This is a genomic window from Kitasatospora sp. NPDC056076 (genome assembly GCF_042266305.1).
Classification (GTDB): domain Bacteria; phylum Actinomycetota; class Actinomycetes; order Streptomycetales; family Streptomycetaceae; genus Kitasatospora.
The window spans coordinates 1-57,671 of sequence record NZ_JBHJWG010000005.1; the positions used below are offsets into that span (position 1 = coordinate 1).

General features: G+C 74.7%; 34 protein-coding genes and 1 rRNA gene (1 of these 35 running past the window's edge). 25 read left to right on the forward strand and 10 right to left on the reverse strand.

The features are described 5' to 3' along the window. From rrf to ACFC1T_RS05800, 4 genes are all read left to right on the forward strand, one after another. Positions 1-84: ribosomal RNA gene (gene rrf / locus ACFC1T_RS05785) — 5S ribosomal RNA — on the forward strand; the annotation flags it as partial. A 234-nt stretch (positions 85-318) separates the two neighbouring features. Next, positions 319-2,427 carry a phosphocholine-specific phospholipase C gene (locus tag ACFC1T_RS05790; protein ID WP_375884033.1) on the forward strand — a complete coding sequence of 703 codons (2,109 nt, stop codon included), beginning with the start codon at positions 319-321 and terminating at the stop codon, positions 2,425-2,427. 155 nt (positions 2,428-2,582) lie between these two features. Continuing rightward, entirely contained in the window at positions 2,583-2,837 is a 255-nt protein-coding gene (locus ACFC1T_RS05795; RefSeq protein WP_375884035.1) for a hypothetical protein, read from the forward strand. Then, positions 2,838-3,299, forward strand: coding sequence for a hypothetical protein (locus ACFC1T_RS05800; RefSeq protein WP_375884037.1), 462 nt, complete (start codon positions 2,838-2,840; stop codon positions 3,297-3,299). Between the two features lie 171 nt (positions 3,300-3,470). Here the strand turns inward: ACFC1T_RS05800 and ACFC1T_RS05805 are convergent, their stop codons facing one another. Together ACFC1T_RS05805 and ACFC1T_RS05810 are read right to left on the reverse strand one after the other, a co-directional pair. Continuing rightward, positions 3,471-4,115: a hypothetical protein gene (locus ACFC1T_RS05805; protein ID WP_375884040.1), complete on the reverse strand. Its 645-nt coding sequence runs from the start codon at positions 4,113-4,115 to the stop codon at positions 3,471-3,473. 76 nt (positions 4,116-4,191) lie between these two features. After that, the gene (locus ACFC1T_RS05810) at positions 4,192-5,076 is read right to left on the reverse strand and encodes a helix-turn-helix transcriptional regulator (RefSeq protein ID WP_375884043.1); all 885 of its coding nucleotides are present in this window, start codon (positions 5,074-5,076) and stop codon (positions 4,192-4,194) included. Positions 5,077-5,177: 101 nt separating this feature from the next. Here ACFC1T_RS05810 and ACFC1T_RS05815 point away from each other — a divergent pair, with 101 nt between their 5' ends. Then, positions 5,178-5,885 (forward strand): SDR family NAD(P)-dependent oxidoreductase, encoded by a 708-nt coding sequence (locus ACFC1T_RS05815; RefSeq protein WP_375884045.1) that lies wholly within the window; start codon positions 5,178-5,180, stop codon positions 5,883-5,885. 62 nt (positions 5,886-5,947) lie between these two features. On the opposite strand, the gene ACFC1T_RS05820 is transcribed toward ACFC1T_RS05815, so the two are convergent. Next, entirely contained in the window at positions 5,948-6,526 is a 579-nt protein-coding gene (locus ACFC1T_RS05820) for a YbhB/YbcL family Raf kinase inhibitor-like protein (RefSeq protein ID WP_375884048.1), read from the reverse strand. A 250-nt stretch (positions 6,527-6,776) separates the two neighbouring features. Between ACFC1T_RS05820 and ACFC1T_RS05825 the strand changes: the two genes are divergently transcribed. From ACFC1T_RS05825 to ACFC1T_RS05835, 3 genes are all read left to right on the forward strand, one after another. Then, positions 6,777-7,289: a DUF6584 family protein gene (locus ACFC1T_RS05825; RefSeq protein WP_375884050.1), complete on the forward strand. Its 513-nt coding sequence runs from the start codon at positions 6,777-6,779 to the stop codon at positions 7,287-7,289. A gap of 185 nt (positions 7,290-7,474) precedes the next feature. Beyond that, positions 7,475-8,137, forward strand: coding sequence for an LPXTG cell wall anchor domain-containing protein (locus tag ACFC1T_RS05830; RefSeq protein WP_375884052.1), 663 nt, complete (start codon positions 7,475-7,477; stop codon positions 8,135-8,137). A gap of 11 nt (positions 8,138-8,148) precedes the next feature. Further along, positions 8,149-8,619 carry a hypothetical protein gene (locus ACFC1T_RS05835; protein WP_375884053.1) on the forward strand — a complete coding sequence of 157 codons (471 nt, stop codon included), beginning with the start codon at positions 8,149-8,151 and terminating at the stop codon, positions 8,617-8,619. A gap of 66 nt (positions 8,620-8,685) precedes the next feature. Here ACFC1T_RS05835 and ACFC1T_RS05840 read toward each other — a convergent pair whose 3' ends face one another. The 3 genes from ACFC1T_RS05840 to eccCa form a co-directional block, all read right to left on the reverse strand. Continuing rightward, on the reverse strand, positions 8,686-9,570 hold the full coding sequence (locus ACFC1T_RS05840; protein ID WP_375884055.1) for a chitosanase: 885 nt from the start codon (positions 9,568-9,570) through the stop codon (positions 8,686-8,688). Between the two features lie 43 nt (positions 9,571-9,613). After that, entirely contained in the window at positions 9,614-12,478 is a 2,865-nt protein-coding gene (locus ACFC1T_RS05845; protein WP_375884057.1) for a hypothetical protein, read from the reverse strand. A 130-nt stretch (positions 12,479-12,608) separates the two neighbouring features. After that, positions 12,609-16,655, reverse strand: a complete 4,047-nt coding sequence (eccCa, locus tag ACFC1T_RS05850) for a type VII secretion protein EccCa (protein ID WP_375884454.1) — start codon at positions 16,653-16,655, stop codon at positions 12,609-12,611. A 221-nt stretch (positions 16,656-16,876) separates the two neighbouring features. On the opposite strand from eccCa, the gene eccD reads away from it, so the two are divergent. The 10 genes from eccD to ACFC1T_RS05900 all read left to right on the forward strand — a co-directional run bounded on the left by eccD (position 16,877) and on the right by ACFC1T_RS05900 (position 40,646). Then, positions 16,877-18,244 carry a type VII secretion integral membrane protein EccD gene (gene eccD / locus ACFC1T_RS05855; protein WP_375884059.1) on the forward strand — a complete coding sequence of 456 codons (1,368 nt, stop codon included), beginning with the start codon at positions 16,877-16,879 and terminating at the stop codon, positions 18,242-18,244. 111 nt (positions 18,245-18,355) lie between these two features. After that, on the forward strand, positions 18,356-19,828 hold the full coding sequence (eccB, locus tag ACFC1T_RS05860; RefSeq protein ID WP_375884062.1) for a type VII secretion protein EccB: 1,473 nt from the start codon (positions 18,356-18,358) through the stop codon (positions 19,826-19,828). Positions 19,829-19,930: 102 nt separating this feature from the next. Next, the gene (locus ACFC1T_RS05865; protein ID WP_375884064.1) at positions 19,931-20,263 is read left to right on the forward strand and encodes a WXG100 family type VII secretion target; all 333 of its coding nucleotides are present in this window, start codon (positions 19,931-19,933) and stop codon (positions 20,261-20,263) included. Positions 20,264-20,342: 79 nt separating this feature from the next. Next, positions 20,343-20,642 carry a hypothetical protein gene (locus tag ACFC1T_RS05870; RefSeq protein WP_375884065.1) on the forward strand — a complete coding sequence of 100 codons (300 nt, stop codon included), beginning with the start codon at positions 20,343-20,345 and terminating at the stop codon, positions 20,640-20,642. Between the two features lie 16 nt (positions 20,643-20,658). After that, positions 20,659-21,141 (forward strand): hypothetical protein, encoded by a 483-nt coding sequence (locus ACFC1T_RS05875; protein ID WP_375884067.1) that lies wholly within the window; start codon positions 20,659-20,661, stop codon positions 21,139-21,141. A gap of 195 nt (positions 21,142-21,336) precedes the next feature. Then, entirely contained in the window at positions 21,337-23,520 is a 2,184-nt protein-coding gene (locus ACFC1T_RS05880; RefSeq protein ID WP_375884069.1) for a hypothetical protein, read from the forward strand. Between the two features lie 36 nt (positions 23,521-23,556). Continuing rightward, the gene (locus tag ACFC1T_RS05885) at positions 23,557-24,039 is read left to right on the forward strand and encodes a YbaB/EbfC family nucleoid-associated protein (RefSeq protein WP_375884071.1); all 483 of its coding nucleotides are present in this window, start codon (positions 23,557-23,559) and stop codon (positions 24,037-24,039) included. Next, positions 24,032-24,352 carry a hypothetical protein gene (locus ACFC1T_RS05890; RefSeq protein ID WP_375884073.1) on the forward strand — a complete coding sequence of 107 codons (321 nt, stop codon included), beginning with the start codon at positions 24,032-24,034 and terminating at the stop codon, positions 24,350-24,352. The genes ACFC1T_RS05885 and ACFC1T_RS05890 overlap by 8 nt, the downstream gene beginning before the upstream one ends. An 11-nt stretch (positions 24,353-24,363) precedes the next feature. Beyond that, complete coding sequence (locus ACFC1T_RS05895; protein WP_375884075.1) at positions 24,364-40,176, forward strand: toxin glutamine deamidase domain-containing protein; 15,813 nt, start codon at positions 24,364-24,366, stop codon at positions 40,174-40,176. Then, the gene (locus ACFC1T_RS05900) at positions 40,173-40,646 is read left to right on the forward strand and encodes a hypothetical protein (protein WP_375884078.1); all 474 of its coding nucleotides are present in this window, start codon (positions 40,173-40,175) and stop codon (positions 40,644-40,646) included. The genes ACFC1T_RS05895 and ACFC1T_RS05900 overlap by 4 nt, the downstream gene beginning before the upstream one ends. Before the next feature lie 51 nt (positions 40,647-40,697). Here ACFC1T_RS05900 and ACFC1T_RS05905 read toward each other — a convergent pair whose 3' ends face one another. Together ACFC1T_RS05905 and ACFC1T_RS05910 are read right to left on the reverse strand one after the other, a co-directional pair. Further along, positions 40,698-42,437, reverse strand: a complete 1,740-nt coding sequence (locus tag ACFC1T_RS05905; RefSeq protein ID WP_375884081.1) for a tetratricopeptide repeat protein — start codon at positions 42,435-42,437, stop codon at positions 40,698-40,700. 85 nt (positions 42,438-42,522) lie between these two features. Next, positions 42,523-43,488, reverse strand: coding sequence for an NADP-dependent oxidoreductase (locus ACFC1T_RS05910; protein ID WP_375884457.1), 966 nt, complete (start codon positions 43,486-43,488; stop codon positions 42,523-42,525). A gap of 148 nt (positions 43,489-43,636) precedes the next feature. Between ACFC1T_RS05910 and ACFC1T_RS05915 the strand changes: the two genes are divergently transcribed. Then, positions 43,637-44,599 (forward strand): GlxA family transcriptional regulator, encoded by a 963-nt coding sequence (locus tag ACFC1T_RS05915; RefSeq protein WP_375884083.1) that lies wholly within the window; start codon positions 43,637-43,639, stop codon positions 44,597-44,599. A 41-nt stretch (positions 44,600-44,640) separates the two neighbouring features. Here ACFC1T_RS05915 and ACFC1T_RS05920 read toward each other — a convergent pair whose 3' ends face one another. After that, the gene (locus tag ACFC1T_RS05920) at positions 44,641-46,626 is read right to left on the reverse strand and encodes a hypothetical protein (RefSeq protein ID WP_375884085.1); all 1,986 of its coding nucleotides are present in this window, start codon (positions 46,624-46,626) and stop codon (positions 44,641-44,643) included. A 236-nt stretch (positions 46,627-46,862) separates the two neighbouring features. On the opposite strand from ACFC1T_RS05920, the gene ACFC1T_RS05925 reads away from it, so the two are divergent. The 5 genes from ACFC1T_RS05925 (at position 46,863) to ACFC1T_RS05945 (ending at position 54,433) form a co-directional block, all read left to right on the forward strand. Then, positions 46,863-48,278, forward strand: coding sequence for a hypothetical protein (locus tag ACFC1T_RS05925; RefSeq protein ID WP_375884087.1), 1,416 nt, complete (start codon positions 46,863-46,865; stop codon positions 48,276-48,278). A 118-nt stretch (positions 48,279-48,396) separates the two neighbouring features. Further along, positions 48,397-51,759 carry a right-handed parallel beta-helix repeat-containing protein gene (locus tag ACFC1T_RS05930; RefSeq protein WP_375884089.1) on the forward strand — a complete coding sequence of 1,121 codons (3,363 nt, stop codon included), beginning with the start codon at positions 48,397-48,399 and terminating at the stop codon, positions 51,757-51,759. Beyond that, a complete protein-coding gene (locus ACFC1T_RS05935) occupies positions 51,756-53,021 on the forward strand; it encodes a S8 family serine peptidase (RefSeq protein ID WP_375884092.1) in 1,266 nt (421 codons plus the stop codon). Before ACFC1T_RS05930 ends, ACFC1T_RS05935 begins: the two co-directional genes overlap by 4 nt. Positions 53,022-53,165: 144 nt before the next feature. Continuing rightward, positions 53,166-53,597 carry a hypothetical protein gene (locus ACFC1T_RS05940; RefSeq protein WP_375884095.1) on the forward strand — a complete coding sequence of 144 codons (432 nt, stop codon included), beginning with the start codon at positions 53,166-53,168 and terminating at the stop codon, positions 53,595-53,597. A gap of 248 nt (positions 53,598-53,845) precedes the next feature. Continuing rightward, positions 53,846-54,433: a sigma-70 family RNA polymerase sigma factor gene (locus tag ACFC1T_RS05945; RefSeq protein WP_375884097.1), complete on the forward strand. Its 588-nt coding sequence runs from the start codon at positions 53,846-53,848 to the stop codon at positions 54,431-54,433. Here ACFC1T_RS05945 and ACFC1T_RS05950 read toward each other — a convergent pair. Next, a complete protein-coding gene (locus ACFC1T_RS05950; protein WP_375884098.1) occupies positions 54,373-57,336 on the reverse strand; it encodes a BTAD domain-containing putative transcriptional regulator in 2,964 nt (987 codons plus the stop codon). The two genes, ACFC1T_RS05945 and ACFC1T_RS05950, sit on opposite strands and share 61 nt — an antisense overlap. A gap of 320 nt (positions 57,337-57,656) precedes the next feature. On the opposite strand from ACFC1T_RS05950, the gene ACFC1T_RS05955 reads away from it, so the two are divergent. Further along, on the forward strand, positions 57,657-57,671 hold the 5' end (the start) of the coding sequence (locus tag ACFC1T_RS05955; protein ID WP_375884100.1) for a BTAD domain-containing putative transcriptional regulator. The gene runs 2,178 nt beyond the window's last position; the window shows 15 of its 2,193 coding nt (coding positions 1-15); the start codon lies at positions 57,657-57,659; its stop codon lies beyond the right edge, outside the window.

Here is a 57,671-nt window from a genome sequence, read left to right on the forward strand (position 1 = left end):
TACATTCCGAACCCGGAAGCTAAGCCTCACAGCGCCGATGGTACTGCAGGGGGGACCCTGTGGGAGAGTAGGACGCCGCCGAACAATCATTCAGAAAAGGCCCCGCCGGGTGAACCCGGCGGGGCCTTTTCGCGTTTCCGGCCGTTCGGTGTGCGGCGGGAAGCGGAGTAGGCCGCCGGGGCGGGAAGTTGACTGGACAACAGTTGGCCGAAAGCTCACGTGGCGTTCGCCGTCGCACTGTGTACGGCCCGTGTGCGCTGCCTTATGTTCGAGCCTTCTCGGAACACCCATGCATGGCACGACTGGGAAGGACATCACGTGGCCTCCATCGACAGGCGCCGCTTCCTCCAGCTGGGCGGCGCGTCCGCCGCTGCCGCGGGCTTCGGCGTCTTGCCGCCCGCGGTCGGCAAGGCGCTGGCCCTGCCCGCGATCAGCCGGACCCGCTCGATCAAGGACGTCGAACACGTCGTCATCCTGATGCAGGAGAACCGTTCCTTCGACCACTACTTCGGCACCCTCCGCGGCGTGCGCGGGTTCGACGACCCGCGTCCCACGGCTCTGCCCGACGGTCGGCCGAACTGGCACCAGCCCGCCGCCGCGGTGAAGACCGGGCGCTACCACGACCGCGGCCTGCCGGCCTCCGAGAAGGAGGTGCTGCCCTGGTACATCGACCCGAGGAACACCACCGAGCACCAGGCCGGGACGGACCACGGGTGGAGCAGCGGTCACCTCGCCTGGAACGAAGGGCGCCACGACCAGTGGGTGAACCAGAAGCAGGACGTCATGACGATGGGGCACCTCAAGCGTCAGGACCTCCAGTACCACTTCGCCCTCGCCGACGCGTTCACCGTCTGCGACTCGTACTTCTGCTCCGTCCACGCCGACACCGCGCCCAACCGCATCTACCTGTGGACCGGCACCAGCGACCCGCGCAACGCCTACGGCCGCAAGCCCAACGGGCCCGGCCTGGAGGAGCGCAACGGCAAGAACGGCTACACCTGGACGACGTACCCCGAGCGGCTTGAGCAGGCCGGGGTCAGCTGGAAGCTGTACCAGGGCGGTTCCGGTGAGCCGGGCACCCCGACGGACAACTACACCGACAACTCGCTGATGTTCTTCGAGCGTTACCAGGTCGCCGAGGGCGCCTCCGGTCCGCTGGTGGAGAAGGGTGCGACCGACCACACGCTCAAGGAGTTCCGGGCCGACGTCCAGAACGGCCGGCTGCCGCAGGTCTCCTGGATCGTCCCGCCGTACCTGTACAGCGAGCACCCCTCCGCCACCCCCACCGACGGCGCGTACTACATCAACCTGGTGCTGGACGCGCTCACCTCCAACCCCGAGGTCTGGGGCCGGACCGTCTTCCTCATCAACTACGACGAGAACGACGGCCTGTTCGACCACGTCGTGCCGCCGATGCCGCCGGTCGTCAGCCGGCCGGGCGGTCAGGGCATGGTCTCCACCGACCTGGAGGCGAGCCTCGGCGACGAGCTGCTCGACCTCGCCAAGTACCCGGGCGAGATGAGCCCGCTGGTGCCCGGCGCCGACCGCGGCGGGCTGCAGCCGATCGGGCTGGGCCCGCGTGTGCCGCTGCTGGTCATCTCTCCCTGGTCGCGCGGTGGTTGGGTCTGTTCGGAGACCTTCGACCACACCTCGGTGCTGCGGTTCCTGGAGGCCCGCTTCGGTATCGAGGAGCCCAACATCAGTGCCTGGCGCCGGTCCGTCTGCGGTGACCTCACCTCGGCGCTGGACTTCTCCGGTGCCGACCGGGGGAAGGTCTCGATACCCGTGCCCGCGCCGATCGCCTCCCAGGGCAAGCCGTACCAGGTGCCGCTGCCCCAGCGGATGCCCACCCAGGAGCCGGGCACCCGCCCGGCCCGCGCCCTCCCGTACGACCTGCGGGTCAACGAGGACGAGACCGACGACGCGACGGTGTTCCAGCTCAACCTGAACAACCGGGGCGCGGCCGGGGCCTGGCTCTACGTCTACGACCGGACGGCGCCGACGGCCGCCCCCCGCCGCTACACCGTCTCGGCCGGTGACAGCTTCGAGGACCACTGGCCGCTGGTCGACGGCGGCTACCACCTCGTCGCCCACGGGCCGAACGGCTCGGTGCAGGAGTTCGAGGGCAAGACGGTGGGCGGCCTGGTCGCCCGCTTCGAACCCGGTAAGGACAAGGTGCGGGTGACGGTGTCCAACCACGGGGACACCACCCGCACCGTCACCGCCGAGAACGCGTACGCCAAGGGCGCCAAGCAGGGCCGCACCCTGCGGCCCGGCGACGACGTCCGGTTCACCTTCGAACTGCGCGACGAGAACCGCTGGTACGACGTCGCCGTCGCCGCCACGGACGGGCCGGCCTACCGGCGCCGCTGGGCCGGGCACCTGGAGAACGGCCGCCCCGGCATCAGCGACCCCGGGCCGCGCTGACCGCTGCCCCGACGGGTTCCGCCGGCGGAGCCCGACCCCGTTCCCGCGATGCTCCCCGCACAACCGGGCCGGTCCCCGTCCACTCCGGACGGGGACCGGCCCGGCGCGCACCGTCGAGTGGAGCGAGCGGACGGTGCTGGGGGATGATCCCCTGCGTGACGGAAGAGGCAGGTAGTCCAGGTGCGGACGACGCTTGTGCCTGGGGCGAGCGGCTGGGCTGGGCGTTCGGACTGATAGCGGATGATCCGGCGGTGAGGAGTGCAGCGCTTGACCAACTGGCTGAGGCACAGAGGCAGGTCGAGGACGCGCTCGATCGGTGCAATGAGCTGTGGCGGCTGACGATGCCCCTGGGGGCGGAGGAGCAGTACCAGGAGCCGGCCTTCCGCGAGGCGCGCCGGAGGTATGGCTGAGTGCAGGGACGTTCGCTGCCTGACGGGCTGTGGGGTCGCCCCGCGAGCGGGGATCTGGCGCATTGGCCCGGGCTGCCCTACGCGTTGCTCTTCCTGGAGTGGGAAGCGCGATACCCGCAGGAGTGGACCCACCATGCGAAGGCGTGGGGCACGAAGCAGAGTCTTCTCCGGGACCTGGCCCTGGCCCACCAGCCGGAGGCGATCAGGGCGAAGCTCACCGACTTGGTCGAGATCGTCGTCCACCGCGCGTACCGCTGCAAGGACCGCGAGTACGTGCGGGTCGCCCGGGCCGTCGACAGCGCCGACCTGCGTGGCAGGCTCGACCGCGCGGTCGAATCCGACAGCCCGTGGGCCCGCTGCCAGGCAGGGTATGTGCGCTGGCTCCTGGACCGCCCCGACCTGCCGAACACACGTCGTGTCTGGCGGGCCTGGCCGGCAGGCCAGGCCCCGGCGTCGAGGTGACCCGGGACTGAGTCGGGAGGACCGTTCCTGCCGGCGCATCACCTCGTGGTCGCGGTCTCCTTCGACAGCCGGTTCCAGTACGGGCTGTCACGGCTCCTGCTGCCGAGTGCCTGAACCCTGTCGAGCAGGGGCCGAGGCGGCGCCCCGGCCCGCCGGGACCAGGGCCGGCCGTCAGGGGCGGCCCGGCACCCACAGCGGGACGGGGGCCACGAGGGGCATCGCGCGCGCCGCGTCCTGCTCCAGCCAGCCGTCGACCCGGGCCGGGTCGCCCTCGCTGAGCTCCACCAGCGCGGCCGCGGCGATCCGGGCGCAGCACAGCACCAGCGCCAGGGTGTCCTGGCGGCGGTGGCGCTCCCGGACGTAGGCCTCGGCCCGCTCCTGGGCGCGGAGGCGGTGGGCCGGTCCGTTCTCGGCGGTGAGTGCCTGGACGCCGTGCCACACCAGGGTCAGCGCGCAGGGCTCGGCGGGGTGGGTCTGGTCCTCCCGCTCGGCCTCCTCGCGGGCCTCGGCGGAGCGCTGGCCCAGCCAGCCGAGCGCCGTCGCCGCGTCGTCCCCGCAGGAGCGCAGCAGCAGCTCGGCGGCCTGCTCGACGACGGCAGGTACCACCGCCGAGGCCGGCACCCGCAGTCCGGGGGCGGCGGTGTCGCCGAAGGACAGCCAGGCGTCCGCGAACGAGGCCGCGCGCAGCCCGCCCACCCAGGCGGGCGCCCCGCCCGTCGCCCCCAGCCATTCCTCGGTCCCCAGCCGGACCAGCCCCACGGCAACCAGATTCGCCGCGTCCCCGTCCAGCCCCAGCAGTCGTCCGCTCCGCACCACGCACCCCCACCTGCGTTCGTCACCCTTCGAGCACATCCCACCACACCGGGGCGCGAACGAACTAGGCAGGGGCACGTCACGAATCGGTGCCGGTACCGACGCCGGTGCCGGTACCGACGCCGGTGCTGGGGCGGCCTGCCAGTGCCTGGGTGCCGATCACCGCCAGCAGCGCCAGCCGCTCGGCGTCCTCGGTGCCGGGTTCGGCCGTGTAGACCATGATCCGCAGATCGCTGCCCGCGACGCTGAGCACGTCGCAGTCCAGCGTCAGCGGTCCCACCTCCGGGTGGTCGACGGTCTTGCGCGAGGCCTCCTGGTGCCCCACCGCGCCGGAGTCCCACAGCTCGGCGAACCGCTCGCTGTTGCCGCGCAGATCGGCGATCAGGCGCCGCAGCCCCTGGTCCGCCGGGTAGCGGCCCGCCGTCGCCCGCAGGTCGGAGACGACGGCGGTCTCCAACGCCCGCCGGGACTCCGGAGTGTGGCGGACCCGGCTGCCCTCGCCGAGGAAGTTCCGCCACGCCCCGTTGCGCTCCTTGCCGTGCCGTTCACCCATCAGCGCGGTGTAGAGCGGATTGGCGAGCAGCAGCGTCCACGCCGCGTCGTGGACGGCGACGGGTGTGCCGGTCAGCCGGTCCAGCATCCGTTGCACGCTGGGCGTGATGTAGGCGGGCACCGTGCCGCGTCCCGGCGCCACCAGCCCGGCGACCCGGAACAGGTGCTCACGCTCCTCCGCGTTCAGTCGCAGCGCCCGCCCCAGCGCCTCGACGACCTGCTCCGACGGGTTGGCCGCCCGGCCCTGTTCGAGGCGGGTGACGTAGTCGACCGAGATCCCGGCCAGCAGCGCCAGCTCCTCCCGGCGCAGTCCGGCCGCGCGCCGATGGCCGCCCGCCGGCAGACCGGCCGCCTCCGGCGGGACCCGGTCGCGCCAGCGCCGCACCGTCCGCCCGAACTCCGTGGTCGCCATGCCACCACTGTGCACCGCCCCACCCGCAGGTGCCTGGTACCGGCAGTCCCAGGAAGACCGGACGCCTGGCTGACGGCGTCGCCGCGCAGCATCGTGGAGGCATGACCACCACACTGATCACCGGAGCGAACAAGGGCCTCGGCTTCGAGGCCGCCCGTCAACTCATCGCCGCAGGCCACACCGTGTACATCGGCAGCCGGGACCCCGAGCGCGGGCGTCGCGCCGCCGAGCGGCTTGGCGCGCGGCCGGTCGTCATCGACATCACCGACGACGCCTCGGTCACCGCGGCGGCGAGGACCGTCGAGGCCGACGGCGGCCTGGACGTGCTGGTCAACAACGCCGGCGTGGAGGAGCGGGACGCGGACAACCGCGTCATCGGCGCCGCCGACGTCACCGCCGACCTGATGCGGAGCACGTTCGAGACCAACGTCTTCGGCACGGTACGCGTCCTCCACGCGTTCCTCCCGCTGCTCCAGCGCTCCGCCGCCCCCGTCGTCGTCAACCTCAGCAGCGGCCTGGCCTCGCTCACCCGCGTCACCACCGCGGGCACCCCCACCTACGCCTACCCCGGCGTCGCCTACCCGGCCTCCAAGGCCGCCGTCAACATGATCACCGTGCAGTACGCCAAGGCGTTCCCGCACATGCGCATCAACGCCGTCGAGCCCGGCTTCACGAAGACGGACCTCAACGGCAACACCGGCATCCAGACCGTCGAGCAGGGCGCCGGGATCATCGTCCGGATGGCCTGCCTGACCCCGGACGGCCCCACCGGCACCTACCGCGACGCCGAGGGCCCGCTGCCCTGGTGACCGATCCACCGGGTGACCTACCCACTGGGTGGGCGCGCGGCCGGGCGGGGCCGGGCCGGGGGTCAGCGTTCGCTGGTGCCGGTGATGCGGCCGCGGGCGAGGACCGGGATGGTGAGGGAGGTGAGGAGGCGGCGGGGGCGGGTGTTCGGGAGGGCGGCGCGGTTCGGCAGGGGCTCGGCGAGGGCGTAGAGCTCGAAGACGTAGCGGTGCGGGCCGTGGCCCTTGAGCGGCTCGGGGCCGTGGTAGCCGCGGCCGATGAAGGAGCGCAGCAGGGTCACGCCCGGGGCGGGGGCGGACTTGGCGAGGGCGCCGGGGGCGAGCTCCTGCGGGCTCGGCAGGTGGGGCCCGTCGAGCAGGGCGAGGCAGTGGACGGCGGGGTTCGAGCCCAGCGGGACGTCGATGTCCTCGACCACGAGCAGGAGTTCGGCCGTTCCCGCCGGGGGCGTGCTCCAGGCGAGGTGGGGGGAGAGGTTCTCGCCGCCGACCCGGGTGCCGCTGTGCCGGGTGGGCAGGAGGCCGGCGTCGGTGAAGTCCCGGCTGGTGAGGGTGAGGGTCTCCGGGCCGTCCAGGCAGGGCTGGTTCCAGGCGTAAGTGCGTTCTTCCGGGCGGCGGTTGCGCAGCAGGGTGCCGAGTACGGACATGGGGGTCGCTTTCCTTGGGCCGCTGGCGCCGTCAGGGGGCTTCGGCGGGCGGGGTCGGTGACGTGCACGACCTTACGCCGCTTGTCGTCGGGATAGGCCTCCCTGGTCACCAGGCCCCGGAGGCCTCGGCGGGCCTTGGCAAATCATTGTTGCCTATCAACTACTTTCTCGCCCGGGTGGCCGGTGGTGGTTGGGGTGCGGGCACGGAAACCCGTTTGACCAGCGCTTCTTCGTCGATCACGATGCTCCGGTGACAGTTGAGACCACCCTCGCGAAGGTCGACGCGGACCTCCGCGCCGGCCGGATACCCGTCGCCCGCCAACGCCTGCGCAGCCTGGTGGGCCGCTACCCGGCGGACCTCACGGTCCGGCGCCGGTTGGCCGAGGTCTACCGGCTGTACGGGGAGCCGGTCGAGGCGGGCCGCTGGGCCTACCTGGAGGAGGAGCGGGACGAGGCCGAGACCGCGGCCTTCGAGGGCCGTTACGCCGATCCGCGGCGCCGGATGCGGGCGCTCGCCTGGCGCACCTCCGAGCGCACCGCATCGACCGAGACCGCCCGCGCCCGGCTGGCCGAACTGCGTGCCGCGGCCTCCGCGGAGGAAGGCCGCCCGGTCCAGTGGGGCCAGGTGTCCGACCCTTACCGGCCGAACGCGTCCGACGACGACAGCGGGCCGTGGTTCTGCCTCGGCATCGGCCTCGTCGGCCTGCTGCTGGGGGCCTTCGCGGTGCTCGGCATGGTCACCTTCGCCGGCTGGTGGTTCTGAGCGGTTCGGTGCGGTGGTGCGTGCGGGGATGAACCCCCGGGCGGGGGTGGGCCGTACTTGACGGTGGCGGCCCGTCGGGGCCGTCCGGTGCTGCCCCGGGTGCCCGCCGATTCCCACGGACGGCGCGGCCGGGGTGGCCCTCGTGGCCCCCACGAACGCCCTGAACCCTCCGAGGAGAAGCACAGATGAAGCACGTACGCCGCGCTGCCGCGGTCACCGGTGGTGCGGTCGCCGCCCTGGCCCTGGCCGGGACCGGGCAGGCCTTCGCCTGGCACCCCGGCGACGCCTCGCTGACGGTCGGCTGCCGGACGGACGCCGGTCACGTCGAGGTCGTCCTCGGCAACAACTACCAGGACGCGGGCGACTACACGCTCAGCCTGATCGGCGGCACCGAGGAGCACCACGGCACCATCGCCGGGCACGGCACCGCCAAGGTGACGGTCGGCTACTCGGGCCACGGCGACCGGTGGCGCTACACCCTGGCGGACACCCACATCGACCAGCAGATCGCCGACGTGCCGCTCTGCCCCTCCGCGACGCCGACGGGCACCCCGACGCCGACCCCGACCCTGACCAAGCCTGGGACGCGGACGCCGACGCCGACCGTCAGTCGGACGGCGACGCCGACGCCGAGCGGGAGCCCGTCGGGGAGCCCGTCCTCGCCCGCCGCGCACCCCAGCGCCTCGCCCTCGGCGAGTGCCTCCGCCTCCGCCTCCGCCGCGCCGGCGCTCGCGCAGACCGGTGGCGGCGGCAACACCGGCCTCGCGGTGGCCGGTGCCGCGACCCTGGTCGGCGGTGCCGGGCTCGTCGTGGCGGCGCGCCGGGTCGCCGCCCGCCGCAAGGCCTGACGGTCCGACGGATGTTCGTCGACGGAGCGTGGCGGATCACGGTGGTCGGCAAGGACGCCGACTTCGAGCAACGGGCGGTGGTCCGCACCCCGTACGGGGTCCTGGTGCTGGCCGGTGCGGTGGGGGAGTCCCTGGTCGTCGACGCCGACACCTGGGAGCTGCGCCTGGAGCACCTGTGGCCGGGGCGCGGATGGCGGCCGGACGTCGAGGTGGTGCCCGGTCCGGTGACCGGTACGGGCGGCCGCCGCAGCCGGGAGGTCCGGGCGACGGACTGCTACTGGCCGGGGCAGCCGCGGCCGGTCCTGCCGCACAACCTGGTGCTGCGGCTGGACGCGTTCGGGGCCGAGGAGCCCGTGGCGCGACCGGTACGGACGGTGCGGGAGGCGATCACCCCGGCGGGAACACCGCTGATCCGGACCAGTTCCGGCCCCCAGGTCGAGGCGGTGGACAGCAAGTCCACCGCGGGCAGGGCCGGTTGGTGACCGCCAGGGCGTGAACGGGGAGGGGCGGCCGCGTGAGCGGCCGCCCCTTCGTGCGTGGTGGCGCGGTCAGTTGTCGATGCGGTACGACTCGCCGTAGACCTTCCACACCAGCGGGGTCCGCAGGTCCAGGTTGCCCGCGCGCAGGAACACCTCCTGCTCGGTGTCCACCCGGTCGGTCTCCTCGTGGGCGGCCTCGGTCTTCATGGCGGCCCGGCGGGCGTCCAGGAAGGCGGCCAGGTAGGTCTTCTCGTCGCCGCCCTGGGCGGGGGTCCTCGCCTTGCGCATCGCCGCGGCGCGGATGCCGCCGAAGCTGACCGGCTCGTCGCCGGGGCCGTGCATCACGATGGCGTCGTAGTAGATGAACTGGCCGAGGGCGCGCAGCCCGTCGGTCTGCGCCTGCATGACGGCCGGGTTGAAGTAGACGCGGTCCCGCTCGTCGGTCTGGGCCTGCTGGAAGGCGGGGTCCTGGGCGGCCTTCTTCCAGGCTCCGGCGAAGTCGGGGTCGAGGCCGGCGTGCGAGGCGGAGCCGTTGACCTTCTGCAGGGCCGGCAGGTACCTGTCGAGCGGGTTGCCGGGCTTGAGCTGTCCGTAGTGCTTCACCAGGTCGAGCATGTCGCCGGTGCCCGAGCAGAAGCCGATGATGCCGCCGGTGTAGCCGCGGCCGTCCTTGATGTCCTCCAGGTAGGCGAACTGGGCCTTCCAGTTCAGCGAGGAGTTCTCGGCGCTGGACACCAGTTGCTGGGCGATGTCCTTGAGGCGCGGGTCGTTCAGCCCGGCCGCCGGGCCGGGGGAGGAGGTGGCTCCCGGGGTGGCGGTGGCGCCGGGCTGCGGCTGGGTGGTGCGGTGCGGGCGGGCGCTGGCCGCGGTCGCGGTGACGGCGGTGATCAGCACGGCGGCCGTGGCGATGTGCAGGGCCTTCGGCCGGGACGGGCGGGCGTGGGCGGGCGGCATGCGTGCTCCGGGGTCGAGTGGGGAGGGGCCGGCCGTCGTCCGGTCAGGCCTCGGCGGCCGGCTCGGGGTCGGCCTGGACGGAAGGGAGTTCGGGGGCGGACGGGAGTTCGGCGGCGGGCCCCGGTACGGGCAGGGCCGCGCCGGGGGTCAGCCGGAAGCGCTCCGGGCGGCCGACCGCCCGGCGGTCGGCGGGCGCCACCTTGTCGCGGCGCTCCAGCCAGGCCCGGAGCCGGTCCCGGGCGCTGCGGTCGCGGTCGGCGTCCGGCGTGGTCGGGCCGCCGGTCTCGCGCAGCAGCACCCGGGCGGGCCGGGCGGCGCCGTCGCCGGGGACGGTCCCGACCACGACGAAGCCGGTGCCCGGGGCGAAGGTGACCTGGGGCACCTCGCCGTCCGCGCCGAACACGGCCGTCCGGCGCCCGGTCGTCGACCAGACGACGAACTCGACGGCGCTGCCCAGGTCGGCCGCCGGGGAGGAGAGGCCGGTGACCGGCGCCGGCTCGACCAGGGCGAGGCCGGGCGGGTACGCCTCCAGCACCTCCGGCGGGAGGTCCGTACCCAGCAGCACCGCGCCGTGATGGCTCGGCAGGCGGCGCAGGCCGGAGGCCAGGCAGGCCAGGTACGGCGCGAGCGGGCCGGGGGCGCCGCCGCGTGCCGCGGCGACCACCGCCTCTCGGGCGGCGGGCACGTCGGTGCCCTCGTGGTGCAGCAGGACGGCGACCAGGTCGGGCTTGAGGTCGTCCCGGCCGGTCGAGCGCAGGCCCGGCAGCCGGGTGACGGCGGGTTCGACGCGTCCGGCGCCGCGGTGGTAGTGCTCGCCGAGCAGGGTGCGGAAGGCGTCCCGGTCGGCGGCGCTGCTCACCGGGGCGAGCGGCAGGGCGTCGGCGGCGCCGAAGTAGCGTGCGGCGAGGGCGAAGGCGAGGGGTGTGGCTTCGGTGGTCTCACCCTCGGCAGTCGCACCCTCGGCGGTCGCACCCTCGGCAGTCTCGCCCTCGACGGGCCGCTCGGGTTCCGGGGTGGACTCCGGTGCGGTGACGGCTGGTTCAGCGGTCACCGGTGGCGCGGGCTCCGCCGCAGCGGTGGGCCGCTCGGCCGGGCGTCCGGGCGCGGGAGCGCCGACCGCCGTGGCCATCGCCTCGGCGGCGAACGGGCCTTCGGCGGTGGGCGGTCGGGGCGCGGCAGGCACGCCCGCCGGTGCGGCCCCGGCGCTGCTGATGGCGAGCCCGGCCGGTGGCGCCGTCGGGGGGAGCAGGTCCGGGGCGACGGCCGTGGGAAGCGACGGTACGGCGAAGGACTCCGTGCCCGCGCCCGTCGGCAGGGTGGCGGGCGCGGACGGCAGGCCGAGGCCGCCGCCCATCGCAGAGGCCGAAGGGGTGGTCGGGACCGGGACCGGCGCCGGGCCGGAAAGCCCGCTCCGGGCGGGCGGGTTGAGCCAGACCAGCCCGTGCATCCGGGCGAAGAAGCGGGCGCTGCTCTCGGAGGCCGCGTCGACCAGCCCGTGCAGCAGCAGCCCGAACCCCCGCACCCCGGGGGCGGGCAACTGGTCCAGCAGTGCGGCCAGTTGCTCCCAGGTGTCGTGCGGGATCAGCCGGGCCCGCTCGCCGACCACGAGCAGCGGGCGGGCCGGATCGGGCCGCAGCAGCCGGGGCGCCCAGGCGTACGGCGGCTCGGGGCGCAGCCAGAGCCCGGCGGGGACGGCCTCCAGGCACCAGAACGGGAAGGCCTCGAACACGCCGGGCCCGACCGTGCGCCACCCGGCGCCGCCGTTGCGCCAGGCGGCGCCGACGGTGTCGTGCCGGTTGGTGGAGGTGAGCCGGATCAGGTACGGCTCCCAGGTGGTGGCGCCGTGGTGGTCGAGCATCCGGGTGGTGTGGACGCCCTGGTGGGCCACCGGGAGGCCGATCGAGGCGTGGACGGGGCGGCCGAGCCGTTCGGCGAGAGTGCCGGAGAGGGCGGCGAGGGTGCCCGGGTCGGCCCAGGGGGCGGTGACCAGGAGCTGGTCCGGGCCGGTCGGCAGGGAGAGCGCCGCGTCGGCGAACTCCTCGGGGGCGAGCACGGGTTGGGCGGGGGTGCCGACCACCAGCGGGGTGGTGCCGGGCGGGGTCGCGAGCTGCCGCAGGAACGGCATCGCGGGTTCGGGGCGGGCCGTGACGTGGCTGAGCCAGTAGCCGGTGGCCAGCCGGTGGACGGCGACGGAGGCGGGCAGCACGGTCGGCCCGGGCGCGGCGACGGTCCGGGGCGGGACGGCGGGCGGCGGCAGGCCGGGACCGGAGGGCCCGGGTGGGACCGGCGGGACGGGGCCGGTCGCCTCGACCGTCTCGCGCAGCCGGCGGGGCCGGCCCCCGGGCGGGCAGTGCCACCAGGTCGCGGGTTCGGCGGAGCCCGCGGGCGCGGTGACCTTGAGGGTGCCGTCGGGCTGGATGGCGACCAGGCCGTCCGGGGCGACCACCGGGAGGCCTGCCTTGTCGGCCACCACCTCGGCGGGCCGTCGGCCGCCGGGCCCGAGGGCGGCGAGGCCGGAGGCCGCCAGGATCAGGCTGCCGGCGCCGCGGGTGCGGGCGATCAGCCCGAGTTCGGCCATCTGCTCGCGCAGCACCGGGGCGGCGTCGGCCGCAGCGGCGACCACGACGAGGGCGTTCGGCACCGGCCGCAGGCTGCCCATCGCGGCCGACAGTTCGGCGTCGCTGACCTCGCGCGGGGCGATCACGTAGTGCGGGCCGAAGGGGCGGAGCACGGAGCGGGTCGGCGCGCGGCGCGCGGGCGGCGTCGCGGCCGTCGCGGTCGGAGCGGCCGTAACAGCCGTCGCGGTCGGAGCAGCCGGCGCGGGTGCGGCGGAGCGGCGGCCGAACCGGCGGCGCAGCGCCGAACCGGAGCCCGGCTCGGTGGACGGGCGGGGCCCCACCTCAACCATCGGCGTACGCCTCCCTGTTCGGTCGTCGGGACCCGTACGGGCGGCGTCCCGGCAGGCTGTACGGCGCGGGTACGGCCTTCGGTTCACCGGCGCCGCTCCCGCGCCGGCACCCGCGCCGGCACCCGCGCCGTCACTCCTTCCGCACCCCCTCCGCCCCCTCCGCCGGCTCGGGCACCAGCGGCGTCTGGAGCTGCACCGTGCGCCGGCGGGTGATGTGCAGGGCCCGCCCGGGCGGGAGCTGGCGCGGCTTGACGTTGCCGAACAGCACGCCCTCGCTGGGCGGGCAGGAGAGCAGCACCGCCGGGGTGTTGACCTCGTGCAGTCGGCGCAGCAGCGGGTCGCTCAGGGCCCGGCCGGCGCCGTTGGCGCTGCGGGCGACGATCAGGTGCAGGCCGAGTTCGGTGCCCTGGGCGAGGTGGTCGAGGAGCGGGGCGAAGGGGTGGCCGGTGAGCGGGGCCGCGATCAGGTCGTAGTCGTCGACGAGGATGAACAGTTCGGCGCCGGTCCACCAGTCGCGCAGTTTCAGCCGGGCCGGGGTGATGGACTCCCCGGGGACGCGGCCCTCCATGGCGCGGGCCGCGCCCTGGACGATCTGCTTGAGCACGTCGACGGCGACGGCGTAGCCGAGCCGGTACTCCTCCGGGACGAGGTCGAACAGGCCGCGCCGGAAGTCGATCAGCATGATCCGCGCCTCGGCGGGGGTGTAGGCCGAGGTGATGCCGTTGACCAGGTGGCGCAGCAGGTTGGTCTTGCCGGTCTCGCTGTCGCCGATCACCATCAGGTGCGGGGAGTCCTCGAAGTCGTGCCAGAGCGGGGAGATCTCCCGGTCCTCCAGGCCGAGGGCGATCCGCAGCCGGCCCTCGGGGGCGGGCAGGGCGGCGGGTTCCAGCAGCAGCGGCAGCATCCGCACCTGGGGTGCGCGGGGGCCGGTCCAGTGGTCGTTGACGGCTTCGACGAGGTCGGCGACGCCGTCCGCGAGGTCGTCCGGGTCGCCGGTGCCGTCGATCCGGGGCAGGGCGGTGAGGAAGTGCAGCTGTTCGTCGGTGAGGCCCCGGCCGGGCACCTTGGGGACGGTGGCGGCGGCCCGCATGTTGATCATGGAGTCGACCGAATCGCCCAGCCGGAGCTCGAACTTGGTGCCGAGCTGGTCGCGCAGCGCGCTGGTGACCTCGGCCCACCGGGTCGCCGTGACGACCAGGTGGACGCCGTAGTTGAGGCCGCGTCCGGCGATCAGGCCGAGCACCTGGACGAGTTCGCCGAACTCCTGGCGCAGGGTGTTCCAGCCGTCGACGACGAGGAAGACGTCGCCGTGCGGGTCGTCGGCGAGCTCCGGGTCGCCGGCCGCCCGGCGGCGCCGGAAGGCGGCGGCGGAGTCGATGCCCAGCCGGGCGAAGCTCTGCTCGCGGCGGGCGATGATGCCGTTGATCTCGGCGACGGTGCGGCCCACCCGCTCCGGGTCGTGCCGCCCGGTGACCCCGCCGACGTGCGGCAGGCCGCGCAGCGCGGACAGGCCGCCGCCGCCGAAGTCCAGGCAGTAGAACTGCACTTCGCGCGGGGTGTGGGTCAGCGCCAGGCCGGTGACCAGGGTGCGCAGCAGGTTGCTCTTGCCGCTCTGCGGGGCGCCGGCGATGCCGACGTGGCCGCCCGCGCCGGACAGGTCGGCGGTGAGCAGGTCGCGCAGCTGCTGGAACGGCCGGTCCACCACGCCGACCGGCACGGTCAGGGCGCCGCGCCGTGGCCCGCCCTCGGTGGTCAGGCCGTACTCGGGGTGCGGCGCCAGCGGGGGCAGCAGCTCGTCCAGGGTGGGCGGCACGTCCAGCGGCGGCAGCCAGACCCGGTAGGCGGGCGGGCCGGCGTCGGTGAGGCGCTCGGCGGCGAGCTCCAGCAGGGTGTGGGCGGTCTCCTCCTCGGGCGCCTCGGCCGCCGCCGCCACCGGCTCGACCACCGGCTGCCGGCGCGGCGCGACGTACTCGGTGCCGTACGCGACGACCTGGCCGGCCACCGCCGCCTGCCGGGCCGGGCTCGGCCGCTGCGGACGGTACGGGCCGGAGACGTAGGCGGCCTTGAACCGGGTCAGGGTGGAGATGTCGCTGCGCAGGATGCCGTTGCCGGGCTGGGAGGGCAGGTGGTAGGCGTCGGGCACGCCGAGCACGCCGCGGCTCTCCATCGCCGAGAAGGTGCGCAGGCCGATCCGGTAGGACAGGTGGGACTCCAGGGCGTGCATCCGGCCCTCGTCCAGGCGCTGGGAGGCGAGCAGCAGGTGCACGCCGAGCGAGCGGCCGAGCCGGCCGATCATGATGAACAGCTCCATGAAGTCGCGGTGTGCGGCGAGCAGTTCGGAGAACTCGTCGACCACCACGAACAGCGTCGGCAGCGGGTCCAGCCGGACGCCGGCGGCCCGGGCGGCCTCGTAGTCCAGCAGTGAGGTGTAGTTGCCCGCCGAGCGCAGCAGCTCCTGGCGGCGCATCAGCTCGCCGTGCAGGGCGTCGCGCATCCGGTCCACCAGGGCGGCCTCGTCGGCCAGGTTGGTGATCACGGCCGAGGTGTGCGGCAGGCGGTCCAGGCCGAGGAAGGTGGCGCCGCCCTTGAAGTCGACCAGCACGAAGTTGAGCGTCTCGGAGGAGTGGGTCAGCGCGAGGGCCAGCACCAGGGTGCGCAGCAGCTCCGACTTGCCGGAGCCGGTCGCGCCGATCAGCAGGCCGTGCGGGCCCATGCCGCCCTGGGCGGACTCCTTGATGTCGAGGTCCACCGGGGCGCCGTCCGAGCCCAGGCCGAGCGGGACGCGCAGCCGCTGCTCGGCGGGCCGCTCGGACCAGGCCCGGCGGACGTCGTGCCGGTGCAGGTCCTTGACGCCCAGCAGCGAGGTCAGGTCGAAGTCGGTGGCCAGCGGCTCGGTGCCGTCGGAGCCGGTGCCGAGGCGGTAGCGCGCCAGCTGCGCGGCGTAGCGGCGGGCGGCGGCCGGGCCGAGCGCGTCGGGGCGGCCGAGCGCGGTGACGGCGTCCCGGCGGTTGCGGTCCGAGCCGACCAGCTCCAGTGCGCCGGCCGCGGTGATCCGCAGCCGCAGCCGGTGCTTGGCGTGCTCCCACTCCAGGGCGCCGCCCACGTCCAGCACGGTCGCGTTGCGGTAGCCGGCCAGCGCCGCGCGGCCCCCGGAGGGCAGCGCCACCCCGTCGACCACGACCAGGACGTACGGCTCCTCCCGGCCGGGCTGGACGTCCGGCTCCCAGGGGCCGCGGGCGGCGAACTCACTGCCGAGCAGCTGCTCCAGCTCGACCATCGAGGCGGCGACCAGCCGCACCGGGCCGGCGCCGTCGGTCTCGTTCGGGTGCAGGGCGTGCGGCAGCCACTTCGTCCAGTCCCAGTCGGCCCGCCGCTCCGGGCCGGTGACCAGGGCGATCCGCAGTTCGTCGGGGGCGTGGAAGAAGGCCAGTTGGGCCACCACCGCCCGGGCCAGGGCGCGTCGGGCCTCACCGTCGGCGCCGTCCTCCCCGGTGGTGGCCGGGTGTCCGCCGGTGCCCGTGCCCCCGCCCGCCTCGTCGGTGCCGGCGTCGGCCTCCTCCCGCGGCCCGCGCAGCAGCACGTGGGCGTAGCCGCGCACGTGCACCGCGATCGGCTGCTCCGGGAGCGTGCCGTACGCGTGGATGAACCGCCGCAGCGCGTGGGCGCACAGCGGCTCCAGGTCCTCGACCGGCTTGGTGGCCAGCGGCGCCAGCCGCACCGCGAGGCGCTGGGCGCCCACCGCGATCCGCACGTCACCGAAGTCGGGGTGGCCGGCCCGCCGCTCCCACAGCCGCGAGCTGCCCACCATGGTCGCCAGCGCGGCCGGCTCCGGGTGGCGCCAGGCCAGCGCCCGCTGCTGCTCGACGGTGTGCCGGCGGACCTGCCGGCGGATCTGCGACAGGTAGCGCAGGTAGTCCCGGCGCTCGCCGCGCAGCTGCCGCTTGCGGTCGCTCGCGCCCCGGATCAGCTGGGTGACCAGCATGCCGACGGCGGACAGGCCCATCATGCCGATCGCGACGTACGTCAGCGGCCCGTTGGCGGTGTTCGGGTTCAGGAAGATGAACACCATCGACAGCGAACTCAGCGCCATCGGCGCCATGGTGAGCATCATCGCCAGCCCGCTCTGCTGTTCCGGCAGACCGGGCGGCTCCTGCAACTGGATGTCCCCGTCCGGCATCTCCGGCCCGGAGCGCCGGGGCGGACGGTCGACCACGACCTGGCTCAACGGGGCCCTCCTCACACACGCGTGGATCTGTCGACCCATCGCACGTGCCGCGCCCCCGTGGAGGTTCACCGGCCCGTGAACCTTTCCGCCGGAGCGCACGTGAAGCCCGTCGGAAGGTCGTCGGAGGGTCGTCGGAAGGCCGTCGGAAGCCGGTGGAGCGGAGAGTGGAGAGCATGAGTGGTGCAGCCGTGGCCGGCCTGTGCAGGCTGAGGTTCCGCGCGCCCGGGACGGCCTTCGAACTGGCCGTGCCGTCCGACGTGGTCCTCGCGGACCTGATGCCCGCCGTCCTCGGACACGCCGGGGCCGACACCGAGGAGGCCGGCGGCGAACACTCCGGCTGGGTGCTCCAACGCCTCGGCGGCGAACCCCTCGACGAGGAACGCACCCCGGACGCGCTCGGACTGCACGACGGCGAGGAACTGCACCTGCGCCCGCGCACCGCCGAACTGCCGCCGGTCCACTTCGACGACCTGGTCGACGGGGTGCGCAGCGGCATGCTGGAACGCCCCGACTCCTGGCGCCCCGCACTCACCCACCACCTTGCGGTGGCCGCCGCCCTGGTCGCCCTCGCCGGCGGGATCGCGCTGCTGCTCCTGCCCGGCCCCGGGCCGGCCCGCTGCGCCGCCGCCGCGACCGCCGCCGTGCTGCTGCTGGTCGGCGCCGGCGGGGCCGCCCGCACCGTCGGCGACGCCGGCGCGGGCACCGCCCTGGGCGCCGCCGGGATCGGGTACGCCGTCACCGCGGCGACCCTGCTGCCCGGGCTGGGCGCCGCCGACCGGCTGCTGGCCGGCGGCTCCGCCGGGGCCGGCGCGGCCGTCCTGGCCCTCGCCGTCACCGGCGCCTCGGCACCGTTCTTCCTCTCCGCGCTGCTGGTCGCGGTGGTCGGCGTGGGCGCCGGGGCGATGGCCGTCCGGGACGTGCCGCCGGAGCACTCCGCCGCCGTACTGGCCTGCGCCGCCGTGCTGTTCGGCGCCTTCCTGCCCGGACTCGCCTTCAAGCTCGCCGGGCTGCGGCTGCCCGCGCTGCCGCGCAACGCCGAGGAGCTCCAGGAGGACATCGAGCCCTTCCCGGCCGGGTCCGTGCTCGCCCGCGGCGGTGTCGCCGACGGCTACCTCACCGGCTTCCTGACCGCCACCGGCCTGGCCTGCGCCGCCTGCCTGACCCTGCTGGCCGGCGCCGACGGCTGGGGCCCGGCCGCGACCGCCGCCGACCTGTCGGTGCTGCTCCTGCTGCACGCGCGCGAGATCGGCAGCCTCCGGCAGCGGCTCGCCGTCATCCTGCCCGGCCTGTACGGGCTGGTGCTGCTGGCCGGCCGGCTCGGCCTGCGCGGCGACCCGCAGGACCGGCTGACGCTGCTGGCCGGGCTGCTGGCCGTCGCCGCGGCCCTGCTGGTGGTCGCCTGGACGGTGCCCGGCCGCCGACTGCTGCCCTACTGGGGCCGCGCCGCCGACCTGCTGCACTCGCTCGCGGCCGTCGCGCTGCTGCCGCTCGCGCTCCAGACGCTCGGCTTCTACCACGCGCTGCGCGGCGTGGCGGGCTGACCGGCCGTAGCGCCCGCGGACCGCGCGGACGGCGCAGACAGCGCAGTCCGCGCAGACGGCGCAGTCCGCGCACACCCCTCGACCCGAACCACCGACCCCGGGAGACCTCCCATGCAGTCCAGACGCGACCAGGTGCAGGCTCACCTGTTCGTGATGAGCCGGGTCTCCTCCGGAATGCTGCGCGGCGAACCCGACGCCCCCGACACACCCGTCGCCCGGACCACCCGCGGCGCCACGGTCGGGCTGGCCGTCGGACTGCTGATCGGCGTCGGCGTGGGCGTCTACGGGCTCGTCAGGCCCGGCGGCGCGACCGCCTGGCAGAAGCCCGGCACCCTGGTGGTGGTCAAGGAGAGCGGCGCCCGCTACCTGTACGCCGACGGCCTGCTGCGCCCGGTGCTCAACCAGTCCAGCGCCCGCCTGCTCGCCGGCGACCAGTTCCGCCTCGCGGAGGTCAGCGCCGCCTCGCTGGCCGGCACCCCGCGCGGCCCCGCGGTCGGGATCCTCGGCGCCCCCGACGCCGTCCCGGCCGTGCGCGACCTCGGCCCGGCCGACTGGTCGGCCTGCGCCACCACGGCCACCCAGGGCACCCGGATGCTCCCGCAGCTGACGCTCTCGGTCGGCCTGCGCCGCAGCGGGCGCCCGCTCGCCGACGACCAGTCGGTACTGGCGGCCGGGCCCGACGGCACCCCCCAACTGCTCTGGCACGGGCACCGGTTGAGGATCGACACCGCGAACGGGGGCCTGCGGGCGCTCGGCCGGGCCGCCGCCACCCCGTACCCCGTGACGGCCGGCTTCCTGGACGCCCTCCCGGTCGGACCGGACCTCAAGGCCCCGGACCTGCCCGGCCGGGGCACCCCCGGACCGGCGATCGCGGGCCTGCCCAGCAAGGTCGGCCAGCTGTTCGCCGGGCCCGGCGGCGAGCACTACCTGCTCGCCGGGGACGGCCTGGTGCCGCTCGGCGAGACGCTGTTCCGGCTCGTCCAGGAGGACCCGCGGACCCAGCGGGACGCCTACGGCGGCGCGGCCGTCACCCCCGGCCCGGTCGGTCCGGCCGACCTCGCCGCCCACCAGCCGCCCGCCGCCACCGCGGCCGCCTGGGCCGGCACCGGACTCCCCGCCCGGCCACCGCAGCCGACGGCCGTCGGCCAGGGTCAGGCGCCGTGCGCCGAACTGGGCCCGACGGCCGACCCGGGCGCGGTCACCCTCACCCTGGCGGACGCCGCCGACGGCCGGCCCCCGGCCGCCCAGCCGGGCGTCGCCCCGGCCTGCGGCGGCGCCGACCTGATCGCGGTGCGCCCCGGTGGCGGCGCCCTGGTCCGGGCCGTGACGGGCTCCGGCGCCGGCTCGACCGTCTACCTGGTCACCGACGCCGGGGTGAAGTACCCGCTGCCCTCCGCCGCCGCGGCCAAGCAGCTCGGCTACGACAAGGTCGCCCCCGCCGGCGTCCCGAACCGCCTGCTCGGCCTGCTGCCCACCGGCCCCGGCCTCGACCCGGCGGCGCTGGCCGCCGGCGGGGTGGTCGGCGGTGGGGGCGTCGGCGGCGCGGCGAACCCGACCAACCTGACCAACCCTTGCGGGGGCTGAACCCGACAGCCGTGCGCGCCCGTTCAAGATGCCGGGCCGCGCACGCCCCATCCCGAGGCACCGGCGAACGACCGGTGCCCGCACCCCGAGAAGGGACGACGCATGGCCGGCAACAGCATGCTCAACGATCCGGCGGTAGTGCAGCAGGTGCTGACCACCGTGGAGGCGCAGGACCAGCACATGCAGGAGACCCAGCGCCAGATCCACGCGGTGGTCGAGGAGATCACCGCGCACTTCCAGGCGGCCGCGAGCACCGTCTTCGTGGAGAAGATGCAGGACTGGCAGGCCAAGTACGACAAGGTCCGCGAGCAGTACAAGACCTTCCACGACCTGCTCACCAGCGGTTCCGGCCTGATCCAGGGCGCGGGCCAGGACTCCGTGCAGATCGTCTCCGGCCTCGGCGCCGGCGACGCCATCGTCAACGGCCTGAGCTGACACCGGCCTGAGCCGACACCGGGCCGGCGGGCAGCTGAGCCCGCACCACCCCACCACCGCTGACCGAAGGGAACGCACCATGGCAGACGACCGGATGGAACTCCACCACCAGCAGATCGACGAGGCCGCGGCGATGCTGCGCCAGCAGAGTCAGATGATGCACGAGATGATGGAGCAGACCCGCACCTTCCTCACCCAGGGCCTCGGCCACGAGCTGCACGGTGACTACGCCGACGGCGGCAAGGCCTACTCCGACATCCTGTCGAGCGCGGACGCGGCGATGACCGACGACGTCGCGAAGGCCGCCGCCGCCCTGGACGAGGTGCACGGCCTGATCCGGGACTCGGACAAGCGCGCCGGCTCCAACTTCACCTACTAGGACCGGGTGAGCCGCGGTGTCCGACGACAAGCCGGCCGACGACGGTCCGAAGAAGAAGCCGGCCGACGACCCGAAGAAGAAGCCGGGCGGGGAGGACGACGGCAACACCTTCACGGTCACCGACTCCTACCTGCTCGACTTCGCCCGGACCAAGCTGGTCAAGATGCTCCAGGACCTGCGGACCCACCCCACCCGGGTGGCGCTCCAGCAGTTCGTCCTGGGCATCGGCGGCGGGCAGTTCTCCGGCGACTACGCCACCCTGCTGGCCGGTGGCGGCACGGCGCTGCCGAGCGTCAAGCAGATCGAGTCGAGCTTCGCCAAGTACTGCCAGTCCCTGGAGAACCAGTTCAAGTCGCTGGAGGACCAGGTGCAGAAGATGATCGACGACCTGTCGAGGGCCGAGCGTGACCTCAAGAACGGAGCGGACGACGCCCTCTCGGCCGCTCAGATGATGTACCTGGTGCAGGACGTCCTCGGCGGCGGCGGACTCAAGGTCTGACCCCGACTCAGGGTCCCACTCTGACTCAGAGTCCCACTCCGAATCAGGGTCCGACCCTGACTCAGGGTCCGACCTCGTCCGTCCCGCGCACCGACCCCCTCCGACGGCGCCCGCGCCGTCACCCCCCTGCCCACGGGGCGGGCCGGCCCTCCCTCCGGCCCGCCCCGTGCCCCGACGCCCTGGAGCTGTGACCGCATGGCCGACAAGACCTGGGAAGACGTGCTGCCGGTCTTCGCGAGCAGCACCCAGACCACCTTCGTCCAGCGTTCCACCGTCACCGGTGACGACAAGGTGAAGTGGATCGCCAACCACAAGTGCGAGACGCTCAACTACTTCAAGCAGACCGGCGGCAACGAGGGCTACGACTGCTGGTGGTCGTACAACTTCACCGGCACCGACGGCGGGCAGTGGAGCTACGTCATCGGCTGCAACCTCAACTGGCCGCAGTTCGAGGCCGGGACGACCGACCTCGGGAAGTGGATCCAGCAGGGCTACGACGTCCTGATGCCGCTCGCCCACTCGCCCGCCGAGAACGACACCATGAGCGTCTGGAGCTTCGACACCGCCGCCGCGACGCTCCAGGGCGCCGAGCAGCTGCTCCAGACCTGGGCGCCGACGGTCAACGGCTGGGCCGGTGACATCGCCGCCCCCGGCGCCGACTGGCAGGGCAGCGCGGCCGGGGCGTTCAGGACCATGCTCACCATGTTCGGCGGCGAACTGGACGACCTCGCCAAGGACCTGCACGACAAGCACGTGTACAGCTACCTCAAGGACGCCCGCGACGCCGTCGGCAACGCCGTCCTGTCCATGTGGTACGGCCAGGACGACTACCGCAACAGCCGCGACGCCTGGCCGGTCAACCCGCTCTTCGACTCGCTGATCGAGGGGATGTCCTCGGCGCACGTCACCGTCGCCGAGACCTCGGTCACCAACTCCACCTCCGACGGGCCGACGATCACCGTCTACGGCACCCCGAACTTCACGGTCACCACCGCCTGGGGCGACCCGAACGGCGACGACTTCTGGAAGAAGGCGGAGCAGCGGGCCAAGGAGATCTGGCTCAAGAACGTCGCCGACCACCTCGACAAGGCCGCGAAGGAGGCCACGGCCACCCTCGACAAGGCGTACGTCCCCGCGATCAAGGCCCTCTCGGCGGGCGTGAAGACGCCGTCGATGCGGACGCCGTACAACCCGCCGCCGACGGACGACCCGTCGAAGACGGACCCCCTCGCCGACCTCGGCAAGAACCTCAGCACCATGAACGACAACATGAACAAGTCGCTGAGCGACATGAGCAAGGGGATGAGCGACAACTTCAAGAGCCTCACCGGCGGCCCGGGCGGCCTCGGCGGCCCGGACGGCCTCAAGGGCCCCGGCTCCACCGACCTCGGGCCCGGGCCCGGCCTGACCACCGGCCCCGGCAGGCTCGGCGGGCTCGGTGACCACGGCGGCCTGCCCTCGCTCGGGGACGGCGGTGGCTCCGGAGTGCCGCTGCTGGACAAGAACGGCAAGCAGATCTACGGCGCCGACGGCAACCCCGTCACCGTGCCGCCCGGCAGCCGCATCGACCCGACCACCCACCAGGTGATCGGCCCGGACGGCCGGCCCGTCCTCGGTCGCGACGGCAAGCCGATCACCGCGCCCGACGGGGCGAGCGTCGGCACCGGCTCGGGCGACCACATGAAGGTGCCGCCGGGCTCGACCGTCGACGACCAGGGCCGGGTGATCGGCCCCGACGGCAAGCCCGTCCTGGACGGCAACGGCAACCCGGTGGTCGTCCGGCCCGGTTCCCGGGTCGACTCCGACGGCACCCTGCTGGATCCCGACGGCAGGCCGGTCTCCGAGGTCTCCCAGCTGCTCGCCGACCAGCGGCACGCCTTCGACTCCGGCTTCGGCGGCGGTTTCGGCTCCGGTGGTGGGGGCGGTGACGGGCTGCTCCCCGGCAGCGACTTCGGGTCGGGCGGCTACCACCCGTCGGGCCTGTCGTTCGGCGACTCCGCCGGCGGCCTCGGCGGTCTCGGCGGGGGCCTGCCCGGCGGCGGCCTGCTGCCCGGCGGCCGCAGCGGCATGAGCGCCAAGTCACTGGCCTCCGGCGGCGATCCGAACACCCTCCAGGCCCGGACGGCCGCGGAGGCCGCCGCCGAGGCGGAGAAGGCCGCGGCGGCCAAGGCGGCCGCCGAGGCCGAGCGGGCCGCGCTCACCGGCAAGGGCATGTCGACCACCGGCGGGATGCCGCCGATGATGCCGCCCGGCGCGGGCGCCGGTGCCGGCGCGCCCGGCCAGAAGGAGAAGGACCGCCAGCGCACCACCTGGCTGGCCGAGGACGAAGAGGTCTGGGGCACCGAGAGCACCGCCGTCAGCGGCGTCATCGGCCGCTGACCACCAGCCACCCCCGCCACCGCGAAAGGAAGCACCATGCCCGCCACCGCCGACCCCTTCGGCCCCGACGGCCTGTTCGGCTCGATGAGCGCCGAGTTCGAACAGGCCATGGAGGCCCTGCGGGTGCAGAAGGAGAAGGCCGAGGCCGTCCAGGCCGAACTGGCCGCGTCCTCCGCCACGGTCACCTCCAAGGACCGGATGGTCACCGCCAAGGTCGGCCCCCAGGGCCAGGTCCTCGCGCTGACCTTCCACACCACCGCCTACCAGGAGCTGGCCCCCGCCCAGCTCGGCAGCCTGCTCACCGACCTGCTCAACGAGGCCCGGGCGAAGATGGGCGAGCAGGTCGTCCAGGCGGTCAAGGGCTTCGAGGGCGTCGGCGAGATGCTCCGGATGTCGATGACCGGCGGCAGCGACCTGGACCGGCTGCTGGAGCCGCTGCGCTCGATGCGGCCCGGGTACGGGGCGGACGCCGAGTCGGAGCGCCGCCGGGCCGGGCGCCAGGAGGAGTTCCGTGAGTAGTTCCTCCGACAACGTCTTCGCCAAGACCCAGGACCTCAAGCGGCGGTTCGCGGAGTTCGGCGAGTTGAAGACCCTGATCGACAAGATCTCGGACGAGGTCAAGCACATCAACGACGCCAACAAGAAGGTCGGCGGCGACGACGAGATCGGCAAGCAGTACCACCAGCAGGTGGACCAGGCCACCAAGGACCTGGAGGACCTGGTCCAGAAGATCAGCGAGGTCGTCGCGAAGGCCGGCGAGAACGGCATCAACCTGGTCGCGGACCTCGACTACGCGGAGGACACCGCGACGGACATCATCAACAGCCTCTAGGAGAAGCCCCCTTGTCGTACTCGTCGATCGACCCCGGCCCCAGGCTCGCCGACTTCTTCGGTGTGGTCTCGGGCTCGCCCTGGCCGGCCGCGAACGAGGGCGACATGCGGGAGATCCGCGACGCGTACGAGCAGCTTGCCAAGGACCTGCCGGATCTGCGCCGGCTGATCGCCACGGTCGCGGTCAAGGCCCGGCAGGAGTTCGAGGGGCAGGCCGCCCAGCAGTTCAGCCTGGCGATGAACCAGTTCATCGGTGTCGGCGGCGGATCCGACTACGTCTCGGCGGCCGCCGACACCGCCCAGGCGCTCGCCGACTGCGCGGGGGACGTCGCCAACCAGGTCGAGTACACCAAGTGGATGGCGATCGCCCAACTCGTCGACCTGCTCTTCGAGATCGCCATGGCCACCTTCTGGGCGCCGTTCACGTTCGGCGCCGACTTCGCCGGGCTGTCGCTCAAGTACTTCTTCACCCGCGAAGCGCTGACGCTGCTGTTGAAGTACCTGGTCAAGACGATCCTGATGCACACCTTCACCGGCCTGGTGAAGGGCGCGCTGATGGACTCGATCATCCAGGGCATCCAGATGGCCGACGGCGACCGGCACAGCTACGACCTGGACGCGTTCAAGCAGAGCGTGCTGAACGGCTTCGTCGGCGGACTGATCTCCGGCCCGGTCAGCGTGCTCGGGATGGGCCTCGGCAAGCTGATCGGCAGTCTGGTCGGCAAGAGCGGCGGGTCGGTGCTCGCCAAGGAACTGGAGACGGTCCTCAAGAGCGGGGACCAGGAGGCGCTCAAGCACCTCCTGGACACGGCGACCAAGCACGTGGGCGGCACGGCGCTCGCCGACCTGGAGAAGGCCGGGGCCAAGGCGCTCGGCAAGGGCCTCGGGGACGGTGTCGGGGAGGGCGTGGGCAAGGGCCTCGGGAAGGGGCTCGGCAAGGGCGTCGGGGACGGCCTGGGCGAGGGCGCGGGCAAGGGCCTCGGCAAGGGCGCGGGCAAGAGCGCGGGCACGGGCCTGGGCGACGCGGAGGCGAAGGCCTTCGCGAAGTCGATCGGCCAGGAGATGAACCACATCGAACCCTTCCTCAAGGCGGGCTTCGGCAAGGGGGGCGCCGACTCCCTCGTCGAGAAGTTCACCGGGAACCTCGCGGGCAGCTTCGAGAAGCACCTCGGCGGCGTGCTGGGCAAGGACGCGGCCAGGAACCTCGGCAAGGAGTACGCCGAGGCGTTCGTCGCCGGGTGGACCAAGCACGGCGCCGCCAACGACTCGCTGAGCACCGTGCTGCGCGGCGTCCTGGACCACGGCGGTGCGGACCTCGGAGAGCACGGGATCTCCGCGCTGGCCGACCACCTGCCGAACCTGGCCGCCCACCTGGGCGAGGGGAACCGGCTCTACCGGCTGGGCGCCATGCTCGGCGAGCAGCTGGTGGAGGCCGGACAGGGCAACCTCTCCGAGGGCCTGTACAACCTGGTCTTCGACGACAAGCACCAGTTCACGACCGGCTTCAACACCTTCGGGGCGGGCCTGGCGATGGGCCTGGTCGGGAAGGGCGTGCACCACCTCGTCCACCTCAGCGGGGTCGGGCACACCTGGGCCTCCTACATCGAGCACATCCAGACCAAGGCCCTGGACGACGGCAAGGGCGCCTACTACCCGGCCTACCACCCGCTGACGCTGTTCTCGCTGGCGAGCAACCTCGCCGGGCACGCCGCGCCCTTCCCGGTCCCCCGGCGCGGGCCGACCGACGAGGTGGTCAACGCGGGCCACGTCCTGGCCTACTCCCGGGGGCTGGGCGGGGCACCGGACGTCGAGTACGCCGCGCTGTTCGCCAAGGCCTTCGGCCACGCTGACCTGGAGACGCTGTTCGCCGACCCGGCGCCAAGGCCCGTCCCGACCACCTCGGGCGGGGGCGGCGCCGCCACCACCGCGAAGGGCCGGCCGGACGAGGGCGGTACGAAGCCCGACCGACCGGTACCCGTCCGGACCGAGGGCGGTACGGCCGAGGGCCCCGCCGGACGGCCGAAGCCCGTTCGTACGGACGACAGTGGGAGCGGCACCACCCTGGCCGACGACCCGGTCCGCCCGGTGCGGCCGGGCCGGACGGTCGGCGGCGTCGACGGGGCCGGGCACGCCACCGCCGGGGCCACCGCCACACCGCAGCCGTCCCCCCGCCGCCGGGGCCGGGACGAGTACGAGGCCGACCACGGCGGCAGCGACCTCCCGCTGCCGCCCGAACCCCCCAAGCGCCCCAGGACCGGGCAGGACGAGCCCCCGCGCCCGCTGGACTCCTTCCTGCGCGAGTTCTCCGACGGCGGGTACCGCGAGCCCGGCCCGGCGGCCCGGCACGCCCTCGAACAGGCCGTCACCGGCCCGGACGGACCGAAGAAGTTCGCCCACCCGAGGGAGTTCGTCGAGCTGGTCAACCCCGACGGCGACCACAGCCTGCTCGGCGACGTCAACTGCGTGGCGGCCGCGATGGCCTTCCACTCCACCTTCCGCGGCGAACCCCAGGTCGCGCCCACCCTGTCCGAGCCCCACCCGGGCGCGGCCGGCGACCTCCAGCACTGGGCCGGGCAGCCCGCCGAGTACCTGGGCCTCGGCGGGGCGGCCCTCGACGAGGTGGCCCTGCGGGTCGCCGCGGGCGGGCCCGGCTCGGCGGCGATCGTCCTCGCCTGGACCGGGGACGGCCGCGGCCACGCCTGGAACCTGGTCAACGTCCCCGGCGAGGGGCTGGTCTGGGTCGACGCCCAGCAGGGCCTGCACTCCCCGGGCGACCGCCCGCTGCCCCAGGACGTCACCCGGGTCTGGGCCATCGCCCACGACGCCGACGGCTGGCCGCTGCGCGGCGAAGGCCCGTTCAACTCCGCCGCCGAGCACCCGGACGAGCGGTCGGCCCACCCGACCCCGGCGAACGCCTTCACCGGCACCGACGGCCCGGGGCACTCCGCACCCGACGAGGTGCGCCCCGACGAGGTACGACCTGAAGAGGTACGCCCCGAAGAGGTGCACCCCACGCCGGTACGCCCCGGACCGGTCGGCCCGGAAACGGCGTTCGCGCCGCCGGGCGAACGGGTCCGGGTCGACGGCGACGGCCTCTGCCTGCTCAACTCGGTCGCCGTCAGCCGCCCGGACCACCCGATGACGCCCGAGGCCATGCGCGGCGCCGTCGCCGACCACCTGGCGAAGCAGGGCCCGGGGAAGCTGCCGCCCGAGGTCGTGCGCGGCTACCGCAAGACCGCGACCAAGGACCTGGGCGAGCAACTGGCCGGGCGGAGCCGCCCCGAACTGCTCGACGGCCTGCGGGACCTCGGCGTCGCGGACGTCGACACCCACGAGGTCGTCCCGGCGCCGCTGCTGCGCGACCGCTACGTGACCGCGCTCGCCAAGGAACTCGCCGGCCCCGGCGGAGACCTGGCGGCGGCCACGGCACAGGCGGAGCGCACCGTCCCCTGGAAGTTCAAGGACCCGGCCGCTCGGCGGGCCGCCGAGACGTACCTGCGCGACCACGGACAGGAGCCCGCGGCGGACCCGCACGACCTGCGCCGGCAGTACATCGACGAACGGGTCGCGCAGGGCGAGGACCGGACGACGGTCGAGCAGGAGGTGGGCTGGAACCTCGCGGACGGCGCCGTCGGCTCCCGGGAGCAGTTCGAGTTCCTGCTCGGCCGCCCGGAGCGGATCGGGCTGCACGACCTCTCCGACGCGGGCCTCGCCGACCTCCAGGTCCGGCACCGGACGATCTCCGACGCGCCGCTCTCCCCGGAGGAGTTCGCGGGGTTGCAGGACGCCGTCCGGAACTGGGAGGGGTCCTGGTGGCTCGGCTACGGCGAGACGTTCCCGCCGCTGCTGGCCGACGCCCTCGGCCTGCGGCTGCGCATCCTCGGCCCGGACGGGCTCGGCGGCCACACCGAGTACCTGCGGTACGGCCCGACCGACGGCCACCCGGTGACCGTCTACTACAACGGCACCGACCACTACGACGGCAGCCGCCCGCCGGTGGCGCTACCGACGGTGAGCAGCCCCGGGCCGAAGGGCCCGGCCGGGCACGACGGACCGGTGCTGCCGCCCGTCCCGCACGGCGTGCGCACCGTCAGCGGGGGCGGGGGCGTCGGTGACCGGCCGGAGCCGAAGCCCGAGCCGAAGCCCGAGCCGAAGCCCGAACCCAAGCCCGAACCCAAGCCCGAACCCAAGCCCGAACCCAAGCCCGAACCGAAGCCCGAGCCGAGCCGCCCCGAGGTGCCGAGCATCGTCATCACCGAGGCGGAGCACGACCCGCTGCTCCACCCCGCCCCGCCGGCCTCCCCGCCGGAGTCCCCGCCCGCGTCGGTGCTCGCCATGTCCGTCCTCTCCACCGAGTCCGGCGAGGGTCACGCCCTCCAGGACCCCGCCTTCACCCCGGCGAAGCCGCTCGGTCCCGACGAGCTGCGCCTGCCACCGACCCGGATCACCCACCACCGCCGGCTCTCCGCCTCCGACCTCGTCGTCGGCCTGCACCACGGCGACACCGCCGTCCACCAGCAGATCGTCGAGCTCTTCGAGCACGCCTTCCGCGACGACCTGCCCGCCGCCCGTACCGTCGCCAAGGACTTCTTCGACCCGGCCGCGCTGCGCCCCCGGCTGACCGCCCTCTCCCGGGGCGACGTCTGGGAGGCGCCGTTCGAGACCAACGGGTGGAAGGGCCGGATCTCCGTCCGGGTGGACGTGGACGGCCTGGTCCACCAGGAGACCGCGAAGAGCGTCGAGTTCGAGAACGGCTCGGACCGGCACGCCTCCGTGGGCCTCCAGGGCGACACCCTGGACCGCCTCAACCTGGCCCTCCAGGCCAAGGTCAAGGCGGGCAAGGCCGACGTCACCGAGACCCTGGGCTACCAGCACGACACGGTGAAGGGCAGCAGCACGGTCGAGGTCGGCCGGTCGATCGCGCGCGGCAAGACCGTCGAGCCGGGCGCCCTGTTCGCCGGGAAGCTCCACCTGGCGATCGACTTCACCGAACTCACCCACCACGGCGAGCCCGTCCCGGCCGAGCCCGGCGAGCGGGTGCGGCGGCTGGACATCGGCGCCACCGTCGGCATCCCGGTCCGCGACACCCTGGACGTCCACGGTGCGCCCGTACCGCTCGCGAAGGAGAAGCTGTTCGCCCCGCCCCGGCGCGTGCTGGAGGGCCACCGGCTCGGCGGCTCCGACATCGTGCTGGACGTCTCCACCCACCGGCACGGCCGCCCGGACGCCGAGCAGCCGATGCAGGAGGTCCTGGACGGCGTCGAGCAGACCGCCGAGGAGGTGCTCGGCGGCCTGTGGCCGGCGCTGCGCGACAAGCTCACCGCGGAGCTGGACACCACCCGGCTCCAGCAGGACCTCAAGAGCATGATGTCCGGCGAGCCCACCCGGATCGAGGTGGTCGACCGGACCGGCCTGGTGACCGGCTCGGTGGAGATCACCGCCGCGGTCAAGGCCATGTGGCAGCACGGGAACACCCCGCAGACCGAGTTCAACGTCGGCACCGGCGTCCAGCGCGTCCGCACCGAGCAGGAGGGGGACGGGAACGGCCTCCAACTCCCGCTGCCCGGCGTGGTCTCCGGCAGCGCGGTCGACAAGTCGACCGGCTCCGGTGGCGGCGGCCTCCAGCTGATCAAGGACAGGGTGCGGATCTCCGGCAGCAGCCAGGAGGTGCTGCTCACCACCAAGACCAAGGGCCCCGGCGTGGTCTACGACGGCCGGGCCGAACTCACCCTGACCTTCGCGAAGGACTCCCCGCTCGGGAAGGCCGGCGGCACCGCGACCACCTCGGTCGACTTCCGGGCGCTGATCGAGGAGGCCGAGGCCCGCCGCGTCCAGGACACCGGAACCGGCGACCCCACCCTCTTCGTCGCGACCGAGGCCCCGCCGCCGCACCGGACGAAGGCGTTCGAGCCCGGCAGCACCGTCCCCAGCCCGCCCGACGCCGTCTGGCGGCGCCCCGACGGCACCGGCGGCGGCTTCGGCGACACCGCCACCGTCCGTGACCTGCCCACCGTCGCCCCGCTGCACCACCAGGTCGACCAGCTCGGCCAGCAGGTGCTCGGCGGTGCCTGGAAGGACGTCCGGCAGGACGTCCAGCAGCTGTTCAGCCACCCCCTGGTCGCCTCCCACCTGACCGCGATGACCCGCGGCACCCGGCTGGAACTGCCCGAGCAGACCGCCGCCGCCCTGCTCAGGCACGGCGTCAAGGTGTCCGCCACCGCCCACGTCACCGAGCTGGCGTACCAGCGGCCCAACGCCAAGGCCGAACTCAACCCGGTCGACGAGACCACCTCCTTCACCTCCGGCCGCACCCTGCTCTCGGACACCAAGTCCGTCCAGTTCGCGGGCGGCGGCACCGCGCCGCTGCCCGGCAAGACCTCGGTGGACGTCGGCGGCGGCTACTCCCGGCAGGTCCGCGACCGGGACGGCTGGCGCGACGGCAGCTCCCACAAGGTCTACGCCAACGGCAAGTACGCCCGCCCGCAGGAGATCTACGACGCCGGGATCGGCGTCGAGGTCAAGCTGACCGTCGACGGCAAGGAGCACACGGTCACCGTCCCGATCCGGGCCGAGATCAGCCTCGACGCCAAGGACACCGGCCGCTACACCGTCGGCCCGGACGGCCACGCCCGCTTCACCGGCCCCGGCACCGGCACCCCGGTCACCCACCAGGGCCCCGCCGAGCCGCACGACCCGCCGCGCCGGATCACCGACCGCGGCGCGCTGAGCGCCTCCGACGTCGTCCACAGCCTCGGCAACGGCGACACCGCCGTCCTGGACGGCATCGAACGCGCCCTCCGGCGGGAGTTCGGGTCCGTCCCGGACGACGTCCTGATGAAGATCAAGGGGCGGTTCGACCCGATCGCCCTCAAACCGCAGCTCTCCAAGCTGTCCCGCGGCGGCCGGCTCACCGAACACGTCTCCCTCCACGGCTGGGACACCACCGTCACCGTCACCGCCGGTCTGGCCAAGGACTTCCGGCACACCGACACGGTGGACAAGTTCGAGTTCGAGCTGGGCACCCAGACCCGGGCGACGACCGGCGCCAGCAAGGACCGCCGCATCCGCGACACGGTCTCGGTCCCGCTCCGCTTCAAGCTGCCCTACGTCGACCTCGGCCTCAACCTCGCCCACCGCAACGACTTCGTGCACGGCTCCGCCGTCGACACCACCGGCACCACCGTCAGCAAGGGCAAGACCGTCGAGCCCGCCGGACTGTTCAGCGGCACCGCCGAGTTCACCGTCCACATCGAGTCGAGGAAGCTCGGCCAGCAGGTCACCGCACCGGACCTCACCGTGCCCGTGCACACCACCGTCGCCGTCCCGCTGCGCGACGCCCCGAAACACGGCGAGACCGAGCCCGCACCGCCGAAGCAGCCGCTCGACGTGCCCGCCCGGATCGAGCGGACCCACCGCCTCGGCTCCTCCGACGTCGTCACCGACGTCCACCCGCTGCGCCCGCGCGGCGCCCACGGGAACCCGGTCGAGGACCACCGCTCGGTCGGCGAGACGGCCGTGGCCGGCCTCGACCGGCGCGGGGCCAAGGCGCTCGGCTCCGACTGGGGCGGCATGAAGCGCAAGCTTCTCGCCGAACTCGACGTCACCAGGCTCCAGCCGCAGCTCAAGTCGATGACGGCCGGCCACGAGATCGTGGTGAAGCACGGCCGCAGCACGGTCCGGATCACCGCCGCCGTCTCCCGGCTGGAACACACCGGCGAGACGGCCCAGACCGAGTTCAACACCGGCACCCAGGTGCAGAAGACCGTCGCCAGCTCGGACGGCGTCACCAGCTACGGCGCGGGGAACGGCAACACCGTCACCGTCTCCCTCCAGGGCACCAGCAACCCGCTGCCGATCGGCCCGGCCGTCACCGCGGGCGGCTCGGTCACCCACTCCCGGGGACACGACCAGCTCGACGTCCAGGCCCAGCGCAGCACCGCCGGCGCGGCCACCAAGACCAAGCTCGCCGGCAGCAGTTACACCGGCGAGGCGACGCTGTACTTCCGGATGGAACGCCGCCCGCTGCTCCCGCTCGGCGACCCGAACCGGCTGGTGCCGCCCGGCGGCGGCCACGCGCCCGGGACGGCCTTCGAGCAGGTCAAGTCGGCCGCCGGACAGGCCTGGCGCGGGATGCGCAAGCTCGGTACGACGATCCACACCGTCGACACCGCCAAGGTCGGCTTCGAGGCCTCGGTGGAGGCGGGGGAGGGCCGTCCGGCCAAGGGGCCGAAGGCCACGGCCTTCGAGGCGCCGGACCACCGCACCGCGCCCGCCCCGGCCCCCGCGCCCAGCGGGCCGCCGGTCGAGACGACCGTCAAGGCGCCGCCCGCCCGGGTCTGGAACGAGGGCCTGCGCGACATTGACGTCATGCGCTGGCTCGGCGACAGCGGCGGCGTGCAGGACATCCTGCGGCTGCGCGGCCGCGAGTTCTTCGGCGCCCGCACCTGGGACCGGATGGAGAGCCTCGCCCGCACCACCGCCGACCACGCCCAGCTCTCCAGCCACTTCGGCTCGGCCACCCGCGGCGAGGAACTCGGCACCCCCTCGCCGGGGCGGCGGCTGCTGGTGTCGGACGGCGGGGTGAAGGTCAACCTCAAGGTGCTGCAGCTGGAGTACGACCGCAGCGACGGCAAGGTCGAGCTCAGCCCCTCCAACGCGACCTCCACCAGCTCCACGAAGACCCGGCTGGACTGGTCGCTCTGGGGCGGCCAGGCCCAGGGTGGCGTCAAGACGGAGCTCGGCGACGCCGAGGCGACGTTCCAGGCCGTCGTCGGCGGCTCGCACCGGAGCCGGGAGGGCCTGGCACTCGGCGACTCGGGCCAGGTCGTCTCGCACGCGAAGTTCAACACGCCGATGGCGCGGTACGAGGGCTTCGCGGAGGTGGAGGTCGTCTTCTTCCAGGGCGACAAGGAGGTCGTCGAGAAGGGCGTCATCCCGATCACCGTCGACATCCCCGAGCGGGAGACCACCGCCGCCACGGTGATGAGCGACCACTACCTGGCGTTCAGCGCGGACCGGCCGGGGGGCGAGGCACTGCCCAAGTACCCGGCGGCGAAGCCGGAGGCGCAGCCGGAACCCGAGGTCACGCCCGCTCCGAAGCCGAAGCCGGAGCCGAAGCCGCAGCCCGTGCCGCAGCCGGAGCCGGACCGCCTCGGCAAGGCGGCCGAGGACGTGTTCAACTCCCTCGCCCCCACGCCGGATCCGGTGCCTGAGCACGTCCCCGTACCCGAGCCCGAGCCGGTCCGGGCCGCCCCGAGGCTCTCGGACGCGATCCCCGAGTCGTCCTGGTGGCGGCTGTTCATCGATGCCAACGTCCACCAGGAGGCGCTGGCCCACTCGCCCGCCGACGCGGCGAACCACCTCGACCGCACCAAGTACCCCGGCTTCCGGCAGAGCATGACCGAGCTGTTCCGCGAGGTGCTGGACGGTTCGCCCGGTGGCGGCCGCGACTGGTCGGTGGTCGACGTCCACGCCTACGAGCGGCTGCACGACCTGGCCACCCGCCACCTGGTCGAGGGCTCCGGTTCGAACGTCGCCACGGTGTGGTCCGGCAGCCGGGACGGCCTGCTCACCACGATGCGCGGCACCGGCCGCACCACCATGGCCTCCGACCTGCACGAGGACGTGATCAACGGCCGTCCGCTGATGGTGGACTTCACCGTCAAGTCCGGCCCCCTCCGGGACATGAAGCCACCGCTGGTGGCGTTCCAGCGCGGGCCCGGCGGCGAGGGCATGATCTCGATCAACTACGCGCACGGCGAGGCGCCCGGTCACGTCCAGGCCGTCCTGGACCGCTACTACACGGAGGTCGCGGCCGCCACCGACGACCGCGCGAAGCTCGTCGCGATCGGCAGGGTGACCCGGGCGTTGCAGATGATGCAGCCGTTCACGGATGCCAACAGCCGGGTCAACGTCAGCGTGCTGATGCAGAAGTTCCTGCTGGAGAACGGTTTCAGGCCCGCCGTGCTGACCAACTCCTTCGAGCTGTTCCTCGGCGGCTACACCGTGCACGAGATCGCCGACCACCTGGTCGAGGGCATGGAGCGGTTCGAGAAGTACGCCGCCGGATCGGTCGGCGACGAGTTCAACACCGCGGCCGGGCCCGCCGACCACACCCTGGTCACCGGCCTCGGCGACGCCCTCGGCCTGCCCGCCGGCACGGCGCCCGGCGACGCGGCCGTCCGGCACCACCAGGTGCTCGACCTGGTCCGGCTCGGGCGCTCGCTGTACGGCGACGGCGTGCCCTCGCTGGACGCCCCGGGCGTGCGGACCCTGCGGACCGTCAGCACCCTGTCGGACCTCGCGACCGCGAAGTTCCCCGGCGTGCCGACCCCGACGGCCGTCGCGAGCTATGCCCACCACCTGCACGGGACCGGCGCCCCCGGCGAGGGGATGACCACCGAGCACCTGCGGTCCGTCGCGGACGCCGTGCGGGACAACCTCGCCGAGGGCCGGCCGCTCACCGAGGACAACATCCGCAGCCGGATGCGGCCGGTCACCACGACCGACCTGCTCAGCGCGGACGACCTGCGCAAGATGCGCGGCCTCGCCGAGGAGGAGCCCGCCCCGGCACCCGCCCCCACGTCGCCCGGCGGTCCGACGGTGCGCTGGGACGCCGTGCAGTACCAGCCCCCGGAGGACGGGCGGACCCCGGAGCGCTTCGACGTCCATGACCTGTCCGACGGTGCCCCGTTGACGGCCGACGGCCTGGCGGAGAAGTTGATGCCGAAGCTGTCCTCGCTGGAGCTGGGCTCGTTCCGGCTGGTGCTGCGGGCGGAGGAGGGCGCGCTCGGCCCCGATCCGCTCGCCGTGGTGCGGCAGACGGCGGACATGCTGATGACGCCCGTCGATCTGCTGCTGGCCGACCACGCGGGCGCGGTGCGGCTGGTGAGCTTCGACGACGCGGGCCGCCACGGCGCCCCGCAGGAACTGGAGGTGCACCACCCGGCCACCGGGACGCGCTGGGAGGCGGTGCAGTACGAGCCGCCGGCCGACGGGCGGACCCCGGAGCGCTTCGACGTCCATGACCTCTCCGACGGAGTCCCGCTGACCGGGGACGCTCTGGCGGAGAAGCTGATGCCGAAGCTGTCCACACTGGAGCTGGGTTCGTTCCGGCTGGTGTTGCGGGCGGAGGAGGGTGCGCTCGGCCCCGATCCGCTCGCGGTGGTGCGCCACACGGCGGACATGCTGATGACGCCCGTCGATCTGCTGCTGGCCGACCACGCGGGTGTGGTGCGGCTGGTGAGCTTCGACGACGCGGGCCGCCACGGCGCCCCGCAGGAACTGGAGGTGCACCACCCGGCGGCGGACCCGACGGTCCACCCGCAGCCCGAGCCCGGGCCGGAGCACAACCCGGAGCACAACCCGAAACACAACCCCGAGCCGCAGCCGCAGCCGACCGTCGCGCCGGAGCACCGTCCCGACCCGCAGCCCGACCCTCAGCCGGGCCCCGGCCCCGAGCGGGTGCACGAGATGGTGGACGCCCTGGTCAACGCCCACGAGGGCTCCGACGTACGGTGGTTGGCCGATCCGGACAGCCCGGCCGCGCAGCTGCACGAGACCGGTGGCGCCGTCTCCCGCTTCCCCCGGGACCCGCGCTTCTTCTCCGTCGCCTTCCACACCGAGCAGGCCGACGGCGCCCCCACCTGGCACGGCGAGCGGGTCGGCCCGGAGGAGTTGGCGAGCGTCCTGGCCGAGCTGCGCGAGCGCGGTGTCTGGGCGGAGGGCGAGCCGCTGCGGTTCCCGGCCTGCGAGTTCGGCAGTGGCGGGGCGTCCTCGTACGCGGGTGAGGTGTTGCGCGCGCTGCGCGGGAAGGTGAAGGGCCCGCTGGAGGCGTACGTCCCCGAGGGCAAGCTGTGGTTCGTGCCGAAGCCCACCGGCCCGTTCACGGTGGAGGCGGAGGGCCCGGGTCATCTGGTGGTGGCCAAGGCCGTGGGCTTCGACGCCAACGGCCTGCCGGTCGTCGTGCCGGGCGGCAAGTGGCTCAAGGTCTCGCTGGGCGAGGAGCCGGAGGCCGTGTCCGGCGAGCACCCCCACCCCGCGCCGCAGGTCGAGGAGTTCGGCGCCCACCTGCCGTCCGACCTCTCGGCCCCGGCCCCGCACGAGGCGCTGCCGGAGGGCCTGCACTGGTCGCCCGGCCCGGAGGTGCTGCACGAGATCCCCGGCGCGACCGCGTTCGGTCCCAAACCGCTGCTGTACGGCACGCCGGAGTACGCCGCCGCGACGGCCTCCTTGGAGAAGAAACTGGGGGAGTACTGCTACGAGCTGCCCGGGGCGAAGGCGGCCGCGGCCACCGCCCTGGGCCGGCTGCGGGACGTGATCAGGGACGCCTTCCCGGAGGCGTCGCCGGCCGAGCACCTCGCCGCTCTGCTCAAGGACGACCCGACCTCCGCGGGGCAGGTCGGAACGGCGCTCACCGAGCGGCAGTTCGACCAGCTCCTCGCGAGCGGCAACCTGCGCGAGGTGATGACGGCCTTCTTCAACGGGGTGTTCTTCAAGGACTCCCCGATGAACCTCAAGTCCCTGCTCAACACGATCGTCGAGCACAAGCAGTGGGACCGCGCGGGGGCGCTCGGCCTGAACGTGGCGGAGCTCAAGAAGCAGGCGGAGTTCCTGGACGGCCCGCTGCGCAAGTCGCTGCACGACGGCCTCGGCCTGGCCAAGCCCGGGTTCGCCACGATGTTCGAGAAGGACGTCTTCGCCACCGGCAACGTGTTCGCCCAGTCGAAGACCTGGCTCTCCGACGGCGTCGACTACGTGAGCAGCATCCGGTCCCGGCTGCCGCGCCCCGAGCACGAGGTGCCCGCTCCGACGGCCCGCGAGCTGGAGCGGCTCGGGCTCCAACTGAGCCGCCGGGAGATGGAGTTCCTCAAGGTCAACCCGATGGCCTGGGAGCTGGTCGGGATCCGGCCGGAGGAGGTCCCGACCGAGTCCCTGCACCTGCTGCCGAGCGGTGAGTACGACCTCGCCCCGCTCCGCGCGGAGGCCGGGGTGCTCGGGGTGTACGTCGAGACCGACCCGGAGACCGGCGAGGGCCGGGTGATCAAGCTGGTCGAGCATCAGGGCGACCCGCTGCGGCCGGGGGAGATCGGGCCGGACCAGCCGCTCAGCTGGCGCACCGGCGAGGCGGTCCACCGGCTGAACCAGGACACGGCGTGGTACCGCTCGGTGAACGGTGAGCAGGGCATGCGGGTGGTCGCCGGCGTCTCGGCGACGGCTGCCAAGATGATGACGGCGTTCAAGCTGCTCGGCATCGACGCGTCGCACGCCGACGACATGGTCAAGGCGCTGTTCGGTTGGATGCTGCCGGTCAGCGACCACTCGGTGTACGAGATCCTCAAGGGCGTGGACGCCGTCGGCGCGACGCTGCCGCTGAACCCGAAGGCCCTGAAATCGGCGGAGGGGATGTACCGCAACCTGCCGGGCATCCCGCTCAAGGAGGTGCGCCGCCTGCTCGGCGATGCGGAGAACATGCTGCCGCACGAGCAGGTCTACGCGGCGAAGGTGCGGGCGACGCTGCCCGGCGGCGGTTTCGGGGAGCCCGGCGTCTTCCACGTGAACACCCTGGACGAGCGGCGCCGGATCTTCGAGCTGCTGGCCGAGGGGAAGGAGCCCTCGGGCTACGACCGCGACGACGTCGCGCGGGTCAGGAAGTGGCTCGACGTCAACGGGAGGACCCCGGCCGAGGTGCTGGAGTCGCTCACCCCGGCCCACTTCTACGCCGTGGCGGCGTACACCGGTCCGGCGTTCCCGCTGATCAACGTGATGATGAGGCCCGGCGGTTCGCTCGACCGGGTCCTGCTGATCCAGATCGAGCACGTGCTGCGGGGGACCGAGCTCCCCCAGTCGCTCGCCGGTCACCCGGCGATCCGCGACCTGGTCGGGCGGCTGGGTTTCGCCTCGAAGGCCGACGAGGCGGCGCACTACAAGCAGTTGACGGGGCTGGTCAGGACGCAGGTCCTGCCGGGGCTCAAGGCCGAGATGCGCGAGCACATCCGGATGCTCAAGGAGGCGCTGGACCAACTGCCCGGCGCCGAGGGCCGGGTCTACCGGGGCACCGCGTCGATCTCCTTCAAGAAGTTCACCGGCCTCTCGCCGGTCTTCAGGGGTTCGGAGCTCGTGAACAAGGACTTCTCCAGCGCCAGTCGCAGGTACGGCACCGCCGAGAAGTTCATGAACGGCCGGAAGACCTACCCAGGTCTGCAGAAGACGATGGTCAACATGACCCTCAAGGGCCACGGCGCGGGCAAGGACATCTCGGTCTTCTCCGTCCAGATCCAGGAGGACGAGGTGCTGGGCGTCCCGGGCGCCAAGCACACGATCATCCAGCGCCGGCTCGGCCGCAAGGGCGAGCTGCACATCGACGCGCTGGAGGCCTCCTCCTCCACCACCTTCGCCTCGCCGACCCAGCCCGGCACGCCGCGTTCGGCGGCCCTGCGCGCGACCGACGCCGAGCTGCGGGCGCAACTGGCCCAGCTCAGCGGCGAACGGGAGCTGGAGAACCACAAGAACCTGTGGGCCCTGGGACTGGCGATCGGGGTCCCGAACGCCGACCACCTCCCGTCCACGGCCCGGACCTTCCTGTTCACGAGTGAGAAGGACCAGAAGGAGATCGGCCTGCGGACCTGGCACGTCGCCCGGCTGACCGCCGACATCCACGGCGGCGCCAGGATGCTCGACGTCCCCCGGCTGACGACCATGCGCCGGGTCACCGACGTGGTGCGCGAGGGACTCGGCCTGAAAGCCGGCACGGTCGTGGAGAAGGACCACCTGGACGACTACGTGCGGAAGTTGAAGGGCGCCGAGCAGACCGCGAAGGTCGAACCGGGGGAGCGCCTGCGGCTGATCAGGCTCGTCGAGTCGCTCAAGGAACCGGAGTCGCACACCCGGGTCACCTCGGAGGCGGTGGCCAAGGCCTGGTCCGCCGCGCCGGCCCCCGGTACGCCCCGCACCCCGCGCCTCGGCGGCGGCTCGTACTTCCCGGGCACCCCGGGAACGCCGCACACGCCCGGCACCCCGCACACGCCCGGTACGCCGGGCCTGCCGCTGACCCCGGGGACGCCGGGCACCCCGAGCGGGCACGAGCTCGGGCTGCCGGACGACCCCGACGCCCCGGCCGACCACGGGCGGACCGTGCTCAGCCTCAGCGCGCCGATCGACCTGGCGAGCCGGATGCAGATGCAGGCGGCGATCAGCCTGTTCCCGCACGACACCCGCTTCCTCACCGTCTCCATGCACACCTCGGACGGCGTCCCGACCTACCGGGGCGGCGCCGTGCTGGCCGACACCGTGGCGGACCTCCTGCACGCCCAGAAGACGACGGGAGACTGGGACGGTACGAAACCCGTCCAGTTCGTGGCCTGCCGCCTCGGGTACGGGGTCGGTGCCAGCTTCGCGGCGGAGGTGATGGAGGCCCTGTGGCGGAAGGACCCGTCGATCACGGCCCCGGGCTACGCCGGTGACGGCGTCGTCTGGTTCGTGCCGAAGGTGGACCAGACCGGCACCGTCGACGAGTCGGCCCGCGGCTACCTGGTGGTGGCGGACAAGGTGGGCATGACCGCCACCGGCCGCCCGGGGATCAGTACCGGGGGCAACTGGTACCGGTTCGAACGGCCCACGGACGGCACGTTCACCCCGGTCGTCCACAAGCTCGGCCCGTACCTGCCGCCCGGCGGCGACTCGGCGCCCCGCCCCGAGAACTACTTCGGGGTCGACGACCCGAAGGACTTCGCCCGGAACGGCGACATCCGCGGTTCCGTACCGTTCCGCCAAGGCCCCCCGGACGCCGGGCTGGCCGACCAGATCTTCCAGGAGCTGATGAAATGACGCAGGAGTTCACCGTCGCGGCGGTGTTCGACGCCGTCGACCCGCTGACCGGCCCGGCGTTCGCCGACGACCACCCGGTCATCGAGGACGCGGCGGAGCGTGCGGCCCTGGTCGGGTACCTGGAGGCGGCGACGCCGGTGCTGATGACGCCGATGCTGATGGACGACGTCCTCGCCCCGGACCGCCCGGGCAGCGTGCCGATGAACTACCGCTGCGACGGCCGGTGGATCTGGACCGACACCGTCACCCACTACCTGCACCACTACGGCCTCGCCCCGGAGGCGGGCCTGCTCGCCCACGTCCGCGAGCGACTCGCGGCGTCCGGCGCGATGTCCGGCGCGGCGTCCGATGCGGCGTCCGGCGCGCCCGGGGTGCTCGCGCCGGACGTCCAGGAGCGGGCGGCGGCCTTCCTGCTGGCCCCGCCGGCGGCCGGGCAGGAGACGGTGTGGGAGGTCTCCGAGGGCAGTTGAGCAGCGCGACGGCCCCCGGCCTCAGCGGCCGGCCCCGGCCCGGCCCCGGTCTCAGCGCCGTCGGCGCAGGGCGGACGCGGCGCGGTCGGCGGCGCGGCCCTCGCGGCGGTGCTGGTGGCGCTTGAGGTACCAGGCCAGCCAGTGCAGGGAGTCCGCGAGTCCGTCCTGGCGGACCCCGGGCGGGAAGCGCACCGGACGGTCGAGCAGCGCCAGGACCTCCTGGAGCAGCGCCGGGACCGGGGCGGTGTGCTCCAGCCGGGCCTCGCGCAGCGCCAGGTTGGCGAGGGCGTGGACCAGCCCGCTGAGCTCGTCCTCCGGGACCGTGATGCCGCGGTAGCGGGCCACCGACTCCCGTGAGGCGGTATGGGCGTCCTCGTGGCGCTCCAGGTCGGCGTGGCGGATGCTCAGGTTGTTCAGGATCCGGGCCAGTTCCCGGGCCGGCGCGTCGGGGTCCGGCAGCGGCGGGCCGGGCGGCGCGTCGACGACGAGGCGCATCTGCTCGACGGCCTCGGCCGTCGCGGCGAGCGCGTCACGGTGGCGGCCGCAGGCGCCCAGGCGGGTGCCGAGCGCGTCGAGGGAGTTCGCGAGCAGCGGGCGGATCGGCCCGGGGGAGGACTGCAGCAGTCGGCGGTGGAGGCCGATCGCCTCGGTCAGCGGCTGGACCGCCTCCGCCGGGCGGCCGATCGTGCCGAGGAACAGCCCCAGGTCGTGGAGCGCGGCGGCCAGTCCCAGGACGGCCCGGGAGTCGTCCTGGCGCAGGCCCCGGCAGTAGGTCACGGCCTCGCGGTGGGTGGCGAGCGCCCCGGCGACGTCCCCCCGCGCGCTCTGCTCGCCCGCGCGGTGGGCCAGTTCCTCGATCCGCGGCCACGGGGCCGGTGACGCGTCCCGGGGGCCGGGCTGCGTCGCGCGGATGCCGTCCTCCGCCGTCACCACGCCCCGGCCGGCCAGCAGGGCGTCGATGGCGGCCAGCCCTTCGGGGTTCTCCGTGGTGAGGCGCCGGTGGACGGCCGCCATCAGTTCCCGGCACACGTGGGCCTCGGCCCCCTCGCCCGCGCCGGTGCGCCGCAACACCTGCGCGAACGTCGACAGGGCAACCCAGTACTCCTCCACCGCCGCCTGGCGGGTCGCGTCGAGCGTCCGGTAGCGGACCACGGCCTCGCGCAGGACGGGGACGGCCTCGGCGGCGGCGCCGGCCTCGTCGAGCAGCATGCCGAGGTCCGCCAGCGCGGAGGCCAGCCCGTTCCCGCTCACCGGCCCCGGCCGCAGCCGGTCCTCGACCCGGCGCAGTTCCAGGGCCTCCCGCACCGTCGCGAGGGCCTCGGCGCGGGTCGCGGACGGGGACAGCTGGTTCGCCAGGTTCTCCAGGGCGGCGGCGAGCAGGCGCCGGTACTCGTCCGGCTCCTCGGCGACCAGCGCCCGGAAGAGCGCGACGCCCTCGCGGGTGGGCGCCAGCGCCTCCGTACGGCGCTGCCGCACACCGAGCAGCCTGGCCTGTTCCACCAGCGCCTGCGCGAGCCAGGGCCGGCAGTCCTCCTCCCGGACGACCAGCCGCCCGAGGGCGACGCGCTCGGCCAGCACCGCCTCCAACTCGTCCAGTCGGCGCGGCAGTTCGGCGGGGCCACTGAGGAGGTCGGTCAGCTGGTCCAGGCCCGCTGCGAGCTCCGACTGCAGACGCGACCGCACCTCCCCCGTCGCCCGGCCGCCCTCGCGCAGCCGCTCCCTGGCCCGCTGCACCGCCAGCCGGGCCTGCGTCAACTGCCGTTCCGCGTCCGTACCCCCGCGCTGTTCCATCGGCCCCCGCCTCGCGCTCCGTCGTCGGCACCGTCCAGCGTAGCCGGTCGCACAACCCGGCCCCGGGCAAGGACGGTTGGTGTGGTCACGGGGTGACGGACAGCACGATCTTCCCGGTGGTGCGGCCGGCCTCGCCGAGCGCGTGGGCGGCGGCGACCTCCTCCCACGGGAAGACCGCGTCGGCGATCACGCGGAGCCGGCCGTCCTCGACCAGTCGGGCGATCTCGCGCAGGCCCTGCCGGTCGGGCTCGACGAGCATGAACTCCGCCCGCACCCCGGCCGCTTCGGCCTGCTCGTGGGGGAAGGTGCCGTCGAGGGGCAGCAGCGAGATCAGCCGTCCGCCGGGCCGCAGGACGCGCAGCGAGCGGGCCCAGGTGGCGCCGCCGACGGCGTCCAGGACGACATCGACGTCGTGGACGGCCTCGGTGAAGTCCCGGGTGCGGTGGTCGACCAGTTCGTCCGCCCCCAGGGAGCGGAGCAGGTCGTGCTTGGCGGCGCTCGCGGTGCCGATCACGTGGCCGCCGCGGGCCTTGGCGATCTGGACGGCCAGGTGGCCGACACCGCCCGCCGCGGCGTGGACGAGGACGCGCTGTCCGGGCCGGACGTCGGCGGTGTCGACGAGCGCCTGCCAGGCGGTCAGGCCGGCCAGGGGGAGGGCGGCCGACTCGACGTGGGTCAGGCCCCGGGGGCGGTGGGCGAACTGGCGGGCCGGGGCGGTGAGGTACTCGGCGTAGGCGCCCGCCGGGTGGGGGAAGCGGGGCATCCCGAAGACCTCGTCGCCGGGGTGGAAGAGGGTCACGCCGTCGCCGGTCTCCTCGACCACCCCGGAGACGTCGAAGCCCAGGCGGAAGGGCAGCGGCGTCCCGTCCGCGAACACCCCCCGCTGCCTGATCTTCCAGTCGGCCGGGTTCACGCCCGCCGCGTGCACCCGGACCAGGATCTCGCCCCGGCCCGGCGCCGGGCGCCGCACCTCGGTGATCCTGAGGACTTCGGGGGCCCCGGCGGTCTCCTGGGAGACGGCGCGCATGGTGGGGGTGGTGGTGCGGTCCATGATGACGTGCTCGCTTTCCACGGTGCTCCGCTCGGCCGTTCCCGGCTCCGCCCGCTGTTCGTGCCGGGCTCCCGGCACGTCGGAAGACTGCCGGGAGCGGAGGGCCCCCAGTAGCGGCTCGACGGCCATCGACTGAAAGGATCCGGCCATGCACCGCATCGGCGTTCTGGCCCTCGACGGCGTCGTCCCCTTCGAACTCGCCATCCCCGCGCGCATCTTCGGCGCGGCCCGTGACGAGGCGGGCGAGCGGCTCTACACGGTGGGCACCTGCAGCCTCGACGGCGGCCCGGTACGGGCCGAGGCCGACTACGGCCTCACCGTCACCCACGACGCCTCCCTGCTGGCCCGCGTCGACACCGTCGTCATCCCGCCCTCCCACGACCTCGGGGCCATCCGCGAGGAGGGCCGGTTGCCCGCCGCACTGCGCGACGCCCTCGCCGCCGTCCGGCCGGGCACCCGGATCGTGGGCATCTGCACCGCCGCCTACGTGCTGGCCGCCGCGGGGCTCCTCGACCACCGCCCCGCCACCACGCACTGGCGCGAAGCGGACCGCCTGCAGCGGATGTTCACCACCACCCGCATCGACCCGGACGTCCTGTTCGTCGACGACGGCGACATCTGCACCTCGGCCGGCGTCGCCGCCGGGATCGACCTGTGCCTGCACCTCGTCCGCCGCGACCACGGCAGCCGGATCGCCAATGCCGTCGCCCGCTCCTGCGTCGTGCCGCCCTGGCGCGACGGCGGGCAGGCCCAGTACGTCCAGCGCCCCGTCCCCGACCCGACGGCCGCCGGCACCGCCCCCACCCAGGCGTGGGCGATGGCACGCCTCACCGACCCCCTCACCCTGGCCGAGCTGGCCGCCCACGCCAACATGAGCGTGCGCACCTTCTCCCGGCGCTTCCGCGAGGAGACCGGCACCACTCCCCGTCAGTGGCTGATCCGGCAACGGGTCGACCTCGCCCGGCACTATCTGGAGACCACCGACTGGCCCGTCGACCTCGTCGCCCACCGGGCCGGCTTCGGCACCGGCGTCGCGCTGCGCCAGCAGCTCCACGCGGCGCTGGGCGTCGGCCCCCAGGCCTACCGCCGCACCTTCGGCCCCGCCGCCTGACCGGACCCGGCCGGTGAGGAGCTCACCGGCCGGTCCGTCGGTCAGCCGGTGCGGCCGGTGCGGCGGCGTTCGCGGGCCAGGCCGAGGGTGATGCCGCCGACGAGCAGGGTGGCGCCCGCGACGGTCAGCATCGTGGAGAGGCCCTCCGAGCCGGTGGCGGCCAGGCTGCTGCCGGAGGAGCCGGGCGCGGCCGCGGGGGTGGTGCTGTGGCTCGCGGAGGGGGTGGCGCCGGGGGTGCCGGTCGGTGTGGTCGTGGTGGCGGTCGGGGAGGCGGTCGTCGTGCCGGTGCCGGTGCCGGTACCGCTCGGCTTCGGGGCCGGGGTGGCGGCCGGTGCGGTGGTGGGTGCGGTGGTCGGGCCGCCGGTCGGGGCCGGGGCGGGCGCGCTGCCGCCGCGGTCGGCGAGCTGCTGGGCGTACAGGCTGTCCGGCTTCATCGGGGTGCCGGTGGAGACCAGGACCCCGGTCTGGCGGCCCTCGACCGGGGTGCCCCGGGTGCCGAAGGCCCAGTTGTGGGCGGTGGGCGGGTTCTCCACGCCGTAGTAGCCGACGTTCGCGTTCCACATCACCTGGTTGGCGCCGGCCCAGCCCTGGCCCGAGCCCGCGTTGGCGCGGTTGGTGAGCGCGAGGTCGTCGCTCGGGCCGCGCGAGTGGAGCATGGTGATGTCGTCGTACAGGGTGCCGGTGGCCCAGCGCTGGTGCGGGCCGGCGTCCAGGCGGAAGCCGCCGGTGTTGTCCGAGGTGCAGTGCGAGAACACGTTGGGCCCGGCGACCCGGGCGCCGGTCAGCCAGGCGTGCACGTTGCTGCCGCTGACCTTGCAGTTGACGACCAGGCTCTGCTGCCCGTCGATGCTGTACGCGCCGGGCTGGGCGAACGGGGCGCGCTGGGGGACGGCGTGCTCCATGCCGGTGGCGCTGGTGTCCGTGACGGTGACCCGGGAGGCGGTGGCGCCGATCGAGCCGACGCCCGCGCCGAACCGGTCGGCGGCGATGTCCCGCGCCCAGGCGTCCTGGACGGCGGCGAAGTCCACGAAGCGGCCGGCGAAGTAGCCCTTCTCCTCGTAGCCGGGCGCGGAGACGAAGGCCGAGCCGTCGGCGCTGAACCCCTCCACCCCGACCCGGGAGATCCGGCCGGGGAAGTCGTACGCCCACACCTTGGCGTGGGTGTACTGCTTCTCCAGGGCGTTGGTCAGCGGGACGTCCAGGGTGACCTTGTCGCCGTCGATCGCGGTGACGGTGCGCTGGAACTGGAGGCCGTCGTTGGGGGTCCAGGGCTTGGACGGCGTGCCGTCCGGCCGGGGCGGGATGCGGTCCATGCCGACGGCCTTGATCCAGGCGTCCTCCTGGGGGCGCTGGACGACGATCTGCTGGCCGACCTTGAGGCCCGCCGTCGAGTCCAGGGTCAGCGTGGTCGCGCCGACCGGGACGTAGTCGTCGGTGACGGCGTGCTCGGCGCCGGTCTTCTGCGGCGCGCCCTCCCCGGCCAGTTGGACCAGCGGGCGGGGCTCGCCGGAGGCGACCAGCTTCGTACCGCCGGTGCCGCTGCCCGCGCCGCGCAGCACCACCCCGGAGGCCTTGATCCGCAGGGGCTTGCCGACCCGGAACGTCCCGGCCGACAGCTGGACGGCGCCGCGCAGCCCGTCCTGGCCGAGCGGCAGTGCGGCGACCTTGTCCAGCGCCTGCTGGATCCGGTCGGCGTCGTCGCCGGAGGCGGCCGGGTCCAGGGTGACGGCCGCCTTGGCGGTCGGCAGCGGCGCGGTGCCGTTGCGGTACCCGGCGTAGGAGAAGTCGGGGATCCGGTTGCCCTGGGCGTCGTGGCCGTAGACCAGCCGGCCGTCGGCGACGTGCAGCCAGTCCGTCCCGTCACCGGCCGGTGCGTCGGGCGCGACGGTGCCGGGGGCCGGGCGCGGTCCGGCGGCGAGGGCGGCCGGGGCGGCCCAGCCGACGGTCAGGCCGGCCAGTCCGGCGAGGGCGGAGACGGCGACGGCGGCGCGCAGGGCGGTTCGCCGGCCGGCACGGGCAGGGGTCATGGTCTCTCCTCGGTCGGGGCCCGGAAACGGGACGACAGGGTGAACGCCCCGACCCGGCCGGGCGGTTCAGTGCCACGCGCGGGACTGCGGAAATTTCCCGCCGTGGTCGTGAACCGCGGGTGGGGGTCCGTCCGTGCTCCGTGGCGGAGACGTCGGCGGCACGCCGTCGGGGCCTCCCGGGAAACGGGACAGCAGCGGGACGACAGCGGGACGACGACGGGAGCCGGGGAGCTGTGGTGGGCACGAGCCAGGACGAGAACGGCGGCGGGACGACCGGGTACCAACTGCCGACGGTGGCCTGGGGGATGGAGGAGGAGGCGCCGGAGGAGCTGAGCGGCTCCGCCGTTCCCGCCGGGGGCGTTGCCGAGGCCGCCGAGCCTGTTGCCGCGTCCGTCGAGGCGGCCGCGTCCGCCGTGGAGCCCGAGCCGGAAGCCCGCCCCGCCCCCGCCCGGCTCGGCGCGTTGAAGCGCGCCCTCACCCAGGTCCCGTCCCGGGCGGCGACGCACCTCGCCTCGGTCGCCCCCTCAGCCGCCGGCCCGGCCGCCACCGGGTCCGGCACCAGCGGGACCGACGAAGCCGGAGCGCCCCACCCCGCCGAGGAGCGCTCCGGCCGCCGCCGGGTGCCCCGCCCGGCCGTCGCGGCCGCGGCGGTCGGCGTGGTGCTGATGGGCCTGCCGCTGGTGATGGGCCACGGCGAGGTCGGCACCGACGCCGTCGAGCCGCTGGGCGGCACCGGCACCAGCCGCCCCGACGCGCCCGTCCCGCAGCCCGCGGGCCCCGGCACCCCGAGCGGGACTCCCGCCGCTGCGACCACCGGGCCCGCCACCCCGAGCGGTACGCCGACCGACCCGGCCGCCACCGCGCCTCCCGGCCCGCCCGCCCCCGGCACGCCCGAGCAGCAGCCCGCCCCCGGGGCCGTGGTGGCCGCCGGGGCGCCGCTCGACCGGGCCGCCGACCCGGCCCCCGCCGCCCGCAGCGGGACCGGTGGCGGCACCGGCAGCGGCACCGGGACCGGCACCGCCAACCGCCCGGCCGCCGGCCCCCAGCCCGGCACCGGCCCCGCCCCGCAGGGCCCCGCCGGGCAGCCCCCGGCCCAGCCGGCCGCCCCGCAGCCGGTGCCCCAGCAGCCCCAACAGCCCCCGCAGCAGCCCGCCGCGCCGAGCTACTCCGCCCTGGCCGGGCCTGGCTGCTCCGGCAGCGGCACCGGCTACCGCGAGAACGGCCACTCGGGCGGCTCCCGCGACTGGGTCACCAACCACGACGGCGGTACCGGCTGCGGCGGCGACTACACGTCGGTGCCGATGTCCGGCGACCGCAACAAGGACGACGAGAACTCGGTGTCCTGGACCTTCTCCACCGGGCCGGTCTCCTCCGGCAGTTGCCGGATCTCGGTGTACGTCCCGAACAACGGCGACCTCAAGGCGGTCGGCGGCGCCCCCGCCTACTACACCGTCCAGAACAGCGGCGGCGGTACGGCCGGCTCCTTCACGGTCAACCAGCCGCAGCACCGCGGCCAGTGGGTCGACGTCGGCACCTTCCAGCTCGGCGGCGGCCGGATCGGCGTCCAGCTGCACACCCGGGGTATCGACTGGGGCGGCACCGCGGGCGCCCACCTCGCCGCCTCGACCGTGAAGGCCGACTGCACCGGATGACCCGCGCCGCACCGGACGACCGCGCGCGGCCCGGGAGACCGGCCGAACCCGGGCGACCGGCTGCCCCCGGGCGACCGGCCGAGCGTACGAAGCAAGCAGAGCGAAGGGAAGGCGAGCCATGTCGCGCCATGTGCTGACGGTGTGCCAGGAGCAGGGGTCCGGCGGCACCTACCGCACGATCGGCGAGGCCCTGGAGGCCGCCCGCGCCGGGGCGGTGATCTCGGTGCGGCCCGGGCGGTACGAGGAGAACCTGGTGATCACCAAGATGGTCACCATCGCCGCCGAGGACGTCCGCGGCACGGTCCGGATCGCCCCGCGGCGCGGCTGCGTGGTCCAGGTGGTCGCCGAGGCCGTCCAGCTCACCGGCCTGGTGCTGCACGGCCGGGACGACGAGCTGCCCGCCGTCGACGTGCCGCGCGGCCAGGCCGCGCTCCAGGACTGCGAGGTGGTCGGCAACTCCTGGACGGCCGTGCTCACCCGCCAGCAGGGGGCGCTGGCGATGCGCGGCTGCCGGATCGTCAACTCGGCCGGCGCGGGCATCGTCGAGACCTCGACCGGCGCCAGCGTCATCGAGGACACCGTCATCGAGCACCTCGGCACCTCCGCCCTGGTGATCGGCGAGAGCGCCAACCCGGTCGTGCGCAACTGCGTGCTGCGCGACGCCCGGGGCAACGGTGTGTGCGCCAACGGCGAGGCCCGGGGCACCATCGAGGACTGCGAGATCTCCGCCACCGACAAGCCCGCCATCGCCCTGGAGGAGCACAGCACCACCCGGGTGCTGCGCACCGCCGTGCGCGACACCGCGCTCGGCGTCTACCTCAGCTCCGCCGCCCGGGTGGAGCTGGTGGACTGCACCGTCACCGCCACCACCGGCCACGGCATCGTGCTCGCCAACGGCACCGACCCGCTGCTTCGCCGCTGCCGCGCGGTGCGCACCCGCGGCCACGGCATCCACGTCACCGGGCGCTCGCGCGGCACCTTCGAGGACTGCGAGGTCAGCGGCGCCGAGACCGTCGGCGTGCACGTCGACGACTCCGCCGGACCGGTGCTGACCGGCCTCGCCGTGCGCGACTGCGGCGACACCGGGGTGGACCTCGGCGGGGAGAGCGCCGCCGAACTGGTCCGCCTGGAGGTCTCCGACGTCGGCGGCGCCGGGGTGCGGATCGGCGACGGCGCCAACCCGCTGCTGCGCCGGATCACCGTCAGCTCCGCGCGCGGCAACGGCGTCGAGGTGCTCCGGGACGGGCGCGGCCGCCTGGAGGACTCCACCGTGCTGGCGGCCGGCCGGGCCGGCGTGCTGGTCGAGGACGGCGCCAACACCTTCGTCGGCGGCACCACCGTGCGCGGCGCCGAGGGCGTCGGCGTCCAGGTCGGCGCGGGCGGCGTCGCCACCCTGCGGGACTGCGAGATCGCCGAGTCCACCGGGGACGGCCTGGCCGTCGACGACGGCGGCGAGCTGACCTGCACCCGGGTACGGGCCCGCGCCAACGGCCGGCACGGCATCCGGATCGGCGCCAGCGCCCGCGCCGCGCTCACCCAGCTGGAGGCGGCGGACAACGCGGCGGACGGCATCCGGGTCGACTCCACCGACGCCGTCCGGGCCACCGACTGCACCGTCACCGGCAACCGCGGCTCCGGCCTGCGCCAGACCACCCCCAGCACCCGGCTGTCGGTGGAGAGCCTGCACAGCCGGGCGAACGGCCACCCCGACGCGCACGGCTCGGCGAGCGCCTCCGGTGCCTCGCAGGCCGCCGCCGAGGTCGTGCCAGGTGAGGAGGGCGCACCCGTCGAGGCGGGCCAGGCCGTCCCGGCGCCCGTCCCGGCAGCCCCCCAGGGCCCGCTGGAGGTGCTGGAGGCGCTGGTCGGCCTGTCCGCCGTGAAGGAGCAGGTCGCCACCCTGGTCAACCTCAACCGGCTGGCCCGGCGGCGCGAACTCGCCGGCATGCCCGCCCTCCCGATGAGCCGGCACCTGATCTTCGCCGGGCCGCCCGGCACCGGGAAGACCACCGTCGCCCGGCTCTACGGCAGCATCCTGGCCGAACTCGGCGTGCTGCGCAGCGGGCACCTGACCGAGGTGGCCCGGGCCGACCTGGTTGCCTCGATCATCGGCGGCACCGCCATCAAGACCACCGAGGTGTTCACTGAGGCGCTCGGCGGCGTGCTGTTCATCGACGAGGCCTACACCCTGTCCGCCGGATCCGGCGGCACCGGCCCCGACTTCGGCCGCGAGGCCATCGACACCCTGGTCAAGCTGATGGAGGACCACCGCGACGACATCGTGGTGATCGTGGCCGGCTACTCGGCCGAGATGACCGACTTCCTGGCCTCCAACCCCGGCCTGGCCTCCCGGTTCAGCCGCACCGTCGAGTTCGCCAACTACGCGGTGGACGAGCTGGTCACGATCGTCGGGACGGCGGCGGCCGCGCACGGCTACCACCTCGCCGACGGCACCCGGGAGGCGCTCACCACGCTGTTCGAACGGATGCCCAAGGGCCCGGACTTCGGCAACGGCCGGGCCGCCCGCAAGGTCTTCGAGGAGATGGTCGACCGGCAGGCCACCCGCCTGGCCGGCCAGGCCGAGATCGCCGACGAAGACCTCGCGCTGCTGGTCGCGGCCGACACCGGGGAGCCCGAGGCCGCCCCGGCCAGCGCCGCCGACCGCGCCGAGATCCTCACCGAACTGCGCGCCATGGTCGGCCTCCCGGCCGCCAAGGAGCAGGTCGAGGACCTGGTCAACCTGATCACCCAGGTCCGCCGCCGCGAGGAGGCCGGCCTGCCGACCGCCGCGATCAGCCACCACCTGGTCTTCGCCGGGCCGCCCGGCACCGGCAAGACCACCGTCGCCCGGCTCTACGGGCGGCTGCTCGCCGAACTCGGCGTGCTGCCCACCGGCCAGCTGGTCGAGACCGCCCGCGCCGACCTGGTCGGCCGCTACGTCGGACACACCGCCCAGCTCACCAAGGAGGCCTTCGACCGGGCCCGCGGCGGCGTGCTGTTCGTCGACGAGGCCTACACCCTCACCCCGCGCGGCGGCGCCGGCAACGACTTCGGCCAGGAGGCCGTCGACACCCTGATGAAGCTGATGGAGGACCACCGCGACGAGGTGGTGGTGATCGTGGCCGGCTACGAGGACGAGATGCGCGGCTTCCTCGCCTCCAACCCCGGCCTGGCCTCCCGGTTCTCCCGGCAGATCGAGTTCGGGCACTACACCGACGAGGAACTCGTCACGATCGTCGGCCTGCACGCCCGGAAGGCCGGGTACGTCCTGGCACCGGACACCGTCGACGCCCTCACCGGGGCCTTCGCCGCGATGCCGCGCGACCGGACCTTCGGCAACGGGCGCACCGCCCGGCAGACCCTGGAGGGCATGATCACCCGCCAGGCGGGCCGGCTCAGCCGCCTGGACGTCTCGGACCTGGCCGACCTCAGCCTGCTGCTGCCCCAGGACGTGGCCCCGGCGCGTTCGGGCAGCGCGGCATGAGCGGCGGGTCGTACGGGCCGCACGGGCCGTACGGGGCGGCGGCGAAGGCCCGGTGGCGCGGAGCCGGAGTGGTGCTCGCCGCCGCGCTGCTGGTGGGCACCGCGCCCGCCGGCGCGGCGGCCGCCACGCCCGCCCCGGCGCCCACCGGCGGCCCGGACGCCCCGCCGCCGCTCACCCAGACCCGGCCTGACGTCCAGAGGAACGGCTGCCTGCCGCCCTCCGACCGGCCCGCCCCCGCCCCCGGCTGGGCCCGGGCGGAGCTGCGTCCCGAGGAGGCCTGGCCGGTGAGCCGGGGCGCGGGCGTGACGGTCGCGGTGGTCGGCTCCGGGGTGGACGCCGGAGCACCGGCCCTGGCCGGACGGCTCCAGCTCGGGCCCCGGCTCACCGGCTCCGGCGACGCGGGCCGGGACTGCGTCGGCCACGGCACCTTCACGGCCGGGCTGGTGGCCGGGCGCGCCGGGGCCGACGGCGGCTCCGCGGGACTCGCCCCGGACGCCCGGGTGCTGGCCGTGGCGGTCACCGACGACGCCGGCTCCACCACACCCGACCTGCTGGGCGCCGGGATCCGCGCCGCCGTCGACCGGGGCGCCCGGGTGATCGCGGTGGTGGTGCCCGTCCCCGGTCCGAGCGACGCACTGAGCGAGGCGGTCGGGTACGCGGCGGCGCACCGGGCCCTGGTGGTCGCCCCGGTGGGGCCGGACGCCCGGGGCGCGGGCAGCGCCGCCGTGTTCCCCGCCTCCTACCCCGGGGTGCTCGCGGTCGCCTCGGTCGGCCCGGGCGGCGCTCCCGCCGCCGTCCCGGAGGGGCGGGTGGACCTCGCCGCGCCCGGCGAGGGCGTGACCGGCCCCGGCCCCGGCGGCGGCGCGTTCACGGCCTCCGGCCCCGGCTGCGCCACCGCCTACGTGGCCGGCGCCGCCGCCCTGCTGCTGGCCCTGCGCCCGGAACTGACCCCGGAGCAGCTCACCCGCCGGTTGGAGGCCACCGCCTACCACCCGGGCACCGCGCTGCCGGACCGGGCCGTCGGCTACGGCACGGTGGACCCGGTGGCGGCCGTGACGGCCTCCTGGCCCACCGCCGCACCGGCCCCGGCCGTGGCGCCGGTGACGGTCCCCCCGGGGCCGGACCGCGCGGGCGCCCGGCGCGCCCTGGCGGTGGCGGGCGGCAGTGCGGGCCTGGTGCTGCTGGTCGGCCTCGGCGGGCTGACCGTCCGGCTCGGCCGCCGCAGGGCCGTCGGCGCGGGCCGGGCCCTCGGCAGGGGCTGAGGGCGCGTGGCGCGCCGTCCAACACCAGGTGCCCCATCGGTCACGAACCGCTGAACATTCGCGAGCACGTTATCCGTTCAACCATTCGACGGGAACGGAACGGCCCTGGTCCCACGGGCCGGGCGGACGGCGAGGCGGGATCCGATGACGACGGGGACGGCGACGGTGGCGGGCGTGGAGGCGGGGCGGGACGAGGAGGAGACGGCGCGGCGGCTGATCGGTGGCTGGCTGGCCGAGGACGCCGGACGGGAGGGCCCCGCCGCGGCGGCCGGGGACGGGCCCGGCCCGACCGGCTGGAGCGTGCCGGAGGCCCCCGCCCGGGACGTGGTGGCGGTGGCCCGAGGACTGGCCGTACGGGGCCTGCCCGCTCTGGGCCCGGGCGGACCGGCCCGGTCGGTGCCGGGCGCCGACGAACTGCTGCTCGCCCGGGTCCTGGTGGTGGACGAGCACCCGTCCGCTGCCGACTGGACCGAGCGCGAGCGCGCCGAACTCGGCGGCTGGGTGGCCGTCCTGATCCGGCGCTTCGGCGAGGCGGGCGTCCAGCGCCTCACTGCCGCCCTGGCGGCGCGGAGCTGATCGGAGCTGACCCGACCCGACCCGAGGCCTGACCTGCGCTGACCTGCGCCAACGGCCGCCAACGCGGACCAACGCGCGCCAACGCCGACCAACGTGACGGCCCGCCGAGGTCGTTGGCCGACCGTTGGGCGGAATTTGGCCGCTGCTGGAACGGTGATCCCGTCAGGGCGAGGCCCCGGGGACCACGCTGAGCAGCAGCCCCGCCGCTCCTCGCCGACGCCGTTGTACCGGAGCGAAGGATCAGAGCCGTGGCCGAGGAAGCCGCCGCTTCCCCCGAAGGCGCCCCCCAGGGCACCGACCAGCCCGCCCGGGGCCGCCCGACCCTGGACCAGGACACCCTGGCGGAGCTGTACCGCCTGCACGCCCCGTACCTGATGCGGGCCCTGCTGAGAGTCACCAGCGGTGACCGCGGCAAGGCCGAGGACATCCTCCAGGAGACCCTGCTGCGCGCCTGGCAGAACCCGGCCGCCATCCAGCGCGGCCTCGAACAGGCCCGGCCCTGGCTGTTCACGGTGGCCCGCCGGATCGCCATCGACCACTTCCGGATGACCACCGCGCGGGTCCGGGAAGTCGCCGACGACACCCCTGACGAGCACCCGGCCACCCACGACGCCTATGAACAGCTCATCGCCGCGCGCGACTTGGAGACGGCGATGGCCGAACTCCAGCCGCTCCACCGGGAGGTGCTGGTGGAGCTGCACCTGCGCGGCCGCTCGATGGCCGAGGCGGCGCAGGTGCTCGGCGTCGCGGTGGGGACGGTGAAGTCCCGCAGCTTCTACGCCGTACGGGCGCTGCGCCCGATCCTGGAGGCGCGGGGTATCGGCGTCGCGGTCTGATCGGTCCGTTCGGTCCGTTCGGTCTGAGCCGAGGTTGCCCGTTCGATCACCGCGATCCGCGCCGCGAGTTCGGCGGCGCCCCGGGTGTCACCCGACCCGGCGTGGAACTCCCGTGCCCGGCCCAGCCGTTCGGCCGCTTCGGCGGGGCGGTCGGTGGCCAGCAGGAAGTCCGCGAAACGCCGCTCGACCGCGGCCTCCAGGTGCAGTGACCCGCTGGCCCGGCAGCGCTCCGCCGCTTCCTGCCAGGCCTGTTCGGACTCCACCACCCGGCCCAGCAGGTGGAGGGCGTGCGCCTCGTCCGCGAGCGCGAACAGGTGGAAGGTGGAGTGCGGGTGCGCGGCGAGCAGCCGGCGGGCCTCGCTGGCGTGCCGCAGGGCGGCCGCGCCGTCCCCGGTCAGGGCGGCGAGGGTGGCGGCGTTGCTCAGGACGGCCGCCCCCGCCTGGTGCAGGCCGAGTTCGTCCAGTCGGCGCACGGTGGCGTCGGAGAGTTCGACGGCCTCGGCCAGGTTGCCGTGGTCGGCGAGGGCGGTGGCCAGCACCGCCATGGTGTAGATCTGGGCCGGTCCGTCGTGCGCCGCGGTCCGCCCGGCGGCGCGGCGGGCCAGTGCGAGCGCCTCGACCGGGCGCCGCCGGCCGCTGAGCGCCCGCGCGGTGGCGGCCTCCACCAGGGCGGTCGCCACCACGTCCCCGGTGCGGGTGGCCGCGGTGAGGCCGTGCCGCAGGCAGTCGAGCCGGTCGGTGAGCCGACCGGCCCCGAAGTAGAGGCAGTTGGCGAGGAAGGCGAGCCGCCAGGCGCGGTCGTGCTCACCCGCCCCGGTGGCCGCGGCCACCAGGGCCCGGACGGTCGGCTCCTCGGTGCGGAACCAGTCCAACGCGGCCCGCACATCCGGCAGTTCGGGCAGGACGGGCGGCGGGAACGCCACCGGCCGCTCGAACTCGGTGAGGTGCGGCTGGAGCCGGGCGGCACCCGCCGTCGCGGCGGCCAGGTAGTGGTCCAGCAGCCGGGCCAGCGCCGCGTGCCGCGCGGCGGGCGGATCGCCGTCGAGCAGCTCCCGGCCGTAGAGCCGGACCAGGTCGTGACGGCCGTAGCGGCCCGGGGCGGTCTCGGTCAGCAGGTGGTGGGCGGCCAGGGTGCCGAGCGCGCCGCGGACCTCGGCCGGCGGGGCCGCCAGCAGCGCGGCGGCGGCCGGCACGTCGATCTCCGGGCCGGGGTGGACGGCCAGCAGCGCGACCAGCCGGGCCGCCGTCGGCGGCAGCCGGCGCAGGGTCAGGTTGAGCGCGGAGCGCACGCTGACCCCGCCCTGGGCGTCCAGCGCGGGGAGCCGGGTGCGGTCGTCCTCGGCCTCGGCCACCAGGTCGGCCACCGTCCACGAGGGCTGGGCGGCCAGCCGGGCCGCGGCGATCCGCAGCGCGAGCGGGAGGTGGTCGCACAGCCCGGCCAGCCGCAGCGCGGCGGCGGGTTCGGCGGCGACCCGCCGTTCGCCCAGCACCTGGGCGAGCAGCGCCAACGCGTCGGCCTCCGGCAGGGCCTCCAGGCGCAGCAGCGCGGCGCCCTCGGTGACGATCAGGTCCTCCAGGGTGTGACGGCTGGTCACCACGGTGGCGCAGCGCGGACCGGCGGGCAGCAGCTCGCCGACGTCCTCGGCGACGCGCACGTTGTCCAGCAGCACCAGCAGTTCGCGCTCCGCGGTCAGGGCCTGGTAGAGCGCCGCGCGGCGGGCGTGCTCCTCGGGGATCTCGGCCTCGGCCAGACCGAGGGCCCGCAGGAAGCCGGCCAGCACCTCGCCGGGGGTGCTCGGCCGGGCCGGGTCGAAGCCGCGCAGGTCGCAGTGGAGGTGGCCGTCCCGGAAGCCGTCGGCGGCGGTGTGCGCCCAGCGGACCACGGTCGCGGTCTTCCCGGCGCCGGCCGCGCCCACCACGACGGCGAGGGCGTGGTCGGGGCGGTCGGGGCCGCAGGCGCGGTCGAGCCAGCGCAGCTCGGCCGCGCGGCCGACGAAACCGGCCGTACGGCGGGGGAGCGGGGCGGCGGGCCGGGGGAGTGCCGTCGGGGGGTGCGGCCGGTCCGGGTTCTGGGCCCGGGACGGGGTGTGGGCCCGGGACGGGGCGTGGGCTTGGTCCGGGGTCTGGGCCCGGGACGGGGTGTTGCTGCGGGCCGGGCCGCCGTCGGCCGGGGCCGGTTCCTCGGCCAGCACGGCCGTCAGGGCCGCCTGGAGCGCGGCGCCCGGGTGCAGGCCCAGTTCGGCCGCGAGCGCGGCCCGGGTGCGGTGGTAGCGGCGCAGGGCCTCGGCCGGGCGCCCGGCCTGGTGGAGGCAGCGCACCAGCAGGGCGACGGTCGGCTCCTGGAGCCAGTCGGTGTGCAGGTGCTGTTCGAGCGCCGGGACGGCGGCGGCCCCGCGACCGCAGCGCAGCAGGCGTTCCGCCCGGTCGTGCAGGGCCTGTTCGCGGACGCCGTCCAGCCGGTTGGCGTGGCCGCGGCGCTGCTCGGTGTCGGGCAGGTCGGCGAGTGCGGGGCCCTTCCACAGGTCGAGCGCCTCGCCGAGCAGGGCGGCCGCGGCGGTGTCGTCCGGTTCGGTCGCGCCGCGGGTGGTGAGGGCGGTGAAGCGGTGGAGGTCGACCGACTCGCGGTCGCCGTCCAGGAGGTAGCCCGGGGCCTGGGTGCGCAGGGTGAGTCCGGTGCCGTGCAGCAGCTTGCGCAGGGCGGCGATGTGCCCCTGGAGCGCGGCCCTGGCCTGGACCGGGGGTTCCTCGGCCCACATCAGGTCGTAGAACCGCTCGATCCGGACGCACCGGCCGAACTCCAGTCCCAGCAGCGCCAGGACCGCGCGGCGCTTGGCCCCGGTGATCGGCGTGGTGCGGCCGTCCGCGGCCGTGAGCTCGGTGGGTCCGAGCAGCCGAATGCGCATGCGCTCCCCAGGTCTGCCGCTCCCGGCAGGAAGACCGGGACGGGTCATTCAATCATCCTGTCCGACATATGAGTCTACGCGCGTCGATCAGGGGTGGTGATCACCCCCGGCAACGGCGGAGACGGCGTGGGCGCGGTGAGCGCCAGGTGAACTCCGGGCGAACCTTGAGTTCCGTCGGACGCTGGTCAGATGTGCTCGATTCCCAAACGTCCCTTGGTAGTTGTGTTGCTTTACCAATCGGTTCGGGGGCTTGGACGAAGATCGCCCCGGTTCGTATCCTCAGCCCGTTCCGTCATGTCCCCGGCACTCAGGGAGTGGGTGTGCGCGTCCGGCTG

Excerpts from the sequence above, each read along its gene's own strand:
- ACFC1T_RS05865 (WP_375884064.1), top strand. The coding sequence starts at position 19,931 with ATGGCCGGCAACAGCATGCTCAACGATCCGGCGGTAGTGCAGCAGGTG.
- ACFC1T_RS05905 (WP_375884081.1), bottom strand. The coding sequence starts at position 42,437 with ATGGAACAGCGCGGGGGTACGGACGCGGAACGGCAGTTGACGCAGGCC.
- eccD (WP_375884059.1), top strand. The coding sequence starts at position 16,877 with ATGAGTGGTGCAGCCGTGGCCGGCCTGTGCAGGCTGAGGTTCCGCGCG.
- ACFC1T_RS05920 (WP_375884085.1), bottom strand. The coding sequence starts at position 46,626 with ATGACCCCTGCCCGTGCCGGCCGGCGAACCGCCCTGCGCGCCGCCGTC.
- ACFC1T_RS05935 (WP_375884092.1), top strand. The coding sequence starts at position 51,756 with ATGAGCGGCGGGTCGTACGGGCCGCACGGGCCGTACGGGGCGGCGGCG.
- ACFC1T_RS05820 (WP_375884048.1), bottom strand. The coding sequence starts at position 6,526 with ATGTCCGTACTCGGCACCCTGCTGCGCAACCGCCGCCCGGAAGAACGC.
- ACFC1T_RS05900 (WP_375884078.1), top strand. The coding sequence starts at position 40,173 with ATGACGCAGGAGTTCACCGTCGCGGCGGTGTTCGACGCCGTCGACCCG.
- ACFC1T_RS05880 (WP_375884069.1), top strand. The coding sequence starts at position 21,337 with ATGGCCGACAAGACCTGGGAAGACGTGCTGCCGGTCTTCGCGAGCAGC.
- ACFC1T_RS05885 (WP_375884071.1), top strand. The coding sequence starts at position 23,557 with ATGCCCGCCACCGCCGACCCCTTCGGCCCCGACGGCCTGTTCGGCTCG.
- ACFC1T_RS05940 (WP_375884095.1), top strand. The coding sequence starts at position 53,166 with ATGACGACGGGGACGGCGACGGTGGCGGGCGTGGAGGCGGGGCGGGAC.
- ACFC1T_RS05870 (WP_375884065.1), top strand. The coding sequence starts at position 20,343 with ATGGCAGACGACCGGATGGAACTCCACCACCAGCAGATCGACGAGGCC.
- ACFC1T_RS05835 (WP_375884053.1), top strand. The coding sequence starts at position 8,149 with ATGTTCGTCGACGGAGCGTGGCGGATCACGGTGGTCGGCAAGGACGCC.
- eccB (WP_375884062.1), top strand. The coding sequence starts at position 18,356 with ATGCAGTCCAGACGCGACCAGGTGCAGGCTCACCTGTTCGTGATGAGC.
- ACFC1T_RS05910 (WP_375884457.1), bottom strand. The coding sequence starts at position 43,488 with ATGGACCGCACCACCACCCCCACCATGCGCGCCGTCTCCCAGGAGACC.
- ACFC1T_RS05915 (WP_375884083.1), top strand. The coding sequence starts at position 43,637 with ATGCACCGCATCGGCGTTCTGGCCCTCGACGGCGTCGTCCCCTTCGAA.
- ACFC1T_RS05845 (WP_375884057.1), bottom strand. The coding sequence starts at position 12,478 with ATGGTTGAGGTGGGGCCCCGCCCGTCCACCGAGCCGGGCTCCGGTTCG.
- ACFC1T_RS05840 (WP_375884055.1), bottom strand. The coding sequence starts at position 9,570 with ATGCCGCCCGCCCACGCCCGCCCGTCCCGGCCGAAGGCCCTGCACATC.
- ACFC1T_RS05815 (WP_375884045.1), top strand. The coding sequence starts at position 5,178 with ATGACCACCACACTGATCACCGGAGCGAACAAGGGCCTCGGCTTCGAG.
- ACFC1T_RS05810 (WP_375884043.1), bottom strand. The coding sequence starts at position 5,076 with ATGGCGACCACGGAGTTCGGGCGGACGGTGCGGCGCTGGCGCGACCGG.
- ACFC1T_RS05830 (WP_375884052.1), top strand. The coding sequence starts at position 7,475 with ATGAAGCACGTACGCCGCGCTGCCGCGGTCACCGGTGGTGCGGTCGCC.
- eccCa (WP_375884454.1), bottom strand. The coding sequence starts at position 16,655 with ATGCCGGACGGGGACATCCAGTTGCAGGAGCCGCCCGGTCTGCCGGAA.
- ACFC1T_RS05950 (WP_375884098.1), bottom strand. The coding sequence starts at position 57,336 with ATGCGCATTCGGCTGCTCGGACCCACCGAGCTCACGGCCGCGGACGGC.
- ACFC1T_RS05930 (WP_375884089.1), top strand. The coding sequence starts at position 48,397 with ATGTCGCGCCATGTGCTGACGGTGTGCCAGGAGCAGGGGTCCGGCGGC.